Raw genomic sequence first — 54,807 nt, 5'->3', positions numbered from 1 at the left:
CGAGGGGAACGCCTGTCGCGGCCTGCTCGATCCGCCAGTAGAAGCCGATGCCCGCCTTGGCGTACTGGTCGACCTTCACGATCCGGTCGGTGGTCTCCGAGCCCGGCGACACCACCTCCGCGACCAGCAGGACGTGCTCAGGGCGGGTTGGGGTGATGTCGATCGTGTCAGCGCGGTACACGACGACGTCCGGGCGGCGATTGGTGAGCGGGACGTCCTGAAGCCGGACGTCGAAGTCCGTGTCGGCGTTCCACTCCGGGCCCGAGGCGGCGTCCAGGGTGTTCGCCAGAATCCGGGCCAGCCGATTGTGCCGCTTGGACGCACTCGGGCTCACGACGACCATCCCGTCCACGATCTCGATCCCGGCGCACTGCTCCTCGGACCAGGACTCGTACTCCTCCGCCGTGATCTGCTCATGCATCCACGCCGGGGCCGTCATCTCGGCCGTCATGAAGCACCTCCCGGACGTTGTGCGACGGGCCCGATCCCGCTGCGTTCAGCGTACTGTCCGCCGTCCGTCCGGCACGCGTGTCCCGCGCGCACCCACTGACAGCCGCCCGATCAGCGAGCCCACGGCAAGAGTTGAGTCCCCGAGTCCTTCGGACAGACCACGAGAAAGCCCCGTACCTCCCTGACATGGGAGGTACGGGGCCCGAGCCCTGATCGAACCGGTGCCCCCGGCAGGATTCGAACCTGCGACACCCGCTTTAGGAGAGCGGTGCTCTATCCCCTGAGCTACGAAGGCGGGGTGGCCGCGTAACCGACGTACGGCCGCGCCACCGGCGTCAGTGTAGCGCGTGGCGCGTTGGCAGCCGGCGGGGTAATCGGTGGGGGTTCAGGGCGCCCGGTCGCCCGTCCTTGCTAAAATCCCCCCGGTTCATTCCTTCGGGTCGACACCACCTCCGGTCATCAACCGGACCGGGTGTCGACCCTTTTTGATGTCACCCCACCAGCACACCGCACCGACGGGCCACCGCGCCCGCCGGTCCTTCGGCATGGAGTTCTGCAGATGACAGACAGCGTCACCGACGCGGACACCACCCCGCCCCTCCCGCACGTCCCGCCCCTCCGGCGGAGCCCAGGCTTCCGGAACTTCTGGTTCTCCCGTGCCGTGTCCGGACTCGGGTCCGCCGTCACGACCGTCGCGCTGCCCGTCCTGGTGTTTCAGCAGAGCAGGTCGCCGTTGCTGGTGTCCCTGGTCGCGGCGGCCGGGACGCTGCCCTACCTCGCGTTCGGGCTGATCGCGGGCGCGGTCGCCGACCGGGTGGACCGGCGTGCCCTGATGATCGTGACCGACTGTCTCAGCGCCCTGTGCCTCGGTTCCGTGCCGGTCGCGCAGGTCCTGGGCGTGCTGACCGTGGGGCATGTCGTCGTGGTCGCGTTCCTCTGCTCCGGCCTCTCCCTCTTCTTCGACGCGGGTGGGTACGGGTTCGTCCCGGCCGTCGTCGGCAAGGACAGACTCGCCGACGCCAACAGCGCGCTCTACGGCGCCGAGACCGTCGTCCGCATCATCGGCAACGGCCTCGCGGGCGTCCTCATGGCCCTGGTCCACCCCGTGGGCACGCTCACGCTCGACGCCCTGAGCTTCGCCGGCTCCGCGCTGTTCCTCCGGGCCGTCGCCAACTCCCCTGCCCGCGCTGCCAGTTCTTCGGGTCCGCGACCCGGTTTCCGGCAGTCCGTCGGTGAGGGCCTGCGCTTTCTGGCCGGGCATCCGACGCTGCGGGTCATGACCGTGGTCGGCACCCTCCAGTCGTTCTCCGGCGGAGCCGTCGTCGGCCAGCTCGTCGTCTTCGCCGACCGCGTCCTCGGCATCCACGGCACCGACGGCCGTATCGGCCTCCTCTACATGGCGTGGAGCGCCGGCGGCATCGGCGGCTCCCTGCTGCTGCCCCGGCTCCGGCGCCGCTACGACGCCTTTCCGCTGCTGCTCCTCGTGCTGCCGGTCGGCGCGCTGCTCGGACTCGTGGTCGTGCTCAGCACCGACTGGCGGATCGCGCTGATCGCGCTGGCGGCCTGGGGAACCGCCTATCTGGTCGTGCTGGTGAACACGATGACCTACTCCCAGGAGGTGACCCCGGCCGCACTCCAGGGCCGGGTCAACACCACCCGCCGCATGCTCTCCTCCGGCCTGGGCGTCCCGCTCGGCGCCCTGGTCGCGAGCGGCGTCACGGTGTCCGCAGGCATCCGGGCTGGCATGGCCACCGCGGTCGCCTCGATCACCCTGGCCGCGATCGTGGTGTGGGTGGTGCGGCTGCGCGGTCTGCTGGAATCCGCGGACGAGGTGTAGCCGTCACGCGAGTTCTGCCCCTCACGCTCCCCCGGTCACGACCTCGCCACCCGAGTGAACCGCCCCGCCACCCGCAGATCCGCCTCGATCCGTCCCGCCGTCTCCAGCAGCTCGGGCAGGACGGCCACGACGTACTCCTCGGCGGGCCGGCGTGCCACATGGGTCGCCGTGTTCAGCGCGGCGACCACCCGGCCGGTGCGGTCGCGGACCGGGACGGCGAGTGAGCGCAGGCCCACCTCCAACTCCTCGTCCACCAGGGCGTATCCCAGGGTCCGTACCCGTTCCAGGGCGGCCGAGAGCGCCCCCGGGTCGGTCAGCGTGTGGGGGGTGAGGGGACGTGGGGCCGTCAGGGCATCCCGTACGGTCGCCGGCGGGGCGTCGGACAGCAGGACGCGGCCCAGTGCCGTCGCGTACGCCGGGAAACGGGTGCCGACCGCGATGTTCACGCTCATCACGCTGCTGGTGGCGACCCGGGCCGTGTACTGGATGTCGCCGCCCACGAGGATCGCCAGGGACGCCGACTCGTGGATGCGGGCGGCGAGGGCGGTCAGGTGCGGGGTCGCGAGGGACGGCAGGGTGGTGCGGGAGAGCGGGGGGAAGCCCAGCGACAGCACCCGGGGTGTCAGGCTGAAGCGGCGGTCGCCGGACGCGGCGACCAGGCCGAGGTGTTCGTAGGTGATGAGCGCCCGGCGGGCGGTGGCCCGGGCCAGGCCCGTCGTCTGGGCGACCTCCGTGAGGGTCAGTTCGGCGCGACCCTCACCGAAGGCCGTCAGGACCGTCAGTCCGCGGGCCAGGGACTCGACGAACTCCCGGCCCAGTTCCTGCTTGGACGCGCCCGTCCAGGTCGCCAGGCCCGAGGGCGCCGCCACCGCGTCCGGTCGGGGTGCGGTGCGCAGGTCCTCCTCCATCGCCTCCACCGCCGCCCGCAACCGCGGCAGCAGCGTGTTCCGCAGCTCCGCCGCCGTATGCCGGCTGGTGTGGCTCACCACGCTCGCCACGCACGCGATCGTGCCGGTGCGGAGGTCCCGGACCGGTACGGACACCGCCACCAGGCCCGGTTCGATCAGCTGGTCGTCCAGTGCCCAGCCGTTCTCGCGGGCCATGGCCACCGAGCGTTCGAAGTCGGGTCCGGGGGACGACGGCGAACGCGGGGGTACGGCCGGGAAGCCCCGGTCCTCCGGGTCCGCCGCCCGGCGCTCGCGCCAGCGCGCCCAGTCGCGGTCGGTCCACTCGGTCGCGAACAGCGGTCCCGGCGCGGTGCGTTCGGCGGGCAGCAGGTCGCCGATGCGGAAGCTCAGGGACATCGCGCGGCGGCGGGTCGCCTGGTGGATGAAGCGGATGCCGTCCCGGTCGGCGACCGCCAACGACACGGACTCGTCCAGCTCGTCGGCGAGGGCGTCCGCGCGGGCGTCCAGGAGAGACGGCAGTCGCAGGGCGGCCAGGTAGGCGTTGCCCAGTTCCATGATCCGAGGGGTGAGAACCGTGTCCCGGCCGTCGAGACGGACGTATCCCATGCGAGCGAGCGTCGCCGTGATCCGGTCGACCGTGGAGCGGGCAAGGCCCGTGGCCCGTTCCAGCGCACTGAGGCTCAACGTGCCGCCCGCGTCGGTGAGTTGACGCACCACGGCGACCCCGCGGATCAACGGGGCGACCGCCTCGACGGGCACGGCTCCGGCACGGTCGTCCAACGTGGTCTCAGCGGGCATCGGCTCTCCGGTACGGCGATCTCGGCAGCCCTACGGTAAGCCCGCGCCCGATGCGGTCACGGCCGAGCCTGCGACACCCGCTTTAGGAGAGCGGTGCTCAATCCCCTGAGCCCCGTCACCTCTACCGCGTCCGCGTCACCGTCACCCGATAGTTCCCCGCCGCATCGGCCCCCGTCACCGCGACCCGAACCCCCCTGCGAGGATCGTTGAACGATTCTCCCGCAGTGAACGGCGCGTCCGACAGCTCGGCGTGGACATTGGGGCTTCGGGTGCAGCCGCCGCTGTCCCGGTGCGCGTCGTACACCTTCACCGGGCCCATCCCCGTGTCCACGTCCGCCTCCACCTTGTAGATGAGGACACCGGGGCGGCACACCGCCTCGTCGTTGCCCTCGTGGGTGCGCAGCTCCAGGGCGTAGCCCGTCCGGCGGGAGAGCGGGACGAAGACCAGGCGGGTGCCGTCGCCGCCCGGGCGTTCCAGCGGGGTCAGGGTGTACTCCGAAGTGCCGCTGGTCATCGCGCAGTTGACCTGGGACGGGTCGAGCCAGCCGAGTTTCCACTTGTGCCAGCCCAGGAGGTCGTTGTCGGCGCCCCAGTCCTCGCTCATGATGTCCCAGTGGCCGACCGCGCCCCCGCCCTCCTGGGTGTAGAGGTCGGGCAGGCCGAAGACATGGCCGTTCTCGTGGGGCAGCACGCGGTAGCCGGTGCGGGAGTAGGAGCCGGAACCGTCGTCCTGGCGGGAGTACACGAAGGAGGCGTTGGAGACCGGGACGCCGTCCGCGACAGGGGCCTCCGTGTTGCCGGCGAACGTCACCGACAGGACGGTGTCGAGGGCGGAGGGGCCCGCGTTCGGGGTGACCAGGACGTTCAGGAGGTCGTACGACCGGAAGTCCACGGTCGGGTCGGCCGCGGCCACGATGTCCTGGACGAGCTGGCGGTACCCGGGGTCGAAGGGCGCGCCGCGCTCTATGCCGTAGGACCTGAAGGGCTTGGGCATGCGGAGCCAGTGGGTGACCGGGGTCTCGGGGCGGTAGTCGAGGCGGCCGTAGGAGCTGGTGCGGAACCAGTCCTGGGTCTGCGGGAAGAACTCGTGGTAGCGGTCCATGGCGGTGCCCTGGCCGGGGGCGTCGGAGAAGTCGACCATCAGGGTCAGGGCGTGGACCGTGCCGGTGGAGCGGGAGTAGCCGCCCGGGGTGGGGATGCCCTCGGACATCTCGGTGTCGAGGGGGCCGTTGATCATGCAGGCGCCGAGTGCGGAGGTGCGGGCGAGCGCGATCGGGCCCGCCGCCGTCGTGGCGCCCGGGGTGAGGTGCCCGGTACCGGCCGAGGTGCTGACCGCGAGGGTCAGGACGGTCACGGACGCGAGGGTGGCCACGCGGCGCGGGCGTATCCGACGGCTGGGCTGCATGCAGGGAGACCCTTCGCGCCACGGCAGCCGCCGGTCTCCGGCTGCACCCTTTCGATCACCCTGTGTCGTGCGGTGCGAGGGCGCGCGCTGGAGGAGACCGACCGTGTGGTTGTGGTGGGACGAGGGCGAAGAAGAGACCAATTGAGGTGTGACTCAGGTCACATTGATTGTCCCGCTGAGTGGGAAATAACCGGGGACCGTTTCCCCGTTTAGCCATGTGTCCGAGCGAAACGGGGAGTCCTTCCCCGGATCGCCACCCGTAAGTCAAGGAGCCGACCGTGACGACCGCGATGACCCCCGTACAGCGAAAGGTGACCCGGCCGCGCGCCGACGCTTTGCGCAACCGGGAGCGGATCGTCACCGCCGCCCGCGAGATGTTCGTCGAGTTCGGCCCCGATGTGCCGCTCGACGAGATCGCCCGCCGGGCCGGCGTCGGCAACGCCACGCTCTACCGCAACTTCCCCGACCGTGACGCCCTTGTTCGCGAGGTCGTCGTCTCGGTCATGGACCGTACGTCGGAGGCCGCCGAGCAGGCGCTCACCGAGACCGGCGACGCCTTCGCCGCTCTGGAGCGCTTCGTGCACGTGTCCGCCGACGAACGGATCAGCGCGCTGTGCCCGATGATCTCCAGCACGTTCGACCAGTTCCACCCGGATCTGGAAGCCGCGCGGGAGCGGGTCGAGCAGCTCATCGGCGAGGTCATGGACCGCGCCAGGCGGTCCGGGCAGCTCCGTACGGACGTGGGTGTCGGCGATGTGATGGTCGCCGTGGCCCAGCTCAGCAGGCCCCCGGCCGGCACCGGTTGCCTCAGCGCCGACCGCTTCGTACACCGACACCTGCAGCTGTTCCTGGACGGACTGCGGGCCCCGGCCCGCTCGGTCCTGCCCGGTACCGCCGCGACCATGGAGGATCTCCGGCAGCCCTGACCGATTAGTTCAGAGCGTCACGCCCGTCTCAACAACAAGCACCGGCTCTCGTCGTCGTGGCGACCTCGGAGTGTCACCCGTCGACGAGCCGTCCCCGAACACGTCCTTCAACGTCCTTCTTCCGTATTTTTCCGTCACGAAGTCCCGAAGTGGGTACCACCATGTCTGAAACAGCTCGAAGCGCCTCCGGCGCTCTCGACAAGGCCTCCGAGGCCGCCGAGCACGAAGCCCATGCCAACCGCTGGAAAGCGCTCGCGTTCATCGCGCTCGCCCAGCTGATGGTCGTGCTCGACGCGACCATCGTGAACATCGCCCTCCCGTCCGCCCAGACCGACCTGGGCATCTCCGACGGCAACCGGCAGTGGGTCGTCACGGCCTACGCCCTCGCCTTCGGCGGTCTCCTCCTCTTCGGCGGCCGTATAGCCGACCTGTGGGGCCGCAAGCGCGCCTTCGTCGTCGGTCTGACCGGCTTCGCCGCCGCGTCCGCCCTCGGCGGTCTCGCCACCTCCGGCGCCATGATGTTCGGCGCCCGCGCGCTCCAGGGCGCGTTCGGCGCACTGCTCGCGCCCGCCGCGCTCTCCCTGCTCGCCGTGATGTTCACGGACGCCAAGGAACGCGCCAAGGCCTTCGGCATCTACGGCGCGATCGCCGGTGGCGGCGGCGCCGTCGGCTTCATCCTCGGCGGTGTGCTGACCGAGTACCTGGACTGGCGCTGGACGTTCTTCGTGAACATCCCGTTCGCGATCATCGCCGCGCTCGGCGCGTACTTCGTCATCCGCGAGCCGGAGGGCGGCCGCAACCGCAACCCGCTCGACATCCCGGGTGTCCTGCTCTCCACCCTCGGCCTGGTCTCGCTCGTCTACGGCTTCACCCGCGCCGAGACCGACGGCTGGGGCGACTCCTCGACCATCGCGCTCTTCATCGCGTCGGCCGTCCTGCTGGCCTCGTTCGTGATCGTCGAGGCGAAGGTCAAGGCCCCGCTGCTGCCCCTGCGCGTGATCACCGACCGCAACCGCGGCGGTATCTACCTCTCGCTCGGCATCGCCATCATCGCGATGTTCGGCACGTTCCTCTTCCTCACCTACTACCTGCAGGTCGTGAAGGGCTTCTCGCCGATCAAGACCGGCTTCGCCTTCATGCCGATGATCGTCGGCATGATGGTCGGCTCGACCCAGATCGGCACCCGCCTGATGACCCGCCTGCCGGCCCGCCTGCTCATGGGCCCCGGCTTCCTGGTCGCCGCGGTCGGCATGCTGCTGATGACGCAGCTGGAGATCGGCTCGTCCTACGCCTCGATCATCCTGCCCGCGATGCTGCTGCTCGGCCTCGGCATGGGTACGGCGTTCATGCCGGCCATGTCGCTGGCCACCCTGGGCGTCGAGCCCCGGGACGCGGGTGTCGCCTCCGCGATGGTCAACACCTCGCAGCAGGTGGGCGGCGCCATCGGTACGGCCCTGCTGAACACGATCGCCGCCTCCGCGACGACCGCGTACATCAAGGACCACATCGCCGGTGCCGGTACGTCCAAGACCCAGCAGCAGCTGGTCGCGCTCCAGGGCCAGGTGCACGGCTACACCAACGCCATCTGGTTCGCCGTCGGCATGCTGGTGACGGCCGCGATCATCGTCTCGGTCCTCGTCAACGCGGGCAAGCAGGGTTCCGACCCGGTCGCCTCCGGTGACGGAGTCGAGGACGAGTTCAAGGTCCCGGTCGTCGCCCACTGACGACGCCCGACCCGGTCGTACCCCCTTCGCACCATCCGTAGCTACGGGGAAGGGGACGCCTCGTAGCTACGGCTCCCAGGAACTGCCCTGGTTCTGCACTGAGTTGAGCGGCTCAGCGGAGCCAGGGCAGATCCGCGCCCGCTTCGTTCGGCTGAAGTCCCTCGGCGACGATCTCCATGATCTCGCCGAGGGACTTCTGCTGTTCCGGGCTCAGCCGCTCGAACAACGCCTGCCGTACGGCGGTCACATGACCCGGCGCGGTCCGGCTGAGCACCTCGTGGCCCGCGTCGGTCAGCACGGTGAACTGGCCGCGCTTGTCGGAGGGGCAGTCCTCGCGGCGCACCCACCCGTTCTTCTCCAGCCGCGCGATCGCGTGCGAGAGCCGGGAGCGGGTGATCTTCGCGTTCATGGCCAGCTCGGTCATCCGCAGCCGGCGGCCCGGCGCCTCGGCGAGCTGCACGAGAAGGCCGTAGTAGATGTGCGGCATGCCCGCGTCCCGCTGGAGCTGGCGGTCCAGATGGTCCTCCAGGAGGGTGCTGGCGTGCATGTAGAAGCGCCAGACACGCTGCTCCTCGGCGGTGAGCCAGCGGGGTTCTGCGGGTGCGGGTGCCGTGTTCATGCTCTCCACTGTACGAGAGCACTCCTTGAAGGTTAAACAAACGAGGCGTAAGCTCCGGTACAGGGAATTTGAGAGTTCAAGCATGGGGAGTGACCGTCATGTCCACCGCCGCACCGGAGCGCATGCCCGCCCTCTATCTCAGCCACGGCGCGCCGCCCCTCGCGGACGACCCCATCTGGCCCGGCGAACTCGCCGCCTGGTCCGCCGAACTCCCCCGCCCCAAGGCGATCCTCATGGTCTCCGCCCACTGGGAGGAGGCCCCCCTCGCCCTCGGCGCCACCGACCCGGTCCCCCTGGTCCACGACTTCTGGGGCTTCCCCGAGCACTACTACCAGGTCCGCTACGACGCCCCCGGCGCACCCGAACTCGCCGAGTCCGTACGGAAGTTGCTGCGCGCCCCCGGCATCCCCGTGCAGGACGTCCCCGACCGCGGCCTCGACCACGGGGCGTACGTCCCGCTCGTCGAGATGTTCCCGGCCGCCGACATCCCCGTCCTCCAGGTGTCCATGCCGACCCTCGACCCGGTGAAGCTGATGGAGATCGGCCGCAAGCTGGCGCCCCTGCGCGACGAGGGCGTCCTGATCGTCGGCTCCGGCTTCTTCACCCACAACCTGGCGGCGCTACGCCACACCGGCGGCGGAGTGCCCACCTGGTCCTCCGAGTTCGACGACTGGGGCAGGCGCGCACTGGAGAACCGGGACTGGGACGGCCTGCTCGACTTCCTGCACAAGGCGCCGGCCGGACGCTACGCCCACCCGCGCACCGAGCACTTCGCCCCGCTGTTCGTCACCATGGGCGCGGCGGAGGCGGCCGGCGAGCTGGACACCCCGGAGGCGCTGAACCCCTCCGTGATCGACGGGTTCTGGATGGGGATGGCGAAGCGGTCGGTGCAGTTCGGCTGAGCCCGCGCCGAAAACGCTCTCCCCTTCGGGGAGGGCTACAACTCCTTCTCGTACCAGGCGACATCCCAGTAGCGGCCGAACTTGCGGCCCACCTCCCGGTAGGTGCCCACCGGCCGGAAACCGAAGCGTTCATGCAGCCGCGTGGACGCTTCGTTGGGCTGTGCGATGCCCGCGTACGCCCGGTGGACGTCCTCGGTCGCCAGGTCCGCGAAGAGGGCCTTGTAGAGCAGTGTTCCGATGCCGCGCCCGCCGGCGTCGGGGGCGAGGTAGATCGTGACCTCGACCGAGGTGGAGTACGCGGGCTTCGCCCGGTAAGGGCTGGATGTGGCGTAGCCGAGCATTCGCTGTGAGTTTCCTTGGAAGATCCCCTCGACGGCAACCTTCAGCCGGTATGGGCCGTCTTCAGGGTGGGAGAGCAGCCAAGGACGGCGCTCCTCCGGCGTGAAGGCGGCGGTGTCGAAGGTGATCGGGGTCTCGCGTACGTAGTGGTTGTAGATGTCGGTGAGGGCATCGAGGTCGTCCTCGACTCCCGGCCTGACCTGCACCTCTGTACGTTCCGACGGCATCATGCCTCCCTTGTGGCCGGACAGGGTACTGCAAGATCAGAAAAATAGGGGAGTGGGTCGGGAATTCTGTCCGGATTCCAGTCGTTGTTTCCATCAGATGCAGGGCACACGAGAAGAGTCACGAAGAAGACAGTGCCCCAGCATCCGACGAACACCTGCTGACCCACCATCGCAAGGGAGCACGCATGGCAACCCGTGCCGTCGCCCGTCGTAAGTCCGCCTCCGGCGAGACCTCCGGCGTGGCACGCAGTGTTCGCGCCCATGGCGGCGAGATCGCCGACCGCGACCTGGTCGGCATGTATCTCGACGAAATCGCGCGCACACCGCTGCTCGACGCCGCCAAGGAAGTCGAGCTTTCACAGACCATCGAAGCGGGCGTGTTCGCGCGCCAGGTCCTCGACGGCGAGGAGGAGTCCCAGGCGGACGCCACCCGCGAAGAGCTGGAGGCCCTGGTCGCCGAAGGGGAGCGTGCCAAGGACGTCTTCATCCGGTCCAACCTCCGTCTGGTCGTGGCCGTGGCCCGCCGTTACCCCCGTAGCGGCCTGCCCCTGCTCGACCTGATCCAGGAGGGCAACGCGGGCCTGGTCCGCGCGGTGGAGAAGTTCGACTACCGCAAGGGCTTCAAGTTCTCGACGTACGCGACCTGGTGGATCCGTCAGGCCATCACCCGCTCGATCGCCGACCAGTCCCGGACCATCCGGCTCCCCGTCCACCTCGTGGAGGAGCTGGGCCGGATCCGGCGCGTGCAGCGCGAGTTCAACCGCAAGAACGGGCGGGAGCCCGAACACGCGGAGATCGCCGCCGAGTTGGACACGACTCCGGAGCGCGTGACGAACGTCCTGGACTGGGCGCGCGACCCGGTCTCGCTGAACATGTCGGTGGACGACGACGGCGACACCCAGTTCGGTGACCTCCTGGAGGACACCTCCGCGGTCTCGCCCGAGCAGTCCGTGATGACCCTGCTGCGCAGCGAGGAACTGGACGACCTGATCGGCCGCCTCGACCAGCGCACGGCCTCCATCATCAAGATGCGGTACGGCATGGAGGACGGCCGGGAGCGCACGCTCACCGAGGTCGGCAAGGAGCACGGCCTCACCCGCGAGCGCATCCGGCAGATCGAGAAGCACGCCCTGCTGGAACTGAAGAAGCTGGCCAGCCAGACCGGTTTCGACGCGGCGGCGTGAGCGTCGGACCCTCCGGCGGGGGCGCCGGAGGGTCCGACGGCTCGACAGTCCCGGCAGCCCTGGCGGGCCCGGGGGCGCGTACGACTCCGGGTGCGTGCCCGGCCGCGTACGCCGGGTGGCGGGAGACCGCGCAAACATGGCTGTGCGACGCCGCTTCAATCCGCGGGGCCCGGGGAACAAGACTTCAGGGCCCATGAGTTGGAGACACGGGCGTTGCCCCGCGGCCCACTGAGCCAAGTCCCGACGCAAATCCCCCCCGGCGCCGGGACTCTCCCGAGCCGGGCTTCGGCGCCTGTCCCCCCAGGCGTCGAGGTCCGGCTCTTTTTCGCCCATGCGGGGGCGGGCAAGGCGCGGACATGGTGGGATGGCGGGGCACCCCGAACCTGAACCCCGGGGTGGCCCGCCGGATGGCAGATTGTGCCACAGCGGCATAGCCTGCCGGTGTGAGCAGCCCCACCCCAGCCCCGGATTCCCGTCCCCCCTCTCCCTCCGCACCGCTCTCGCTGACCGAGCGGCGCAAGGCCGAGACCCGGATGGAGATCGCCCGGGCGGCGGCCGGACTCTTCGCCAGACACGGGCTCCGGGCCACCCGCGCCGAGGACATCGCCCAGCGTGCCGGTATCGCCCCGCGCACCTTCTACCGCTACTTCGCCACCAAGGAAGAGGCGGTCGCCCCGCTCTACGCGGCCGGCGCCCAGCGCTGGGCGGACGCGGTGCGCGCGGCCCCGCCCGCACTGTCGGTGCCGGAGGCCCTGGAACACGGTGTGCGCCACACGCTCACCCCCGGGGTGGGCGTCTCCACGCACTCGTGGACCTGGGCGCGCACCCTGATCGGCATGGCCGAGTCCAGCCCCGGTCTGCGCAAGGTGTGGGCGGAGGTCTGCCAGGCGTCGGAACGGACCCTGGGCGAGGTCCTGTTGGAACGTGTCACCCACGGCGACCCCACCCTCGCCGCCGACGCCCCCGACGTGACCTCCCCGGAGCTGCGCTTCGCCGCCGCCGTCGCGAGCGCCGCCGTACGGACCGCGGTCGAGGGCTGGGCCACCGGAAAGGAACACCCGGGCACGCTCGCCGGCCCGGCCGAGTCGGCGCTGCGGAACCTGGGGGCGCTGCGGGACTTTCCCTGGGGGGAGATCGGGGCGGCACGGGGGGTGGGGTGAGATTGCTCTACTCTCCCCCTGCCGCCCTGCTCAGCCGTTGCCCCAACTCCCGTACACAGCGCACCAGTTCCGCCGGTTCCTGGACCGTGAACTCGAACTCCAGCAGGGCCAGCCGGGCGGCCAGCCAGCGCACCTCGTCGCCGGTCGTGGCGCGCAGCCGGCAACTGTGCGCGTCGAGCGGCTCGGGCGTGCCCATCCAGCCCGGGACGCGCGCGGCGACTACGTCGGCGGGCGCGGCGAACGTCACGGTGTACTCGTAGGACTCCTGCTGCCGGTACATCGACCGCCGCAGATACTCCGCCGCGCTCCCCGTCGGCAGCTCGCGCGGCGCGAACCGCGCCCCCGTCGCGAACGGCTCGCTCACCCGGTCGACCCGGAACGTCCGCCAGTCCTCGCGGTCGAGGTCGTAGGCCACCAGGTACCAGCGCCGGCCGGTCGAGACGAGGCGGTACGGCTCCGTCACGCGGCGCGACTCGGTGCCGTCCTTCGCGCGGTAGGCGAACCGCAGCCGCTCGTGGCCGGCCACCGTCGAGGCCATCACGGTCAGTGTCTCGGGCGCGATGCTCGCCCCGTCGCCACTGGTCAGCGCGGTCGTGGCGGCCTGCAGGGTGGCGACCCGGTGCCGTAGCCGCGAGGGGAGGACCTGTTCCAGCTTGGCCAGCGCCCGTACGGACGCCTCGTCGACGCCCTCGACCGCGTGCCCGGCGCCCGCGCGCAGCCCGACCGCGATGGCCACCGCCTCCTCGTCGTCCAGGACGAGGGGCGGCATCGCCTTGCCCGCGACCAGCCGGTAGCCGCCGTCGGCGCCCAGGGTCGCCTGCACCGGGTAGCCCAGTTCGCGGAGCCGGTCGATGTCCCGCCGGACCGTGCGGCGGGAGACCCCGAGCCGGTCGGCCAGCTCGCCGCCGGGCCACTCGCGGGGTGTCTGGAGGAGGGAGAGGAGCTGGAGGAGCCGGGCCGGGGTGTCCGTCGTCATGGGTTCGAGGATGCCGTAGAACTAGGACACGATCTGGCCTAATGGGGTCATAGCTTTGAGCCATGACCTCCACCGAACTCCTTGTGGACAGCCCGGCCGTCTCGACGGAACCGGCACGTACGGCCGACCGGCGGCGCTGGTTCGCCCTCGCGATCGTGATGACCGCGGCCTTCATGGACCTCGTCGACGTCACGATCGTCAATGTCGCGATCCCCTCGATCCAGCGGGACGCGGGGGCCTCGTTCAGCCAGATCCAGTGGATAACGGCCGGTTACGCGCTCGCCTTCGCCGCCGGACTCATCACCGGCGGACGGCTCGGCGACATCTACGGCCGCAAGCGGCTGTTCCTGCTCGGGATCGGCGGCTTCACGCTCGCCTCCGCGCTGTGCGGCTTCGCCGCGAACCCGGAGATGCTGGTCGCCTCGCGCATCCTCCAGGGCGGGATGGCCGCGATGATGGTGCCGCAGGTGCTGTCGATCGTGCACGCCACCTTCCCGGCGCACGAACGCGGCAAGGTGTTCGGGCTGTTCGGCGCGATCGTCGGACTCGGTGCCGTCTCCGGACCGCTGCTCGGCGCACTGCTCACCGAGTGGAACCTCTTCGGTCTCGCATGGCGCCCGATCTTCCTGATCAACCTGCCCGTCGGCATCGCGGGCCTGATCCTCGGCAGCCGCTTCATCACCGAGTCGAAGGCCCCGCGCGCGCTGAAGCTGGACCTCGTCGGCGTCGCCCTGGTCACCCTCGGGCTGCTGATGCTGCTGTATCCCCTCACCCGGGGCGACGAACTGGGCTGGCCCGCCTGGGGGTTCGTGTCGATGTCCGGTTCGATCGGCGTCTTCTGCGGACTGGTGGCGTACGAGAAGCGGAAGGCCGCGCGGGACGGGTCCCCGCTCGTCGAACTCTCCCTGTTCAAGGTGAAGAGCTTCGCGGCCGGCATCGCCGTGCAGACCGTCTTCGGCGTCGGACTCGGCATCTTCTTCCTGGTCTGGACGCTGTACATGCAGACCGGTCTCGGCTGGAGCCCGCTGCGGGCGGGGCTGACGGGCGTCCCGTTCTCGATCGCCTGCTCGGTGGCGGCCGGGATGTCGGTGCAGAAGCTGGTGCCGCGCCTCGGCGGACGCAATGTGCTCCAGGCCGGTGCGCTGGTGATGGTCGTGGGTGTGCTGCTGTATCTCTGGGAGGCCGACCGGTACCAACTGGCCATCGCCTCCTGGCAGATGGCGCTCCCGCTGGTCGTGATGGGTGCCGGCATGGGCCTGATCTTCGCCCCGCTGACCGACACGATCCTCTCCGAGGTGCCGCGCGAGTACGCGGGTTCCGCGTCCGGACTCATCAACACCGTGCAGCAGATGGGCAACGCGCTGGGGCTCGGGCTGGTGTCGGTCGTCTTCTTCGGCTCGATCGGCGACCGGCTGACCGAGGCCGAGGTGGGCCCGGCGTTCGTCAACGCGTTCCAGAACGCGCTGGGTTGGGTCGCCGCGGTGATGGGCCTGATCTTCCTGCTGATGTTCGCGCTGCCGGGGCGGACGGCCGCGGCGGAGACGGCCGCCAAGGGGGCTGTCCCCGACGGGAGTTGACGTCATCCGCTGACACCGTCCGCTGACGCACCGCGGTCGAGCGCCCCGCCCCGTGGCCGTACCGGGGGCGGGGCGCTCGACGCGAGCCGTCGGAGTTGGCGTACGCCGGTGCGCGAGGGGAGGCGCACGCCGGTCCGATCCGACGGCGGACTCGGTACCGAACGACACGCTGTGTGCCGAAATCACCGCTTCTGGACCGGACACTCCGGCTTCGGCGCCGCCGGGCACTCAACTCGCCTGCCCCGCAAGAAAACTGACAGGGTGAAAGATGGGGCGGAAGGGAGAGCGGGAGGGGTGAGGCGGTGCGGTCGAACGGCCGTGCCCTTATCCATTAGTCGATATTTGGTGATGTGCTGTGGTGAACCGTTGATTCATGGACGGGAATCCGTTCCTGGCGCCGATTCGCCGTATTTCCTCTCGGGTCGGATTGCCTCTCGGAAAGTAATTGGCGAGGTGTCGGCCCGTTAATTCGGCGGGTGCGCTGTCGGCCGATAGGGGTGTCGGCGGGGCGGGGGCGCTTTGGCCGAATCTGTTTGGTCTTGATCGATTGCTGTCACGTGGGGAAGTCGTCCCGCCCCGGTGCGGATAAGGGCGGTCTTGCCCGCGCGTGCATAAAAGGGGTAAAGAGTGCGGCCGGGCGGGATGTCTCGACGGCGTGTGCGGAAAGGTGAGCGGTCGGTGACACCCCCACGGCCGGGGATTTGGACCGGGCGTCCGGCGGCGCGGGCCGTTTCCTGCCTGACGGGGAGTGACCCAAAGCAGGTCCGTGGTGTTTACTGGGCAGCGGTCTGATCCTGACGGGTCCGGACCTTTCCGGGAGGTCCTGGGGGTGGTGCCCCGGGGCCTCTCGTCTTTGCCTCCCGTTTGTGTGGACGTCATATGTCGCCCGGCGGAGAAGGTCCCCGCCGTGTCCCGGAGGGTATGCCGATAACGGGGATAAGCGCATTGGTAATTACGCAATGGGTGGCTACTTTTCCATTCGGAGCACGCATGATCTCCCGTCGTAAAACCCCATGGCGAGGGGGTTTCGACCATGATCGCTAACCGTCCCGGTGCCTTCGGAATGCCGACTGGCTTATCTCTCGCGACCAGCGGTACGGTCTGTCCCGCTGCTGTTTCCGCCCGCCCGGCCTCACCAACCGGACGGTTGCCGCACCTCCCGGAGAGGGAGGCCGGACCCGTCACTCCGGAACCCCGCCGACCAGCGGGGTTCCAGAACCTCGACAGAACAGAGAAACCGAGAAAGGAATTCAGACCTCATGCGTACCGTGATACCTCGCCACCAGCGCGTACCGCAGGACGCGTACGCCGGAGCGGGGGAGTGAGCGTGCCCTCGACCGTCGACACCGCCCGCCCGCCCGATCTCCTCCTGGCCCCCGAGAACCAGCCCGAGGGAAGCTTCCTGCGGTGGCTGGCGGCCGAGGACTGGTGTTCGCTGCTGCGGACCGGTCTGCACGGCCGTGCCTTCGCGCGCGACGAACAGCTGCCGATCGGGCCGGCCGACCAGGACGTGTACATCATCTGGGACGGCGTCGTACGCCAGGACCGCTTCCCGCTGGGCGCGGGCGAGAACGTCCCCACCGTCACCCGGTTCCGGGGCCGCGGCCAGCTCGTCGGCGAGGCCAAGCTCGTCACCGACGACTCCGCCGTCCGCACCAAATGCCTGACCGGAACCGTCGTCATCCCCTGCCGCGCCCACCGCTTCAACGCCCTGCTGCGCAAGTGGCCCGAGGTCCAACGCGCCCTGCTGCGCAGCCTGGAGGACCGCAACCGCAGCGACGAACTCGTCTACACCATGGCCACCCGGCCGCCCCTGGAGCGGGTCAGCAGGCTCCTGGCGCACCTCGCCGACACCGCCGGCTGCCCCGACCCCCGGGCGGACCGCGTCAGGATCACCGGCCCGAGCCAGAAGGACCTCGCCGCCGCGCTCCAGCTCGCCGTCTCCACCACGGAGAACGCGATCAGAGACCTGCGCTACCACGGGATCGTCGAAGCCGGGTACCGCCGGTTCGTCATCCACGACGTGGACGCGCTGCGCCATCGCGCCGCCGGGAACGCCCACCCCTGAACGGACCACAGCATGATGACCAGCACCCTCCTGGTGCCCCTCGCGTCCGCCCTCGGCGGGGGTGTCATCGGCGTTCTGATGTACCGGCACCAGCGACGGGTCTTCGCCTGGACCCGGATGATCCGTCGCAAGGACGAGACGAACGCCGAGTACGACAAGCCCGCCGAGTGGCTCGCCGACCTCTACAAGGCCCAGTGCCGCCTCACCCGGAAGCCCTGCGCGGCCGACGACTTCGCCGAGATCTCGCAGACCGGCAACATGATCGAGGGAATCGCCGACACCACCGAGGCCGTCCGCTCCGAGCTGAGGAAGGTCGTCGAGTGCGTGAAGGACTACGTCGCCACCGCCCTGCCCGAGTCCGGCCCGACGGCCGTACGCATCGGTGTCCAGGAGCACCGCGCCCAGCTCGTCCAGGCCATGCGGCAGGAGACCGCCCGGGGTGACCTGGTGCGCGCCGTCCTCGCCGCCGAGAAGAGGATCAAGGACCTGCGCCGCAGCTGATCCCCGCAGTTGATCCCCGTTGATGGTGCCTCTGTTACCTCTCTGCCCGTTCATGTCCGCCTGATGCCCGAACCTGTTTACTTTCCGGAAATGTGGGCGTAGCCTCCGAGCGAAACCACAAGTTCGGGCACAGGTCGGAGGCGAACGGACATGTACGCACCGGAGCGGCAGCAGGAGATCCTCCGGCTGGCCCGTGACGGCGGCCGGGTCGACGTCGTGTCGCTGGCCGAGGAGTTCCAGGTCACGGCGGAGACGATCCGCCGCGACCTGAAGGCCCTCGACCGCGCGGGCCTGCTCCGCCGGGTGCACGGCGGGGCCATACCGGCCGGACGGCTCGACTTCGAGCCCGACCTCGCCGAACGCGAGTCGACGGCGGCCGACGAGAAGGACCGCATCGCCAAGGCGGCCCTCGCCGAACTGCCCATGCAGGGCACGGTGATCCTCGACGCCGGTACGACGGTGGCCCGCCTCGCGGGCATCGTCCCGCTGGAGGCCGAACTCACCGTCGTCACCCACTCCCTGCCCATCGCGGCCCGCCTCGCGGACCACCCGGGCATGCAGCTCCACCTCGTCGGGGGGCGCGTGCGGCACCGTACGCGCGCCGCCGTCGACGCCTGGGCGCTGCGGGCCTACGGCGAGATCCGCGCGGACGTCGTGTTCGTGGCGGCCAACGGCTTCTCCGCCGAGCACGGGCTGACCACGCCCGACCTCGCCGAGGCCGCGGTCAAGCACGCGGCGATGGGCGCCGCCCGCCGCGTGGTGCTGCTCGCCGACTCCGCGAAGCACGGCCAGGAGCACTTCGCCCGCTTCGGCGCCCTGAGCGACGTGGACCTCCTGATCACCGACAGCGGGCTGAGCCCAGAAGACGCCACCGCCATGGAGCGCGGCGGCATGGAAGTAGTGCGCGCATGATCCTCACGGTCACCCCGAACCCGTCCCTCGACCGCACCTACGAGGTCCCCTCCCTCGACCGTGGCGAGGTCATACGGGCCACCGGCGAGCGCATGGACCCGGGCGGCAAGGGCGTCAACGTCTCCCGCGCGGTCGCCGCCGCCGGACAGCGCACGGTCGCGGTGCTGCCCCTGGGCGGTGCGCCGGGCGCGCTGGTCGCCAGCCTGCTCGACGCGCAGGGCATCGAGGTCGCGCCGGTCCCGGTCGCCGGGGCCACCCGCTCGAACATCGCGCTGGCCGAGGCGGACGGCGTCCTCACGAAGATCAACGCCCCCGGCCCCGAACTGACCGCCGCTGAACAGGAGTTGCTCCTGGAGACGGTGCGGCAGCAGTCCCGGGACGCCGACTGGATCGCCTGCTGCGGCAGCCTCCCGCGCGGCCTCGCGCCGTCCTGGTACGCCGAGTTGGTCGCCCGCGCGCACGCCGCCGGCGTCCGGATCGCCCTGGACACCTCCGGCCCCGCGCTCATCGAGGCCCTGCGCGAACGCCCCGACGTCGTCAAGCCCAACGCCGAGGAACTCGCCGAGGCCGTCTCCCGCCCCCTCGCCACCGTCGGCGACGCGGTCAAGGCCGCCGAAGAACTACGGGAGTTGGGCGCGGGCGCGGTCCTCGCCAGCCTCGGTGCCGACGGCCAACTGCTGGTCGACGCCTCGGGCGCCTGGTACGGCAGCGCGCGCGTCGACGCCGTACGCAGCAATGTCGGCGCGGGGGACTCCTCGCTGGCCGGCTTCCTGATCGCCGGCGGCCACGGCCCGGAGGCCCTCGCCTCGGCCGTCGCCCATGGCGCGGCGGCCGTCCAGCTCCCCGGCAGCGTGATGCCCACCCCGGCCGACCTCGACCCGTCCGCGGTGACGGTCACGCCCGACGTCCCGGTGGACCTCGTACTGACGGAGCCCGTCGCATGAACGTTTCCACGGCCGCCACGGCGCCCCTCGAACCGACCACAGGGCGGCGGCACTCCCCGCTCTTAACCGCCGCCGCCACCCCCACCGCGACACACCGCAGTACCCCCGTCCCCACCCCCGCCCACGACACTCCCCGGGCGATACGCGTGCGAAGGAGCCCGCGATGAGCGAGATGATCACCGCGGACCTGGTCGACCTCGACCTGTCCGCCGATACCAAAGAGGCGGCGGCACGTGCCCTCGCCGAGCGCATGGTCGCCCAGGGCCGGGTCACCGACCTGGACGGCTTCCTCGCCGACGTGGCCGCCCGAGAGGCGCAGATGCCGACAGGCCTCGACGGCGGCATCGGCATCCCGCACTGCCGCAGCGAGTACGTCACCGAGCCGTCCCTCGCCTTCGGGCGCAGCGCGGAGGGCGTCGACTTCGGCGCCCCGGACGGCCCCGCCGACCTGATCTTCCTGATCGCCGCGCCCGCCGGGGCCGACGACGCCCACCTCACCATCCTGTCGGCGCTCGCCCGGCAGCTCATGAACGCCGAGTTCACGTCCGCGCTGCGGTCGGTCGGCGACGCGGAGAGCGCGGCGGCGCTGATCCGCGGCGACGAGGCGCCCGCGGCGGGCACCTCCGAAGACTCCGCTGCGGCACCGACGGCGGCCTCCGCCGGTGCCGCGGCGGGCAGTTCCACGGCAGCCGCTTCTACGGCGGACAAGGGCGTCGGCGCCGAGGAGCAGCCGTTCCGGATCGTCGCCGTCACCTCCTGCCCCACCGGTATCGCGCACACCTACATGGCGGCCGAGGCGCTGGAGAACGCGGGCCGCGAGGCCGGTGTCGACCTCGTCGTGGAGCCGCAGGGCTCGGCCGGTTTCACCCGGCTCGACCCGGCGGTGATCGCGGCGGCGGACGCCGTGATCTTCGCCCACGACGTGCCCGTACGGGAGAAGGCACGCTTCGCCGGCAAGCCGACCGTCGACGTCGGCGTGAAGGCGGGCATCAACCGCCCCGCCGAACTGATCACCGAGGTCCGCGGCAAGGCGGAACGCGGCGAGATCAGCGGCGGATCCGCGCCCACGCCGGTCGAACGCGGCGGCGAGCCGGGCGAGGGCTACGGCACGATGCTCCGCAAGTGGCTGATGTCCGGCGTCAGTTACATGGTCCCGTTCGTCGCGGCCGGCGGTCTGCTGATCGCCCTCGGCTTCGCGATCGGCGGGTACACGATCAACAAGGCACCGTCGGTCATGGACCACTTCGTGTGGACCCAGGGCGACAGCTGGGCCGCGCTGCTCTTCCAGATCGGCGTGGTGTCCTTCGGCTTCCTCGTCCCGGTGCTGGCCGGCTACATCGCCTACGGCATGGCCGACCGCCCCGGTCTGGTGCCGGGCTTCGTCGGCGGCATGATCGCCTCCACCATCAACGCAGGGTTCCTCGGCGGTCTGGCGGCCGGTCTGATCGCCGGTGGCGTGGTGCTGGCGATCCAGAGGGTCAAGATCCCCAAGGCGGTCCGCGGGATCATGCCGGTGGTGGTGATCCCCCTGATCTCCACGGTGATCGTCGGGTTCCTGATGTTCGTGGTGATCGGCAAGCCGATCGCCTCGGCGCAGAAGGGCATGACCGACTGGCTCAACGGCCTCAGCGGCTCGAACGCCATCCTGCTGGGCGCCCTGCTCGGCCTGATGATGTGCTTCGACCTCGGCGGCCCGGTCAACAAGGTCGCGTACACCTTCGCCACCGCCGGTATCGCGGTCTCCAACCCCAGTGACTCGGCGATGAAGATCATGGCCGCGGTCATGGCGGCCGGCATGGTCCCGCCGCTGGCGATGGCCCTGGCGACGACGGTGCGCGGCAAGCTCTTCACCGAGACCGAGCGCGAGAACGGCAAGGCCGCCTGGGTGCTGGGCGCCTCCTTCATCTCCGAGGGCGCCATCCCGTTCGCGGCGGCCGACCCGCTGCGGGTCATCCCGTCCTCGATGGTGGGCGGCGCGATCACCGGCGCCCTGTCGATGGCCTTCGGCGCCACCCTGCGCGCCCCGCACGGCGGCATCTTCGTGGTCCCGCTGATCGGCAGCCCGTTCCTCTACCTGATCGCCATCGCGGTCGGCATGTCCGTCACGGCGGGCCTGGTCGTCGTACTGAAGGGCATGCGCAAGCCGGCCGCGGGGGCTGCCGCTCCCGGAGCGCCGGAGGACATATCCGCCCCCACGGCGGACGCCAAGCAGCCGATCGCCGCCTAGCCGCTTTTGGCCCGCTGTGAGTTGTTCACGGCAACTGCGAGATACGTCACGGTCCGGGACCACGGTCCCGGACCGTGGTGTCTACTGGAACGCATGCCTGCGCACGTCTCGATCCTCCAGCTGACCGGTGTGGCCGTTCTCGCCCTGGCGACCGTCGCCTGGGTGCTCGGCCTGACCCGCATCCTGCGCCGCGCCTTCGCCGAACCCACCGTCTGGCACGCGGCCCACCCCCTCCACGGTCTCCCGGGCCAGCGGGACACCGCCCCCCACCTGGAGTCCGTCGAACTGACCCCCGCCGAACGCGACGCCTTCGCGGGTCTCGTACGACAGCTCAGCGACGGACGCTGAGCCGGACCCGGGGTTCCGCCCGGGGTTCTACGAGACCTGCGCGGCCCGCCGCTCCATCGCGTCCCGGGCCGCGTCCTCGCTGACGTACACCTCGCACATGTGACGGCCGTCCGGCGTGGCCGTGTGCTCGACCTCCCACAGGGAGATCTCCGCGCCGTCGGGCAGCAGGAACGCGTGCTCGTAGAGCGAGAAGCACACCGCCGCGCGGCCCGCTCGGTAGGGGCGGCCGAAGGCCTGGATGATCTGGTGCGCGAACGCCGTCGTCAGCAGCGCCGCCGTCTCCTCGTCCGGCCGGTCCGCGTTCTCCGCGCGGCGCAATAAGCGGCGCGCGTGGTCCGCCGAGTTGTCCGCCAGATACGAGTGCCGGGGCTCCGGGATCGGTGACAGGTGCACCAGCACCGGGAGTTCGAAGTCCGTCGTGTCCGGCGGCATCGGCAGCCGCGCGGTCGCCGTCCGCAGCTCCTCCTCGTCGACGTACACCTCGTGCTGCGCCTCACGGCCCAGCACGGTGTTGTGGACCAGCTCCCACAGGGTCAGCGCCGAACCGTCGCTGAGCAGCCACGTGTGCCGGTACGTCTCCCGGTGCAGACCCGCGCTGTGGTGCGCGGAGTGCAGCGAACTGTCGTACGCCAGCGCACAGTCCATGACCTGCCGTATCGTCTGGTCCGGCAGCTCGAAGGAGTTCAGGGCACGGCCGAGCAGTCGCGCGAGGTGCTCCTCCGGAGACTCGTGCGACTCAGGTGGTTCGTACGCTGCCGTGTCGTACGGAACGCTCAAGGCTTCTCCCGGCGTTGCTGCATGTCACCTTGTGGGTGCATACCGTAGCCCCTCGGTCGGACATCGTGCCCAGGAACCGAGAAAACGTATGCCGGGAAAACGCGCGGGCCGCGCGAGATGTTCCCGCGCGGCCCGAAGATCCGTCAAAACCTGCCGGTCAGGCGGCACTTCCGGCGGTCCACTCGCTCCACGCCAGGTTCCAGCCGTTGAGCCCGTTGTCCGGGGCGACCGTCTTGTCGGGGGAGTTCTTCACGATCACGACGTCGCCGATGAGGGAGTTGTCGTAGAACCACTTGGCGTTCGTGGCGCCCTGCGCGCCCTGCACGTCCGCGAGACCCACACAGCCGTGACTGGTGCCGGTCTGACCGAAGGGCGGATTGGCCTTGTTGTACCAGTAGTTGCCGTGGATGAACGTCCCCGACGAGGTCAGCCGCATCGCGTGCGGCACGTCCGGGATGTCGTACTCCCCGCCCAGACCGACCGTCCGGCTGTTCATCCGGGTCTGCGTGAACTTCTCGGAGATCACCATCTGCCCGTTGTACGTGGTGTGTTCCGGGCTGCCCGAGGAGATCGGCAACGACTTGAGGGTCTGGCCGTCCCGCACCACCGTCATGGTCTGCGTGTTCACGTCGACGGTGGAGACCTGCGAACGGCCGACGGTGAAGGTCACCGTCTTCTTCTGCACGCCGTAGACGCCGTTCGCGCCCTCGACACCGTCCAGGTCGATCTTCATCGTGACCTTGGAACCGGCCTTCCAGTACTCCTGCGGCCGGAAGTCGAGCCGCTGCGCCCCGAACCAGTGCCCCACGACCTGCTGCCCACCGCTGGACGTCACCGTGATGTGCGACTGCACGGCCTTCTTGTCGCCGATCACCTTGTCGAAGGTGAACGACACCGGCATCCCCACACCGACCGTCGTCCCGTTGTCCGGCGTGTAGGTCCCTATGAAGCTGTTGGCCGAACTGACCGTCGTGAAGATCGAGTTGGCCGCGGAGACCTTGCCGCTCGCGTCCTTCGCGGTCGCTGAGATCTGGTACTTCGTACCGCGCTCCAACTGCTCCTTCGGCTTCCAGCTCCCGCCGTTCGCGGAGACCACGCCCTCCACGGCCTGCCCCGAGCCGGCCACCGTCATCTTCACGTCGGTCAGCTTGCCGTTGCTGACCTGCACGCCCGTCGCGTTGATGGACGCGTTGGTCGAACCGTCCTTCGCCGAGATGACGATCTTCGCGGTGGACGTCTTGGCGGACGTCCCGCCGCCCTTGCCGCTGGTGTCGGTGTCCGCGCTGGCGTTGCCGCCGCACGCGCTGAGGGTGAGGGTGCCGACCACCAGGGCGGCGATGGCCCCCAGTACGCGCCGCGCTGCTATGTCCGGCGTTGTCACGGGCTGCTCCAGGTTCGTGTGGTGTGCGAAATGCGCAGTGGTGATGTGTGTTGCGTGATCCGCTGCGATGCGTGGACAAAGAGCGCCCCAACCCCCACACGGGTTCCCGCCGTTCCCCACGAACGCCATCCGGTGACAGAACCGCGACAAACACCGGGACGGATCCCCGGAAACACCGGACGCCCACCGCCACAAGGGCTCGCTACCGCCTCTACCGCCCCTACCGCCTCCCGTACAGCTCCTCGTACGACGGCCACGCCCCGCCGGGCCCGTCCACCGACTCGGCGGCCCGCACCGCGCGCACGATCGCCCGGGTCACCACATCCGCGCCGGCCGCGAGGATGTCGTTCAGGGCGAGGGGGTGTGCGGCGTCGAGCGGGCGGGCCCCGGTGGCCAGCGCGAACACCGTGTCCCCGTCGTGCAGCAGATGCACCGGCCGCACGGCACGCGCGATGCCGTCGTGCGCGGTGCCGGCCAGCTTCTGCGCCTGCGCCTTGGACAGGTCAGCGTCGGTGGCGACCACCGCGAGCGTCGTGTTCAGCGGGGGAGGCGTGTGCTTCGCGGCGCTCTCGGCGAGACGCCGCCGCGCGGCCTCGTGCACATGCGCTTCCGGATACGTCACGCGCCCCTGGAACAACTCCCCGTACAGGACGCCCGTTTCGGGATCCGTCACCGACCCCGCCGCGTTGGCGACCACCAGCGCCGCCACCGTGATCCCCGACTCCAGCACGATGCTCGCGGTCCCGACACCGCCCTTCATCGGCCCGACCGCGGCGCCCGTACCGGCGCCCACGGACCCCTCCCGCACCCGCACCCCCGGCCCGCTGGCCGCAGCGGCCTCCACCGCGGCCCGCCCGGTGGCCGCGTCCGGCCTGGCCCTGAAATCGCCGCCCCGCCCCAGGTCGAAGACACAGGCCGCGGGCACCACCGGCACGACATGCGTCGGTTCCGCGCCCACCCGCACCCCGCGCCCCTGCTCCTCCAGCCAGGCCATCACCCCGGACGCGGCGTCCAGCCCGTACGCGCTGCCGCCGGTCAGCACGATCGCCTCGACGCGCTGCACCACATTGCGCGGATCGAGCGCGTCGGTCTCCTTGGTGCCGGGTCCGCCGCCGCGCACGTCCACTGCGGCCACTGCCCCGCCCTCCGGCGCGAGCACCACGGTCGTACCGGTGAGCCAACCGTCCCCCGACCGCGTCGCATGGCCCACCCGCACCCCGGCCACGTCCGTCAATGCGTCAACTGTCATGGAGTTCAGTCTCACGCAGCGCGACACGGATCCGGGGACCGGCGGCGCGGTGGGGGTGGTTGTTGTGCTGCTGGTCGGCTGGGTGTGGGGGGTTGTTCCACTGATGGTCGGCCAGTTGCGGGCGCCGGTCAGCCCACCGTCACCGTCGCCTCGGCCCTGCTCTTCTCGGCGGCCGCGAGTGCGGTCAGGGTCGTGCCGACCGCCACCGTCAGCGCCGACACCAGGCCCGCCGACAGCACCGCCCAGGAGCCCAGGAAGGTGCAGCAGATCACCAGCAACGCCGAGACGGGAAGCACCAGTTGCCGGGCGACGCCCACCTTGTAGTGACGGGCGTGCAGCGCCCACACGCTGAGCAGATACAGCGCCGTCGGCACGGTCACCGCGGCGGACGCGGCCAGTGTGGAGATGTGCGCCTTGCCGATGGCCTCCGTGACCGCCACCTCCAGGCCGGCGCCGATCGTGGCCGCCGACGCGAAGATCAGATAGTGGCCGTAACCCCAAAGGAACGCCTGCTGGTTGGACCGGAGATGGCCGTGGATCGGCACCACGAAGTAGATCCACCAGGCGGCGAACACGATCAGCAGTCCACCCGCCGCGATGGGCAGCAGCTCGCCCAGCGCCTCGTGCTCGTCCACGCCCGACTTCACGGCCACCGTGGCCGCCGCGATCGTTTCGCCCAGCACGATGATCGTGAACAGCCCGTACCGCTCCGAGATGTGGTGCGGATGCCACGGCGTAGGGAAGTCTTTCTCCGCGTAGCGCGGCACGCACAGCTCGGCGATCACCATCACGAGAAACACCCAGCCCCGGGCCGGTTCCGGCAGGACCACCAGGCCCGTCCAGCCGACCATGCAGAGCAGCACGCCGCCCGCGTACCGCAATGCCATCGTCCGCTCCGGCCCGGTGGCGGCCCGTGCCGCCCGCAGCCACTGCGTGGCCATCGCCAGCCGCATGATCACGTAGCCGAGCCAGACCACCAGGTAGTCGTGCTGCTCGAAGGCCCGTGAGACCCCGGCCGCCAGGACCAGGACGCCGGAGATCTGCACCAGGGTGACGACCCGGTAGAGCACGTCGTCGTTGTCGTACGCCGAGGCGAACCAGGAGAAATTCATCCAGGCCCACCAGATCGCGAAGAACTGCATCGCGTAACTGAGAACGCCCTCGCCCGCGTGCCCCTCGGCCACGGCGTGCGCCAGCTGCACGCCCGCCTGCGCGATGGCCACGACGAAACACAGGTCGAAGAAGAGCTCCAGCGGCGAGGCGACCCGGTGCGGTTCGTCCCGGCCGCGGGCGGTGAGCGGACGCAGGGGTCTTGGAATCTCGGACGTCATGCGGACAAGCACAGCAGATAACGGCGGGGATTTCAGAAGCGGCCGGGTCGGCCGGGACCGACCGCTCGGCCCGCGGCGCCGTCAGGCGCCCCCTCGGCCGTACCCTTGAGGTATGAGTACCGCCCCCGCCCCCGAGCCGCGCGATCCGATCGAGCCGAAGCCCGCGCTGGTCTTCGACGACCCGCTGAGCCGGCCCTCCTCGGACGACACGGATCGCGGGTGGGGCGAGCGGGCCGAGGGCGACAGCGCCGCCGATCTCAGGCGTTTCCTCGACGAGAAGCCGCCCCACCACATCTGAGCCGTCGGCTACGGCTCCCGGTGTCCGTTGCCGCGCTGGGCGACGAGCGCGTCGCGGATCTCCTTGAGGACCTCCAGCTCGGTGATCTCGATGACCTCGTGGGTGCCTTCCTTGGCCTTGCGCTGGGCCTCGACCCGGGCCAGGTACTTCGACATCGGCAGGACCATCAGGAAGTAGACCACCGCCGCGGTGATCACGAAGCTGAGGGTGGCGCCCAGCACCGAGCCCCACATCAGTTGGATGCCCTTGTCCCCTGAGCAACTGTCGCTCAGGCACGAGCTGTAGCTGTCGAGGTTCTGCGTGCCGATCGCGCCGACGAGCGGGTTGATGAGCCCCTTCACCACCGAGTTGACGATGTTCGTGAAGGCGGCGCCGATGACCACCGCTACTGCCAGATCGACGACGTTCCCGCGCATCAGGAAGGTCTTGAACCCCTGCCAGACGCTCGGTTCCTTCTTCTTCTCGCTCAACTCGGAGCCTCTTCTCGCACGTGCACGGTGTGGAACGAACAGCTCCGCAACCTACGTCAAGGCGTGGCCGCCGTGTCCAATTCGGTAGCTCGAACGAGGGACTTGACACGAATTCGCACATGCGCCGGAAGGCGCGACTCACGATACGGAGAGCGCGGCTCAACACATCGTCACCGCCAGCCGTGCCGTGGCACTCGCACCGGCCAGCCGCGCCGCCGTGGCACGCGGCACCGAGAGCACCACCAACGCCCCGCTGCCGGCCGCCTCGTCGAGCGGCTCGGGCACCTTCGTCACCCGCGCCCCGCGCGCGACCACTTCGGCGTCACCGCCCGCCGTCGTGTCCTGTGCCGCGATCACATCGACCCGGTCGCCGGACCGCAACAGCCGGACCGTACCGGCGTCGGCGATCCGCACCGGCGCCGACACCCACTCGACCGCCCGGCGCTGCTGCCGTAGCGGATCCGCCACCGGATGCCCGCGGGGCCGTTCGCCGTGCCGCGCGTCCGCCGTATCGCGCGGGCCCGCCGCGATGAGCGCGACCGCCGTCACCGCGAGCCCGGCGGCCACGGCCCGCCTCCGGTGCCGTAGCAGCCGGCGCAGTTGGTACCACCCGCCGCGCACCCGCACCGGCGCGAAGTGCGGCACCTCGCACGTGGCCGGAGCATCGGTGCCCAACGGGCGTGGAAAGGGAGGGGAGAGGGACATGCGGACCACCACCTGCGACGAGGGATCGATTTGCGGTCCCACGATGCGGGAATTCGTCAAGGCCTGCCGGAGCCCGTGTGCTACCCGCCGGTTGTGGACAACTCCCTCACCCGAACGGGAAGTTCCGCAGCGCGGAAGCCCTCACCGTCCCCTCCCCACGACGCCCGTCTACGGCAGCTCGAACCCGGGATCCATCCCGCCCAGCGCGTTCGCGCACAGGCAGTCCCGTGCCCCGTTCTCCGGCAGTGCGGCCACGGTGTCGAACAGCACGCCCCGCAGCCGGTCCACGTTGGCCGCGAACACCTGCAGCACCTCGTCGTGGGAGACGCCCTCGCCGGTCTCGGCGCCCGCGTCGAGGTCGGTGACCAGGGTCAACGAGGAGTAGCAGAGCTCCAGTTCACGGGCTAGTGGTGCCTCGGGGTGGCCGGTCATGCCGACCACGGACCAGCCCTGGGCCTGGTGCCAGAGGGATTCGGCACGGGTCGAGAAGCGCGGCCCCTCGACCACCACGAGCGTGCCGCCGTCGACCGGCTCCCAGTCCTGCCCGCGCGCCGCCTTCAGCGCCGCCGCCCGGCCGGTCGGGCAGTAGGGGTCGGCCGGGGACACGTGCACCACGTTCGGCACCGTGCCGTCGGGCAGCGGCAGTCCGTCGAAGTAGGTCGCAGCCCGGGACTTCGTACGGTCCACCAGCTGGTCCGGCACCAGCAGCGTGCCCGGCCCGTACTCGGGGCGCAGCCCGCCCACCGCGCACGGACCGAGGACCTGGCGCACACCCACCGAGCGCAACGCCCAGAGGTTGGCCCGGTAGTTGATGCGGTGCGGCGGCAGATGGTGGCCGCGCCCGTGCCGGGGCAGGAATGCCACCCGCCGGCCGGCGATCTCGCCGAGGAAGAGGGAGTCGCTGGGTGGTCCGTAGGGCGTGTCCACCTGGATCTCGGTCACGTCGTCCAGGAACGAGTAGAAGCCGGAGCCGCCGATTACGCCGATCTCTGCGTTCGCCATGACCAGCACACTAGCCGCCGCCGAAAAGGCGCAGGAACGGGCTCAGGAATCGGTACGTGAACCGGCGTGGAAACCGGCTCGGAACCGGCTCGGAAAACACCGAAGACCCTGTCGTCGTACGACGACAGGGTCCCGCGGTCGAGAAGTCCTGCGCGGTTGCGCGGCCTACGCGGCCGAGCTGTTGCTGCCGGTCGAGGAGCCCGAACTCGACGACTTCGACTTGGAGTCCGAGGTCGAGGACGTGGTCGACGGCTTCGCGTCCGAGGACGTCGACGGCTTCGAGGTGGCCGGCGAGCTGCTCGACGAGGAGCCGCGGCTGTCGTTCCGGTAGAAGCCGGAGCCCTTGAAGACAATGCCGACCGCGGAGAACACCTTCTTCAGACGGCCACCGCAATTGGGGCACTCGGTCAGCGCGTCGTCGGTGAACTTCTGGACCGCTTCAAGGCCCTCGCCGCACTCGGTGCACTGGTACTGGTAGGTCGGCACTGTGTCTTCCTCCTGGCACTCTCAGTCAATGAGTGCTAACGAGCGTCCATAGTGACGTATTCCCGGGGATCAGTCCACTGCCACCGGCACGCGGTGACCGACGCCACGTGCAACGGTGCGGCTGCGGGGCCGGGTCGCGAGGTGCGACCGGAGCGCGATCAGGGTTCCCAGGGCGAGCACCGTACCGGCCATCGGCACCAGGAAACCGGCGCCGCCCCACAGGCGGTCCTCCAGTTGTCCGGCGACGGTGACGGCGGCGGCCTGGCCCAGGGCGACCGCGCTGGTCAGCCAGGTGAAGGCCTCGGTGCGGGCGCAGGCCGGGACGAGCCCCTCGACCAGGGTGTAGCCGGTGATCAGGGCGGGCGCGATGCACATGCCTACCAGGAGACCGAGGGCGGCCAGGAGCAGTACCGAGTGGGCGGTCCACAGGGCGGACGCGGTCAGCGCGAGGGCCGCGTAGCCGACGAGGAGACGGCGCTGCGGGGCGACCTTCCAGGCGACGGCACCGCAGACGACCCCGGAGAGCATGTTGCCGGCGGCGAAGGTGCCGTAGAGGACGCCGTTCAGGCCGGGTTCGCCGATCGACTCGGTGAAGGCGGCCAGGGAGACCTGCATGCCCCCGAAGACGGAACCGATGCCCAGGAAGGTCACGATCAGCACGCGCACTCCGGGGACGCGCAGTGCGGAAACGTGCTCCACGCGTGCGTGCCCGTCGGTGGTCACCGTGGGCTGGGTGCTCTTCTGTGCGGCGAACAGCAGACCGCCGACCAGGGTGAGCCCGGCCTCCGTGATCAGGCCGGCCGCCGGGTTCACGGTGGTGCACAGGGCGGTCGCGAGCAACGGGCCGAAGACGAAGGTCAGTTCGTCGGTGACGGACTCGAAGGCGGCGGCGGTCGTCATGAGGGGCGAGTCCTGGAGCCTCACGCCCCAGCGGGCACGCACCATGGGCCCGATCTGCGGCACCGAGGCGCCGGTCGGCACGGCCGCCACGAACAGTGCCCACAGGGGAGCGTGGCCGAGCGCGAGCGCGGTGAACGTCAGGCCCGACAGCGAGTGCACCAGGACGCCGGGGATCAGTACGGCCCGCTGCCCGTGGCGGTCGGCCAGGCGCCCGCTGTAGGGCGCGAAGAGGGCCATGGAGACGCCGGTGACGGCCGCGGCGGCGCCCGCAGCGCCGTAGGAGCCGGTGGTGTGCTGTACGAGCAGCACGATGGAGATGGTGAGCATCGCGAACGGCTGGCGTGCCGCGAAGCCGGGAAGCAGGAACGTCCAGGCGCCGCGCGTACGCAGCAATTGCCCGTATCCAGGACGAGAGGTGACCGTGGATGCCACGGCCCGTGCCTTTCTGCCACCTGGTAGCGCGGTACCTCTTTGTCGAGGCGGCGCCGAGCACTGTCCTCTTGCGCGGAACTGCGGTAGATACCGGTGCCCACTGCGGATGAGGGATTCGGCCGCCATACGGTCGCGCCAGCACTGCGTCAGGCAGAGTTGGTTCGATCAAAATGTGCCTTCATCGTACAGGGAGCGAAGGCTGGTGGACCTGTGAAAACGGGCACCATGCGCGCGTTCACCTGCGATTGGTGAACGTGTGAACCGTACGAAACATGCCCTTAACGTCCGGTCGCCGTGTTGTCCGTGCCCAGCCATCCCGCCAGCTTCCCGCCGCGACCCACCGCCCGCAGCCGCCGTTCGGCCGCGTCCCGGACCGGATCCGTTGCCACGACCAGGAGTTCGTCGCCGTGCCGCAGGACCGTCGAGGGCAGCGGAACAAACGATTTTCCGTCGCGTACGACCAGGGTCACCGCGGCCCCGGCCGGCAGGCGCAGCTCATTGACCTCGACGCCGTGCATCTTGGACTCCGCGGGGATCGCGACGGACAGCAGATGGCCGCGCAGCCGCTCCAGGGGTGCCGATTCGATGCCGAGGTCGGCGGCCTCCGGCCCCTCGCCCAGCTTCAGCTTGCGCGCCAGCCAGGGCAGCGTCGGTCCCTGGACGAGGGTGTAGACGACGACCAGGACGAAGACGATGTTGAAGACGCGACGGCTGCCGGTGACGCCGTTCACCATGGGGATGGTCGCCAGGATGATGGGCACGGCGCCGCGCAGCCCCGCCCAGGACATCAGCGTCTGCTCCTGCCAGGGCACCCGGAACGGTGTGAGGCTGACCACCACGCTCAGCGGCCGGGCCACCATCGTCAGCACCAGGCCGATGATCAGCGCCGGCCAGACGTCGTCCCCCAGTTCGTGCGGGGTGACCAGCAGGCCGAGCAGGACGAACATGCCGATCTGGGCGATCCAGCCCAGCCCGTCGGCGAAGCCGCGCGTCGCGGGCCAGTGGGGCAGCTTTGCGTTGCCGAGCGTCATCGCGGCGAGATAGACCGCGAGGAAGCCGCTGCCGTGCGCCAGGGCGCCCGCCGCGTAGGCGGTGACCGCGATCGCCAGCACGGCGATCGGGTAGAGGCCGGAGGCGGGCAGTGCCACGTGCCGCAGCCCCCAGGAGCCGAGCCAGCCCACCGCGAGACCGATGGCCGCGCCGATGGCCAGCTCCAGGGCTATCTCGCCCACCAGTGCGTACCAGTGCTCGACCGGGCCCGCGGTGGAGAAGGCGACGACCAGGATGACCACCGGGGCGTCGTTGAAGCCGGACTCGGCCTCCAAAGTGCCCGTCACGCGCGCGGGGAGGGGGATTCTGCGCAGCACGGAGAAGACCGCCGCCGCGTCCGTCGAGGACACCACCGCCCCGACGATGAACGCCTGCCGCCACTCCAGTCCGACCAGATAGTGCGCGCCCGCGGCCGTGACGCCGACGCTCACCGCCACCCCTGCCAGCGCCAGTGTGGCGGCCGACGACAGGACCGGCCCGACCTCTGTCCACTTCGTGCCGAGGCCGCCCTCGGCCAGGATCACGACCAGGGCCGCGTATCCGATGACCTGGGTCAGTTCGGTGTTGTCGAAGTGGATGTCGCCGACGCCGTCCTGGCCCATGGCGATGCCGATCCCCAGGTAGACGAGCAGGCTGGGGAGCCCGCTGCGCGAGGAGATCCGGACCGCCGCGACGGCGACGAGCAGGACGAGCGAGCAGACGAGCAGGAGCTGGTCGAGGTGGTGGACAGTCAGAAGGCTTCCCTTCCTCGGCTGACGCGCGTCCGGGGCGGCAGCACATGTACAGGGGACGCGAGACTGCGGCGCCACGCATCCAAGTACTTCGTTACCTTACCTAACTCTTGACGCTTTCTTGACGCTTCCCGAGGCAAGATCGAACGCCCGTCCGCGCCGGTACCCGACTCCGCGTCAAGTCGCTCGGAAGCCTGCGCCTATGGTTGCTCCAGCGCTCAGTCAAAAGCACAGCCCGCCCTGCCGCTCGCGTTAGGACAGCAAGGACAGCGATGCCCCCCAACACCACCGCCTCATCGGGTCATAAGCCCGGCAAGTCCGGCAGGAAAAAGGGGCGCAAAGCCCGTCTATTGGTTCTCGTCCTGGTAATGGCCATCATCGGGGGCATCGCCTACGGCGCCTACTGGTCCGTCAGTACCGTCCGGGCCTCCCTGCCGCAGACCACGGGTTCGATCACCCTCGAAGGCCTCTCGGGACCCGTCGATGTCAAACGCGACAGCTACGGCATCCCGCAGATCTACGCGTCCTCCGACGCTGACCTGTTCATGGCACAGGGCTACGTCCAGGCGCAGGACCGGTTCTACGAGATGGACGTGCGCCGGCACATGACGTCCGGGCGGCTGTCCGAGATGTTCGGCAAGAGCCAGGTCAAGGACGACGAGTTCCTGCGCACCCTGGGCTGGGACCGGGTCGCCAAGAAGGAGTACGACACCACGCTGTCGGCCTCCACGAAGAAGTACCTCCAGGCCTACGCCAAGGGGGTCAATGCCTACCTCCAGGGCAAGGACGGGAAAGACATCTCCCTGGAGTACGCGGCTCTCGGTTTCACCAACGACTACAAGCCCGAGAAGTGGACCCCGGTCGACTCGGTCTCGTGGCTCAAGGCGATGGCCTGGGACCTGCGCGGCAACATGCAGGACGAGATCGACCGCGCGCTGATGACCACCCGCCTCGGCCCCCAGCAGATCGCGGACCTGTACCCGGAGTATCCGTACGGCCGCAACGAACCGATCGTCACCGTGGGCGAGTACGACGAGTACACCAAGACGTTCAACGGCGGTGACGGCGCCTCCAGCACGTCCACGAGCGGCACGACGGGTTCCACGTCGTCCTCGTCGGGTTCGGCCCTCACGAGCCAGCTCGCGGGCCTCTCGAACGTCCTGGACGACCTCCCGACGGCCGTCGGCGTGAACGGCCAGGGCATCGGCTCCAACTCGTGGGTCGTCGGCGGGGCACACACCATCACCGGCAAGCCCCTCCTGGCCAACGACCCGCACCTGGAGGCGTCGCTGCCGTCCGTCTGGTACCAGATGGGCCTGCACTGCCGCGTGATCTCCAGCAAGTGCCAGTACGACGTCACCGGCTACACCTTCGCGGGCATGCCCGGTGTCGTCATCGGCCACAACCAGGACATCGCCTGGGGCATGACCAACTCCGGGGTCGACACCACCGACCTCTACCTGGAGAAGCTCTCCGGCGACGGCTACCTGTACGACGGCACGACGAAGCCCTTCACGAGCCGCACCGAGACCATCAAGGTCGCCGGCGGCGCGTCCAAGAAGATCGTCGTCCGGGAGACCAACAACGGCCCGCTGCTGTCCGACCGCAACGACGAGCTAGTGAAGGTCGGCAAGAAGGCCACCGTCGACACCGCGGCCCCGGACAGAGGCGACGGCTACGCCATCTCCCTGCGCTGGACCGCCGAGGACCCGGGCACCACCATGGACGCCGTCTTCGCCATCGACAAGGCGTCCGACTGGAGCGAGTTCCGCGCGGCGTCCACGAAGTTCGACGTGCCCTCGCAGAACCTCGTCTACGCCGACACCAAGAACAACATCGGCTACACGCTGCCCGGAAAGATTCCCGTGCGCGGGAAGGGCGACGGCTCGCTGCCGGTGCCCGGCTGGGACTCCAAGTACGACTGGACCGGCTACATCCCGCAGGCCGCGCTGCCGTACGAGTACAACCCGAAGCGCGGCTACATCGTCACCGCGAACCAGGCGGTGATCGACAAGGACAAGTACCCGTACACGCTCACCACGGACTGGGGATACGGCACCCGTAGTCAGCGCATCACCGATCTGATCCAGTCGAAGATCGACGGCGGCGGCAAGATCTCCACCGACGACATGCGGCAGATGCAGCTCGACGACAGCAGCGAGATCGCCAAGCTGCTCGTACCCAAGCTGCTGAAGATCGACGAGCCCGACCCGGACGTGCGCCAGGCGCAGAAGCTCCTGGAGGGCTGGGACTACACCCAGGACGCCGATTCGGCGGCCGCCGCCTACTTCAACTCGGTCTGGCGCAACATCCTCAAGCTCGCCTTCGGCAACAAGCTGCCCAAGGAGCTGCGGGTTAAGGGCCAGTGCCTGTACGTCTCGCCGGTCGACACCACAGGGCCTGCCGACGAGGACAACCAGAAGGTGCGCGAGTGCGGCGAGCGCGACGCGGACCAGGCGCAGCCGGACGGTGGCGACCGCTGGTTCGAGGTCGTCCGCAAGCTCATGGACGACCCCACCAGCGCCTGGTGGACGACCCCCAAGTCGGGCACCCGGCCGGGCGCGAGCAACATGAACCAGCTCTTCAAGCGCGCCATGATCGACGCCCGCTGGGAGCTGACCGCCAAGCTCGGCAAGGACATCGACACCTGGAGCTGGGGCCGGCTGCACCGCCTGTTCCTGAAGAACCAGACCCTGGGCACCGAGGGCCCCGCCATCGTCCAGTACATCCTCAACCGCGGCCCCTGGAAGCTCAGCGGCGGCGAGGCCACGGTCAACGCCACCGGCTGGAACGCGGCCGGCGGCTACGGAGTGGTCTGGGTGCCGTCGATGCGCATGGTGGTCAACCTGGACAACTTCGACAAGTCCAAGTGGATCAACCTCACAGGGGCCTCCGGGCACGCCTTCAGTGCGCACTACACCGACCAGACCGGCAAGTGGGTCAACGGCGAACTGCTGTCGTGGTCCTTCTCGTCCAAGGCGGTCGACAACAGCACGAGCGACACCCTGGTGCTGAAACCGTGAGCGGCTGACATCCGAAATGGCCCTCCACGCGCGCGTGGAGGGCCATTTCAGTTCCCCGGGAACCGGTGCACGCCGCTCGGTGTCACCGCCGCCCGCACCGGCCGGTCGTGCGCCTCGGCGGGGACATGTCCGACGACCTCGGAGTCGTACAGCAGCACCACCAGCGCGGGATGCGCGCCCGCCCGTTCCAGGCGCGCCAGCACGCGGTCGTACGACCCCCCGCCGCGTCCCAGCCGCATCCCGCGCCCGTCGACCGCCAGACCGGGCAGCAGGACGACGTCGGCGGCCGTCACGGCGTCCGGGCCGAGCCGCTTGCCGGACGGCTCGAACAGGGCCATCTTTCCGCCGTGTTGGACCTGGGAGAGCGAGTCCTCGCCGTCGTAGGCGCCCCAGTCGAGGTCGTTGTCCGGGAGGAGCGCGGGGAGCAGGACGTCGATGTCCCGCGCGCGGAGTGCGTCCAGCAGGGCGAGCGTTCCCGGCTCGCCCCCTACGGAGACGTACGCCGCCACCGTGCGCGCGTGCGCCAGTTCTGGCAGCTCCAGCGCGCGACCGGCGAGCGCGGCGGCGGCTTCCCGCACGTCACCGGCCGTCAACCTGTTCCTCACCGCGAGGAACTCTCGTCGCAACATTCGCTTGTCAGGCTCGTGTTCACGTCCCAGGTGACGCACAGGTCCCACCCGTATCCTTTCCAATGTGCTCATATGAGAGCGTATTAACCGGAGCCACAGATTCTGCACAAAGGCACCGGATAGGGTTCGGACATGACTCAGTCGCACCCCAGGATCAGCAAGGCTGTCATTCCCGCAGCCGGTCTCGGCACCAGGTTCCTGCCGGCCACGAAAGCAACTCCCAAGGAGATGCTGCCGGTCGTGGACAAGCCCGCGATCCAGTACGTGGTCGAAGAGGCCGTGTCGGCGGGGCTCGACGACGTTCTCATGATCACCGGACGCAACAAGCGCCCCCTTGAGGACCACTTCGACCGCAACTACGAGCTCGAATCCGCCCTCCAGAAGAAGGGCGACGCGAGCCGGCTGGCCAAGGTCCAGGAGTCCAGCGACCTCGCGACCATGCACTACGTCCGCCAGGGAGACCCCAAGGGCCTCGGCCACGCGGTGTTGTGCGCGGCCCCGCACGTCGGCCACGAACCCTTCGCCGTCCTCCTCGGGGATGACCTGATCGACCCCCGGGACCCCCTCCTCGCGCGCATGGTCGAGGTTCAGGAGCAGCACGGCGGCAGTGTCGTCGCCCTCATGGAGGTCGCACCCGAACAGATCCACCTCTACGGCTGCGCGGCCGTGGAGGCCACCGCGGACGACGACGTCGTCAAGGTCACCGGCCTGGTCGAGAAGCCGGAGGCGGCCGACGCCCCGTCGAACTACGCGATCATCGGCCGCTACGTCCTCGACCCCCACATCTTCGGCATACTGCGCAAGACCGAGCCCGGCCGCGGCGGCGAGATCCAGCTCACCGACGCCCTCCAGCAGTTGGCCACCGACGAGAAGGTCGGCGGACCGGTGCACGGCGTCGTCTTCAAGGGCCGCCGCTATGACACCGGAGACCGGGGCGACTATCTGCGTGCCATTGTCAGACTCGCGTGCGAACGTGAAGACCTGGGCCCGGACTTCCGCGCCTGGCTTCGCAGTTACGTAGCCGAGGAGATGTAGCAACGTTGAGCACCGCCGCGAACCGCACCACAGGACCCGACCACCTCTGGACGGTGGACGAGCACCTGGAGGACATCCTCGCGACCGTCCGCCCCCTGGAACCCATCGAGTTGCAACTGCTCGACGCCCAGGGCTGCGTCCTGGTCGAGGACATCACGGTGCCGGTCTCGCTCCCGCCCTTCGACAACAGCTCGATGGACGGCTACGCGGTGCGGGTCACGGACGTCGCGGGCGCCAGCGAGGAGTACCCGGCCGTCCTCACGGTCGTCGGCGACGTCGCGGCGGGCCAGGCCGAACCGCTCCACGTGGGCCCCGGTGAGGCCGCCCGCATCATGACCGGCGCCCCGCTCCCGCCCGGCGCCGAGGCCGTCGTCCCCGTGGAGTGGACCGACGGAGGCCTCGGCGGAGGACCGGTCACCGGCATGCGCGCCCGCAGCCAGTCCCCCGAGGCGGCCGGCGGCCATGTGCACGTGTACCGCTCGGCCGAGGCACGCGCGCACGTGCGCGCGAAGGGCAGCGACGTGAAGGCCGGCGACCGCGCCCTGGACGCCGGCACGATCCTCGGCCCGCCCCAGATCGCCCTGCTCGCCGCCATCGGCCGCGGCACCGTCCGCGTCCGCCCCCGCCCGCGCGTGGTCGTCATGTCCACCGGCAGCGAACTCGTCCAGCCCGACGAGCAGTTGGGCGACGGCCAGATCTACGACTCCAACAGCTTCGCCCTCACCGCCGCCGCCCGCGACGCCGGCGCCATCGCCTACCGCGTCGGCGCCGTCGCGGACGACGCCGAGACCCTCCGCGACACCATCGAGGACCAGCTCGTCCGCGCCGACCTCCTGGTCACCACCGGCGGCGTGAGCGTCGGGGCGTACGACGTCGTCAAGGAGGCGCTGTCCTCCGCGGGGGACGAGGACGAGGAGGGCGCCGGGATCGACTTCCGCAAGCTCGCCATGCAGCCCGGCAAACCCCAGGGCTTCGGCACCATCGGCCCCGACCACATCCCGCTGCTCGCCCTCCCCGGCAACCCGGTGTCGTCGTACGTCTCCTTCGAGCTGTTCGCCCGCCCCGCGATCCGCACCCTCATGGGCCTCGACGACGTCCACCGCCCCAGAACCCGCGCCACCCTCACCACCGACAAGGCGCTGACCTCCCCGAAGGGGCGCAGACAATTCCTCCGCGGGACGTACGCCGACGGCGAGGTCACCCCCGTAGGGGGCGCCGGATCGCACCTGGTCGCGGCCCTCGCGCTGGCCGACGCGCTGATCGTCGTCCCCGAGGACGTCGAGTCCGTCGAACCCGGCACCGAGGTCGAGGTGGTCCTGCTCGGCTGAGTACTCCTGGTTGGCGGTACCGTGTCGCGCACAACACGCCCGGACCGGGAGCGCCACACAGCATGACTGAGCCTTTCCGGGGGGACACCCCCGGACCCCTTGAGCAGGACCGCCTCACGCACATCGACGACGCGGGCGCCGCCCGGATGGTCGACGTGTCCGGCAAGGACGTGACCGCGCGCACCGCCACCGCCACCGGACGCGTCCTCGTCTCGCCCCGCGTGGTCGAACTCCTGCGCGGCGAGGGAGTCCCCAAGGGCGACGCCCTGGCCACCGCGCGCATCGCGGGGATCATGGGCGCCAAACGCACTCCCGATCTGATCCCGCTCTGTCACCCGTTGTCGGTGTCGGGTGTGAAACTGGACCTGTCGGTCACGGACGACGCCGTACGGATCCGGGCCACCGTGAAGACGACGGACCGCACGGGCGTCGAGATGGAGGCCCTCACCGCGGTCTCCGTCGCCGCGCTCACCGTGATCGACATGGTCAAGGCGGTCGACAAGGGAGCGGTCATCACGGACGTACGCGTGGAGGAGAAGACGGGCGGCAAGTCGGGGGACTGGAGCCGGACATGAGTCCCGACGATTCGGCCGGCGGCGCGCTGCCCGCGCCGTACCGGGCACTGGTGGTCACCGCCTCCAACCGCGCCGCCTCCGGGGTCTACGAGGACAGGGGCGGTCCCTTGATCGCCGCAGGCCTCAAGGACTTCGGCTTCGCGGTCGAGGGCCCCCAGGTGGTCCCCGACGGCGACCCGGTGGAGGCCGCCCTGCGCGCCGCCGTAGCGGCCGGGTACGACGCCGTCGTCACCACCGGCGGCACCGGCGTCTCGCCTACCGACCGCACCCCGGAGGCCACCCGCGCGGTGATCGACTACGAGGTGCCGGGCATCGCCGAGGCCATCCGCGCGTTCGGCCGGGAGAAGGTGCCGACCTCGGCGCTCTCCCGTGGCCTGGCCGGAGTCGCCGGGCGCACACTCATCGTCAACCTGCCGGGTTCCACCGGCGGGGTGAAGGACGGCCTCGCCGTCCTGGAACCCCTGCTGGCGCACGCCGTCGACCAGATCCGAGGCGGCGATCACCCCAGACCCGCCGACACCAGTGGGGGTGCGAGCTGAACAGCCCATCCTGGCCCGCCGTACTGGCGGACGGCGACATCGTCCTGAGGCCGATAAAACTCCGCGACCAGCGGGACTGGCGCGAGGTCAACCGGCGCAACCGGGACTGGCTGCGCCCCTGGGAGGCGACCATTCCGCCGCCCACGCCCAGCGGACCGATCGCGCACCGGCCGACCTACCGCCAGATGGTCAGACACCTGCGCTCCGAGGCGAACGCGGGCCGGATGCTGCCGTTCGTCATCGAGTACCAGGGGCGCCTGGTCGGGCAGTTGACGGTCGCCGGGATCACCTGGGGCTCCATGTGCTCGGGCCACATCGGCTACTGGGTGGACGAGTCGGTGGCCGGGCGCGGAGTGATGCCGACGTCCGTGGCACTCGTCGTCGACCACTGTTTCCGGGCCGTGGGACTGCACCGCATCGAGGTCTGCATTCGCCCGGAGAACGGCCCCAGCCGACGGGTCGTCGAGAAACTCGGATTCCGGGAGGAGGGGCTCAGGCCCCGTTATCTCCACATCGACGGCGCCTGGCGCGACCATCTCGTCTTCGCGCTCACCGCGGAAGAGGTCCCCGAAGGGTTGCTGGCCCGCTGGCAGCGGGCACGCTCCCGGAGCACACCGCACGACAATCCGGCGTAACGGGGAGCCTGTTGGGCCCGGAAGCCCGGATCTCCGGAAATGGAATAAGTGTTCGAAAGTGATCGGCTGATGACCGCCTTGGGGCAATGAATTCGCCAACTCCGCGGCCTGTTGATCGCATCGGTCACAAAAAAAGCTCGAAATATCAGCCAGATCGTGCGACACACCGGCTCAATTGGCAGATGGCCTCACGCAAACCCCTCTACCGTGTGAGGCGTGAGCAGCAGCGGCCTCATCTACGCAGTCATTGTCGGGGCCTGGGCCGCCTACTTGGTGCCGATGTGGCTCCGTAGGCAGGACGAGCTGAACGAGGCCCGTCCGACGGAACGCTTCAGCACCGCCATCCGGCTGCTGTCCGGACGGGCGGGAATGGAGCGCCGGTACGCCAAGGACCTGCGGGCGCGCTCCACCGAGGAGGGGGAGCCCAGCGCCGTCGTGCCGGACGCCGTCACCGACTCGGTGGACGTCCGGGCCTTCGCCATGCCCCCGACCCGTCCCCAGGTGCACGCACAGGTCCGCCGACCGGGCCCGGACCGGTCGGAAGCGACGCGGGAACCGGAGCGCGAAGCGGCCCGCGAGTCGGCGCGCGAACCCGCGCGTGAGCCGGGTCGCGAACCGGCGCGCGACCAGACCCGCGAGCAAGCCCGGGGTCAGGTCCGTGACCAGGCCCGGGACCAGACTCGCGACCAGGCGGCCAACCCGGCACCCCAACAAGCCTCCGTCCCCGCCCCTTCCTCCGCCAAGGCGTCCAAGTCCGCGCCCAAGTCGGCCCCCGCGTCCGCCCGTAGGCGCGTCCCGGTCGGGCGGCGTACGCCCGCCGAGGAGGCCGCCGCGGCGCGCGCCCGGCGGGTGAAGGTGCTCGCGCGCCGTCGACGTACCACCGTGATGCTCTTCCTCGCCTTCACGCTCGGCGCGATCGTCGCGGCGGTCGGCGGGCTCTCCCTCCTCTGGGCGCCCGGTGTGCCGGCGGTACTGCTCAGCGGGTACATCGCCTACCTGCGCTCCCAGGAACGCAGCCGCTTCGCCTACCAGATGGACCGCCGCCAGGCCGAGGCCGCGGCGCAGCGACTGCGGGAGCGTCAGCCGCGCCGGCGCGCGACCGTGGACGCCGGGATCGACGACGCCGAGGAGGGAACCGAACCGGAGACGGACCCCGGGATGTCCGCCCTCGCCGCCGACCGCCGTGCCCTCGTCGAACAGACCGACCACGCCGAGTGGGTCGACCAACAGCGCGAACGGCAGCGCCGGCCGGGCCAGGGCGACAGCTGGGACCCCGTACCGGTACCGCTGCCGACGTACGTCACCGCACCGGTCGCCCCCCGCGCCACCTCCGACGTGGACCTCGGGGCGCCCGACGCGTGGAGTTCCGCGCGCTCCAGCGCGGTGGCCCCGGAGCAGGAGGCGCAGCCGACGGCCCGGGACGAGGCCCGGGACGAGGAGGCGGAGGACCTGTCGGACGACGACAGGGCGACGCCGGACGGCCGCACCGACGCCCGCCGCGCCGCCTCCGCCCGCCGGGCCCGTGAGCGGGGGCGTACCCCCCTGTTCGACCAGTACGAGGACGGCGAGCGGCCCCGCGCGGCCAACGAGTGACCAGGCAAGGAACGGATTTCCAAGCACCCTGAGGGGGATGCTAGAGTTTCACTCGTTGCAAGGGCCTGTGGCGCAGTCTGGTAGCGCACCTCGTTCGCATCGAGGGGGTCTGGGGTTCAAATCCCCACAGGTCCACCATTGCCGCCCTACTCCAACCCTGACCCGCAAAGGTCGGGGCGAGTAGGGCGGCTTTGTTGGTTCCGGCGCTCGTGCGACCCTCGGCGACCTTGGCAGCGTGGTAGCTGCGGTGGTTGTCCATGAGAGCAGCGAACGGCTCGTGAGCCTGAGCCCGAGCGATCTTGTCGCCGTCCACGTAGAGCCGCGAGAACAGCGAGCGGTTCAAGAGCGTACGCACAGCTTCCCCAGACCCCTTGTAGAGGCGTCCGGGGTCGTCCAGGAGCGCCAGTGCTGCCGTGACGACGTCCGGCCCTGTGGATGCCCGCTCGTCGGCTCGCTCCAACGTGGCTGTGATCCGGCGTACTTCATCCCGGATGGCATCGAGCTTGGCCCGCAGCTTGTCTTTGGGCCACTCCTCTTCGGCAGCAAGATCAAGGTAGTAGTCCTCTTTGCGGTCGAGGACCGTCAGATGCTTGCCGTACTCGGCTCGAACGTCCTCAGACAGCGTCGAGTCGCTTGTGAGCGCTTCCTGTACCGCTGACATGACCTCTGTACGGAAGTCTGCGGAGAGCGCGACCGAAGACCCGTAGTAGCGCTCTACAGCGTCTTCCATGACTTCCACCGGTACGTACGGCATGTCACAGACGTTCTCCTGCCGCCCTCGGCAGAAGAAGTAGAAGTAGACGCCCCCATGCCGTCCCTCGGCCCGCGTGAGCACGAAGCGATGGTCACAACGGCCGCACCACAGAAGCCCCTTGAGGTAGTGGTGATGTGTCCGGTGCCGGACATGGTTCTCGCCGTTGGCGTCCAAGACCCGCTGCACCTGATCGAACAGCTGGGGCTCAACGAGCGCCGCATGCCGGCCGAGGTACTCGATGCCTTCGTGCTCAACGAAGCCCAGGTAATACCTATCGCGCAGGAGCTTGCGAAGCTGTTGCGTCGAAATTTGCTTGCCGCTTGGCATCCGAAGACCCGCATCGGTCAGCTTGGTCTGTAGCGTTTCCAACGTTTCGCGTCCGGTCGCCATGAGCCTGAACGCCATGGGTATGTACTTCTTACGCTCGCGATCTACTTCCACGGTGCGAATCTCGCGACCGTCCACCCGCTTGCGTACATTGAGATACCCGACCGGCGCTTTGCCGATGGTGCCACCATTGCGAGCCTTGTTGGCCATCTTGGCTTTGATGTCTTCGCCGCTTTGGCGAACCATCCACCAGTTGAAAACGTCCGTCAACGCTTCCATAACCTCGCCGGTTAGACCCTCGCCGAAGTTTTCGCGAGCCGACAGAAGATCAACACCGATAGCGGCAAGTTGCTGCTTCGTATTGCCAGCGTCGATGTAGTTACGGAAGACGCGCGCTCGGTTGTAATAGATCACCGCGTCAATGTCGCCGTCCTCATGGAGGAAGGTGAGCATCTTGCGAAATTCCGGCCGCTTCTCGATCGTCTGAGCCGAGTTACCAGGCTCAATAAAAACCTTGACAACGATAGCGCCGAGCTTGCGTGCGAACGCACGACACCATTTGTCTTGCGTGTTGATCGAGTTGCCATCAGGGTCTACATCGCTGTCAGTGTCCATCTGGCGCTTGGAGGAAACGCGCAGGTAGAGGACGACACGCTTGGTGCGTCCGGCTGCTGCGTCACCTATCCGGGGGTTGCGGGTTGCAGCGCCCACGGGCTCACCACCACCTTTGGTTGATTAGTTAAAGTGCGAAAGTGGGCTATGCAGTACAGGGAGATATGGAAAACTCTGTCTCGTCTGTCAGCTCATAGCGCCGGTACCACGGCTTGCGCTCCTTGAAGCCAAGGCGAACAAGCCGGTAGTTCATGGCCTCACGGGAGACGTTGAAGATACGAGCCAATTGGGCTGTTTCCTGTGTCCCCTTAGACCACAGGTCTTTGAGGATTGGAAGTGGCATCAGGACTGAGGCGGCAAACTCGTTACAGATGGATTCGATCTGGCCTGCTTTGGTCGTCTTGTTGCCACCGCCCAGATAGGCGTGCAGGGTATCTTCGTCCCGCGCGTCGAGCAGATGCTTGAACTCGTGCAGCAGCGTGAAACGTTGTCGCACGACTGGTTCTGTCTTATTTATATGCAACTCCCCGTTCTCCCCGTGCGCCTTCGTGTAGCCGCTGACGTCCGGGTCTACTTCGTAGCTTGCGAAATGGTGTACCGGTGCAACCTTTTGCTCGATGAGCCATGCGGTATCAAACTCCGGTTCTGTCGCTCCAAGGAGTTGCCGGATTAGCCCCGCTTGCCGTCGGGCAAGGCTGAGCGACTCTCCGTATGAAAGTGGCCTCTTCGGGCTTGCCGACCTGATTACATCAATCAGCGTCCGCATCGTCTTTGTGTTCATCTTCTTCATGCTCGCCCCCTTTCTTCGCCCTTGTTGATATTTCGCCCTCAATAAGAGCGGCAAGTTTGTCCGCCTCATCGAACGAAACGCCAAGAGTGCGACGGAAGTAGGTCCGCATGTCTGGCAGTTCGCCCGACAATTTTACGCTGGACTTCCCTAGAATCTCCTGAACGTTTCCCGAAAAAACTTTCGCTATGCGTTCCAAGGTTTGCGTCGATGGGCTTTCAATCTCGCCCCGTTCTAGCTTGGCAAGGTAGCTGTGGCTAAGACCGGTTACTTTGGCGAGTGCTCGCACTGACGGATACTCGTACCGCTGGCGCAGTTCCTTGACGCGCTCTCCGAGGGCTTGCGCCTCTTCCTGATTCAATGTCTCCTCCTTCCTTCTCTCGATTATACGCGGGTGTGTCATTAGATGACACACCCTTTGACCTGCGCTAACTCACTCCCGTAGAACGAGCGCCAACAGTCGAGCAGCGTCCGCGAACAGCGCCGACCGGAACAGGTGACCAGCAGGCTCGGGCAAGTCGCCAATGAGCCGCTGTACGGCAGCCAGCCGGCCGGAATGTGGAACGGTGACAAGCACCCTTGGCGTAATTCCGTCCGGCCCCTCACCACCTGCGTGTGCGAAGTCAACGTATGCCAGCAGTTTTCGCCGAAGGGTTGGAATGCTTTCGGTCGCCCTGTCTACCTCAATCGCCCAGGCATCTTCAACGCCGTTAAACTGCAAGAGTGTGTAGGCATCGGGTTTCAAGATGCCGCCGAGCCCGTTCGGGAACCATGATGCTGGTTCGGTTAGAAACTGCGGTAATGTGAAAGCGCCAGCCCGCTCCAATTCGACAAGTCGCACATAGAGTTCCGACACGTCAAGGCTATGCAGCAAAAACGCTTGCCCTGGAGTCCACGGCTTTCGAGCGCGTTCCGGCTGCTCTTGCTTTCCGCTCGCCAGGATAAAAGGCAAGGCTCGTTGGCCACCCGAGTCAAGGGTGTATATATGGCCCGAACTGCCCGACCGAACGCCCCCAATTTGCCGTTCCAATGTCGCCACAAAACCAATGGAAATCAGGCGAGAAAGGACATTGCGGCGCATTCTTTCTCGGGATTTTTGGGCAAGATCATGGAAGTGCAACCGTGTCATCTGCGACCCCGCCAAAATTCGCGTCCGCGCCAAATCCAAGATGATCGAACGATCACGAGCAGAGAGGCTTGCAGCTAGGCGCTCGACACGAGCGAGGGAGAGACGGGCCGTCATGACAGAACTCCGGGGGAGAGGTAGTGAGTCGTTGGCGCTACAGAGCCGCACAGCCGCTCTGACCTCGGGAGACATGAGCTGGCCATCGACGCGACCGGCTGGCCGACCGGTAGGGCGAACGGTGCACTGGTCATGCCTCACCCCTTCGAGTTCGCCGGCCAAGCTGGCGTCCCTCGTCACGGCTCCCAGTCCGTGTTTTGAACGCTGCTTCCACTACAGCTCGGGGTGTTCCGTAGCGTTCTCGACTGAGCGTCGAGATATCCGCCCCCGTACGCATGTCGGGTAGTGGCAGCGTGGCGCCAGTAACCGGTGCGAGCGTCTGTCCGCCGACCGATAGTCGAGCAGCGATCTCGTACGGTGCTGCATTCATCAGGTCTTCGGCGGTGAGCGGCGTAAAGCGGTTCGCGAGCGTCCGTGCGTCGTCGTAGTCGAGTTGGAAGACCACCTGACTGCGAGCGGTTCCCAGTACTGCTGTTTTCACTGCCTCGGGCAGTTGCCCCAAGTGCTGATTGGCGAGCACCACCCCGACGCCCAAGCCGCGCGCTTGGGCCAGCATGTCGGCTACGTCGAGCGGCAGTTTGAGCACGTCCTGAAACTCATCGAGGTACAGGAAGGCCGGACGCCGATGGTCGGCCGGGATTCCGGCCCGCGTTAGCGTGGCTTGCCACAGCGAGGCCACCAGCAGCGCCCCGAGGAGTTGTGCCGTCTCGGTGCCGAGCGTGCCCTTGGTTAGCTGTACGAGGAGGATTCGTCGTTTCCTGAACACGTCCGCTACGTTGATACCCACGGATTGCCCGAGCATCAGGCGGAGTGGAGTTCGAGTCAGGAAGCTTCTGAGCTTGTTGAGGCTCGGGCCAATGACGTTCAGCCGCTCGTTGTCACTCATCTGCTCATAGGCGTACCAGAACGACCGCACACTTTCCGGTACGGTGCGCTGTCCGGTAACCATGCGTCGGAACGTTGGGTTGGTCAGCAGCTCGGGAACCTCGGCCAGCGTGAATGCTGACCCGTCCGGCGCACTCGTGTGTGTCAACGTCAGCAGCGAATTACGGAGAACGTCACTGGTACGCGGGCCCCAACTGTCGTGCCACAGCGCCGACATGATGTGCACCACGTGGTCTACGACGAGTTCTTTTTGCGCCTCAGAGTGCAGCGACCCCAACAGGTTGAAGCCGACCGGTTTATCGTTGGACGCAGGGTCCAAGACGATGAGGTCATCGGCTCGTTCCTCGGGAAACCGCGCGAGGATATCCCCAACGAGGTCGCTTTTTGGGTCGATGAGCGCCAGGCCGTGGCCAGCAGCGATGTCTTGCAAAGCCATGTTGGCGATGAGCGTGGACTTGCCGACGCCCGTGGGACCGAGCAGGTACACGTGCCGCAGTCGGTCTTTGAGCGTCAGCGCGAGCGAACGCGACATGCCGGCGTAGTTCGTCTGAGCCAGCACAGTGCCCCGTGTCGGAACGCTTGGACTCGGAGCCAGTTGCCGCGAGGCACCGAGCGCCAGACCAGGCAGCGATATGCCGCCCAGCCGGAATCCCAGCAGTCCCGGCAGCTCACGGCTGTTGAGGACGAGTGGCCAACGAGTGAGGGGAAGCGCCCACGACTGCAAGCGGGTGCGCACGACTCCCGAAGGGAGCCAGCGCCGCACCAGCCGCACGCCCGGAGCGTTCAGGCTGTGCAGGGTGCCCCAGGTACGACCAAAGAGTTTGTGAGCCCGTTTGCGGCTGTTGGCAGTCACACCCAAACGCACGGTCACGTTGAGGAGAGGGACGTCTTGCTTGCGTCGTGCGGCTCGTATCGCCTCAGCGTCCTCGGGTAGTTCACCCTCTACGAGGTACGTCGACCACGAACCTTCTGTACCCCGTGGCGCTGCACTGTGGACGGGTGCCGGGGTTCCCACGGCCGTCATCACCACTTGGTACCGCACCAGCTCGTCACGCTTGAGCGGCTGGAGGCTGGCCAGTAGTGCGCTGCTCGCCATCTCGGCCCGACCGTCGAGCAGCGAACGGCTGACGCTCGTCACCTTTGCTTCGGCCGCCACAGTGGCCGGGGTGCGACTCGACAGGTACTCGGGCGCTGCATCGAGGCGGGCCCCCGGCAGTCCGGCCCGCATGAGTCCCATGAGCTTGCTGTGCAAGCTCTCCGGTACGACGACGTAGTGCCGGATGCCCTTGCGGTCGGCGACTACTTCCAGCGCGATGGGTGGATACGACAGCAGTGACCACTTGGGCGGTTGCGTGATACCGGCGATGATCTCCAGCCACCGCGTCACGTCGTCCGCCGATAGGTCAGCGGGCAAACGCAGTTGGTAGGCCGTCAGATGCTTGGCCCAGTGCCGAGCGTCGAGCCACCGGATGCCAAGCACAGCGGCGATCAGGGCCAGGCCGCCAACGAGGATGACTACGGCCAATGTCATCGGCCTACCTCGCTGTCAGGCTCGTCAGCCTGCTGCTCGTGCTTGGCATGCTCCAACTGCCGGACGAGCAGCACGATGGCTTGCAGGAACAGCCCTCGGTCTGCCTCCTTGCCCTGTTTCTCTCTGACGTTCAGACGCCATTGTTGTTCCATAACCCTCCTTCCTGAGCGTGTCATTTGTGACACGCCCCCTATTTGTCCTTATGCCGAGCCGCGCGCCGGCCGTCAACGATTTTGTGCGTGAGTCTCCAGCGAATCCCCAGCAGCGGAGCTGCTGAACAGAGGCGTCAGCGGCCAACACGAATGGTGCGCAGCAGCGCGCCGGCGACCTCGTTGGACACCTTCAGACCGGCCCGTAGGGCGTCCCGAGTAATCGGACGACCGTGCACACTGCGGTGCTCTGTGTCGAGTTGCACGGCCGCCTTGACCAACTCGGCTGATGGTTCCGAGTGTTTGCCCGGGACGACACCAGGACCGTCCGGGACGGTCTTATGGAGCGATGCCAACAATCGAGGTCCAACCTCGCTCCACCCGATGAGCAACAGCGGTGCGACCGCGTCAAAGCAAGCTCGTCCGTACTGCGCTGACAGAATCGGGTACGCCGTATTGAGCGCCAGCGTCACCAGCCCGCAGAACGCGAGCAAGAGACGCGGACCCACAAGCCGCCCCGTGGCGGCGTTGGCGCGCAGATATTGCATGGTGGCCAGTAGCGCCATGACCGACAGATCAACGGCCGGAGCAACAAGCGGTGCTATCCAGCCGGGTACGCCGAGCCGCACACCGAGTAGCCACCCGTTGCCGAAGCCGAAGACGAATGCCAACCCGGCAATGATGAACACCACTGCTGTGACTGCTCGTTGTATGCGTTCGGTCAATGGCTACCGTCGCCGCTGAAAGAAGAACAGGGCGACGAGACCCACCCCGATGAGCGAGAACGCCACGGGGACGAGGGGCGCGAGCAAGCTGTAGGCCAGTCGCGCCCCGTACGAGATGATCACGATGAGCGCGAGCGCGGTAAGCGCACGCCGGCCCCACCCTTCGGGGCTGCTGTTCATGCCGCTCGGTACTCCTCGAAGTCGGTGGAGTGCACGAACGGGTCACAGGCCGTGAGTTCGGCGAGCAGCCGGTGCCGGGCCCGTTCCTTCCGTGCGCGCTCCTCGTCGTATGTGGCCGTGAACGCCGCTTGGAACGAGTCCACGAGCACCGTGATGGTCTTGGACTTCAGCAGCTCCAGCGGGACGGCAACGGCCGTCTGGGTAGCGGTCATTGTTACTCCTTGTCCTTGATCTTGCGGGTGATGTACTCGATGGCCCCAGCCGCCTTGCGCTGGTGCCGGCTCCGCCACCACTGGCGTGCTCGGCCGCCGTAGTAGGCGATGGCCAGCAGTGCGAGAGCCTTGACGTCATGAATCACGTGCGCGCCTTGCGCAGCGCCTTGACCTTGTTCTCGACGGTCAACAGTCGGACGCCGTGCCGGCGGTGCTGGCTCTGAAGGGCCAGGAGCCGGAACCACATGCGGCACGCCATCAGCAGCTCGACGAGAGCCAGGAAAATGAGCAGTGCGATCAACGCAGCGCTCCTTTCGGGTTGTTGTCGCCGTGCCCTGGTGGGAGCGGCTGACGAGCACCACGTTGGAGCAACTGCGGCCAAAAAACCGTGCAGGAAACCGTGCATAGAGCCCCGGAGACCTGGGGAAACCGGCCAATATCGTTGTGGCTGAGAGAGTCGAGCGCGTCCGGGGGGACGAATGGGGGCAAGCGGTACACCAGAGGGCCCATGGTGGGAGGCGTGGTGGCCCGAGGAGCTGTGGCCCGAGGTCTCACTTACGCCCGAGGAACTGAAGAAGTTGGGCGAGGAAATAGGTAAGGTCCGGCAACGTGGCATCAGACGCGTTGACCTTGTGGCACCCCGGCAGCCTCGAAAAGAAACGCCAATTCTGGACTCTCTTGCTGATCTCTATGCCAGCTTGAAGAGCCTCGATAACGAGGACCGGCCTGTACGTCTCCGAGAACTGCTATGGCATGGCGTCAAGACATACGCGAATAGAAACGGAAAGGCTGACAGTGCCGCACTGGTGAGCGACCTGTTCTTTCCGCCAGACGACCCAAATAAGTTCGTTAGCCCTGGCGTCCTACTCGATAACGTCATCAAACGCATCGGCCACACTGGCAGTCGAAGCAGCTTCGATCGACTGAGGCGGCAGGAATTCGAGGAATTTGGAGCCTACCTTGTCGCGTTCGTCAATGCTGAGGCCGAGCAAGTTAACGAGCGCATCAAAGTGGACCGTGTACAGGAGAAGGCCGACAAGGAGCGTATAGAAGCCGAGCGCTTCAAGAAAGAAGCGAAGGAACAGAAGAAGCGAGCCAAGAAGGAACCTGCGAAAGGGCACGTGCAGACTGAGGAAGATGGCAAACGTGCATCAGGTAAGGCTCAGGAGTCGTCACGTCGAACGCCCGACGAGCGCAAACGGCGAATGCAACTGGCGCGAGAAAAGTTCATACGCCAGCAACAGCGACGGAAGGAGGAGCAGGCCAAGACCCGAAAGCGGAATCTCGTCATCTTTTGTGCGGTGTACGCACTTATTGCGACACTCGTCATAAGCTACGAAGTAGCCCCGGAGCACTTTCCCGCCTGGATGTCGTCGACCTCTTGGCCTAAGTGGTTAGGCGGCTAAATTCCTGGGTCAGTGAGGTAGGGGCCAAAAAAGAAGCCCCGCTAATGCGGGGCTTCAGCGGATGTGCTTGCTATCGACTACAGATCGAACTCCGATGCCTTGACGCCGACGACGAATGCGGCCCACTCGGCTGGCGTGAACATAAGTATGGGTCCGGGCTTGTCCTTGCTGTCACGGACGGCTCGGCCACCATCAGAGAGTGGGGCAACCTCCACGCAGTTGTCTTGCTGCCCGCTGGCGGAGGACTTGACGAAGGGGCCAACGATGGCGGGGGTGGTCATGGTTGCTTCCTCTGATCTGGTCTGCTGCGCATCTCCTCAATGACCTGATGGATGCGCGTAAGGGAGTCCGCAGGGCTCAAGGCACTGGCACGAAGGTTGTCGAAGGCGTCCGAGAACGCTTCGAGCTGTCCAGGCTGATCCATGAACAGCGTCCCGGTCAGATTGGCAACGCACGCGATGCTGGGGTTTGTCGGGAAGCCGAAGAGCACGAACGAGCTTTGTACGCCCGCGTGTGCGCCTGCCTCGAACGGTAGGACTTGGAGCGTGATGTTGCTGCGCTCAGTCAGCTTCGCCATGTGGTGCAACTGATCGAGCATGACGCTGTAGCCACCGACCACCTGTCTGATGGCACCCTCAGCCACGATGGCCCACAGCTTCGGCGGTGGTTCGTTGTCGAAGATGGTCTGTCGCTCCTGGCGCACCTTGATGAGCGAATCCACGTGGCCAGCGGGTAGTACCGCCGGCCCTGCCGTGATGATCTGTTCCATGTACGCCGGCGTCTGCATGAGCCCTGGAACGATCATGCCCTCAAAGGTACGGATGCTCGCTGCGGTGCCCTCCAGTGCGATGTAGTCGCGGTACTCCCGAGGCAAGGCGTCCTCGTAGGCGACCCACCACCCCTGAGACTTGGCGTCCTTGGCAGCCTCGATGAACGCGGCCACCTGTTCGTCATCGGTGATGCCGTACAGCCCCAGCATGGCCTTGAGGTCCGTGCGCGCTACGCGTACTTCCCCCTTCTCGATGCGGCTGACCTTGGCCTGTGAGAAGCCCAGCTCGTTGCCGACCTGTAGAGCAGTCAGCTGCGCCTTCTTGCGTAGTTGCCGCAGGTCGGAGCCTAGGCGGCGGCTCCTGATCGTCTGCCCCATCACACCCCTCGATTCAGGCTTGCTGCCAGTTTGCCCGCTCGCCATGCATGAGCGCCAGCAAGTGGATCTGCAAGTATGCAGATCGAGTACTTGCAGATCGGGAGTATGCAACGCTACCTTGAGTTCGCCGGTTACGAGTCGTCACGGCGAAAGGGCGACGCGTAACAACGCCTGTGGCGTGGGGCGTAGTTCTGCCTGCCCGCGTCATGCACCGAAAGGTGATCTGTGGTGCCGAACGACGTACAAACGTTCAGTTATCCATCCGTGGACGCATCGGTCTCGGATGCTCGAAAGGCAGTGCGGAAAGTCGTTAGTGGTTGGGGTCTCACGAGTGACCTTGCGGAGACTGCCGAACTGCTGACCAGCGAGCTCGTCACCAACGTCATCCTGCATGCGCAGGATAGCGCGACGTGTCGAGTGATCTGCGAGCTTTCCGCGAAGTCAGTCACCGTCACGGTGATCGACCACGGCCGAGGCATTCCGAAAATGCGTAGTAGCTCAGATACAGCTACGAGCGGACGTGGACTGTTTCTCGTGGACGCGTTAGCCCAGGACTGGGGCACTCGTTCGGTACTGCGTGGCAAGGCAACGTATTTCGTGCTGGACCTTCCTGAGCCGGCACCGCAAACCGACGACATAGCCACCAGGGAGACCGATGAGCGAAGCACCGGGCACAACACCGGGCTTGCGCATTCCACTAACTACCGTGGACTCCGGCCTGTACCTTCTGGCCTTCGGCCGTGGCGGCGAACGCCACGAGCTCGTTACCACTGCACAACTTATGACGCTCGTCGTTGAGGCTGCGAGAGAACTCGGCCTTGCGCTTTCAGCACCCCCGCGAAAGCTGTAGCGGCGAGCAGTAGCACCAAGCCCATGGCGACCGATTCGGGCTAAGGGTCGTGCACAACCACCATTCCCCTAAAACCTCTTTGGGAGCAGTCATGCCCAAACACAGACGGACAAGCCGTCCCCAGCGGCAAGTTCCCCCACGTCACATCCGGTCGTGGAACGCTCCGCAAGCCTTCTGGTGTGAGCTCGTTGCCTACCGGCCGGACGCGCCCGACAAGTTGTACCTCCTCGGTTCACGCGCGACAGCCTCACCGCGGCTTGCCATGCGCTGGCTCCGCTGGCGCGTGCTCTCGATGGCCTTGCAGTTATCTGCAGCCAATCGCGAGCAACTCGTGCTGTGGGCCGAGGACTTGCGGCAGTACGAGCACGGCATGGGCCGACTGGCCAGGGGTGAGGTCTGCGCACTGACGTGGCACGACACTGACGAGTTTGGAGAAACGTTGTGCTACCAACTCACCAGTCGGCCGATGAGAGCGAGTCCCTTACTGGGGCCGTACCGACTGAGTGAGGAGCGGCAGAGACGGCCCCCGCACGCGAACTCGCGCCTGATGCCGTGTGCGGCATGAGCGGCCTCTACCCGCGCGGACCAGCAGGCGGCATAGACGTGCGGTTTCAACAGGTGCCGTCCGGTGACGAGAGCTTGTCGGTCGTGGATGAGCGCGAACACGTGGAGACCCCTGGGCAGGCCATGCGATGGCTTCGCCGACGTGTCCGGGCGACAGCGGAAGTGCTTGAGGTGCCGGCACGCGAACCGCTGCACACGTGGCTTGCCGACGAGATCGAGCTACGCCGTGCCGTGAACGGCCTTGCCCGCAGCAGTAGTTACCTCATCGTCTGGCGCACGGAGCCCGTGGAACTCTTGGCGTGCGCCGAACCCGCATTATCTGCAAGGAGCTTTGATCCGGCATGAGCGATGGCCGCATGCGCTTCACCAACATGTCCCTCGGCAACGAGGAAGACAAAAGGCCGCTATACGCGGCTGAGTGTGTGCAGTGCCCGGAGAAGTCCGAACCTCACGAGGAGCAGGACAGCCCTGAGCTGTGGTGCCTATTGCATGCAGGTCGGACGCGTCACTTCGCGTTCCGAGGCATCGTGACCAACTTCTTCAAGGTGACGCCCGAGGAGGAGGTTGGGCAGTAGCGCAGACATACAAACGACCCTAGATTCACCGCGCGGCCGGTGGTGTTCCTAGGGTCGTTCTGCGTTCCCGGGCAGGGGAGGTGCACCGGGCGGCACCTCTCTGGGCAGTGTTTTAGTGAAAACGTGCTGTCAAAGCGCTCCAAAGAGGTGCCGCCCGGTGCTAATTAAACAGTGGACGGTACTACTCGCTGACTGGTATCGCCGTAATAGTCACGTCGGTGCCTTCAAAATTCTCAATAAAGACGATCTTGCGAACGCCGCCCGGGACCTTGTCGAAAGTCTCATGGACTACCACGCCGTCATCACTCGGTGGCGAGATGCGAAACGTGAAGCGACGGACCAGTTCCTCGCTTGGGTATTCGCCAAGCATGAGCCGGCCACTGCTGTTGGCTGGAACCGTAGTGGTCAGTTCGAGGTTAGTGGTTGGTGTTTGCTGCGACCCAGAGCTCATACATGATGCCCTCGTTTATGGTTGGTAGAAATTCACCCGTACGGTAAACACGGAGCGTGTTCACCGTACGATTGCTGCCACCCGAAATCCCTCAAAAGCGGGGGGGGGGGGGGGGGGGGGGTAAAAAATTTTTGTTTGAGAAAACCACACCCAAACTATAATGTGGGCCGGCCGCCGTAACAAAAAACAAAAGATGATATAATTGAAA

Annotated in this window: 56 protein-coding genes, 2 tRNA genes and 1 pseudogene (1 of these 59 only partly in view); 27 read left to right on the top strand and 32 right to left on the bottom strand. The window is 68.1% G+C overall.

Annotated features, from left to right (window positions below; genetic code table 11):
* Both ACIBJH_RS04725 and ACIBJH_RS04720 read right to left on the bottom strand, forming a co-directional pair.
* A protein-coding gene (locus tag ACIBJH_RS04725) for a Uma2 family endonuclease (protein ID WP_399115364.1) crosses the window boundary here: on the bottom strand, window positions 1–451 show its 5' portion. The gene continues 116 nt to the left of window position 1, outside the view; only the first 451 of its 567 coding nucleotides appear in the window; its start codon is at window positions 449–451; its stop codon lies off the left edge, out of view.
* Window positions 452–672: 221 nt separating this feature from the next.
* Window positions 673–745: transfer RNA gene (locus ACIBJH_RS04720), tRNA-Arg, on the bottom strand.
* A gap of 264 nt (window positions 746–1,009) precedes the next feature.
* Here ACIBJH_RS04720 and ACIBJH_RS04715 point away from each other — a divergent pair.
* The gene (locus ACIBJH_RS04715; RefSeq protein ID WP_399115363.1) at window positions 1,010–2,287 is read left to right on the top strand and encodes an MFS transporter; all 1,278 of its coding nucleotides are present in this window, start codon (window positions 1,010–1,012) and stop codon (window positions 2,285–2,287) included.
* 35 nt (window positions 2,288–2,322) lie between these two features.
* Here the strand turns inward: ACIBJH_RS04715 and ACIBJH_RS04710 are convergent, their stop codons facing one another.
* Together ACIBJH_RS04710 and ACIBJH_RS04705 are read right to left on the bottom strand one after the other, a co-directional pair.
* Complete coding sequence (locus ACIBJH_RS04710) at window positions 2,323–3,993, bottom strand: IclR family transcriptional regulator C-terminal domain-containing protein (RefSeq protein WP_399115362.1); 1,671 nt, start codon at window positions 3,991–3,993, stop codon at window positions 2,323–2,325.
* 121 nt (window positions 3,994–4,114) lie between these two features.
* On the bottom strand, window positions 4,115–5,398 hold the full coding sequence (locus ACIBJH_RS04705; RefSeq protein WP_399115361.1) for a M6 family metalloprotease domain-containing protein: 1,284 nt from the start codon (window positions 5,396–5,398) through the stop codon (window positions 4,115–4,117).
* Window positions 5,399–5,688: 290 nt separating this feature from the next.
* On the opposite strand from ACIBJH_RS04705, the gene ACIBJH_RS04700 reads away from it, so the two are divergent.
* Window positions 5,689–6,324, top strand: a complete 636-nt coding sequence (locus ACIBJH_RS04700; RefSeq protein WP_399115607.1) for a TetR/AcrR family transcriptional regulator — start codon at window positions 5,689–5,691, stop codon at window positions 6,322–6,324.
* Window positions 6,325–6,485: 161 nt separating this feature from the next.
* Window positions 6,486–8,048 (top strand): MFS transporter, encoded by a 1,563-nt coding sequence (locus ACIBJH_RS04695; protein WP_399115360.1) that lies wholly within the window; start codon window positions 6,486–6,488, stop codon window positions 8,046–8,048.
* Between the two features lie 112 nt (window positions 8,049–8,160).
* On the opposite strand, the gene ACIBJH_RS04690 is transcribed toward ACIBJH_RS04695, so the two are convergent.
* Window positions 8,161–8,667: a MarR family winged helix-turn-helix transcriptional regulator gene (locus ACIBJH_RS04690; protein WP_399115359.1), complete on the bottom strand. Its 507-nt coding sequence runs from the start codon at window positions 8,665–8,667 to the stop codon at window positions 8,161–8,163.
* 98 nt (window positions 8,668–8,765) lie between these two features.
* On the opposite strand from ACIBJH_RS04690, the gene ACIBJH_RS04685 reads away from it, so the two are divergent.
* Complete coding sequence (locus ACIBJH_RS04685) at window positions 8,766–9,569, top strand: dioxygenase (protein ID WP_399115358.1); 804 nt, start codon at window positions 8,766–8,768, stop codon at window positions 9,567–9,569.
* A gap of 35 nt (window positions 9,570–9,604) precedes the next feature.
* On the opposite strand, the gene ACIBJH_RS04680 is transcribed toward ACIBJH_RS04685, so the two are convergent.
* Window positions 9,605–10,135: a GNAT family N-acetyltransferase gene (locus ACIBJH_RS04680; protein ID WP_399115606.1), complete on the bottom strand. Its 531-nt coding sequence runs from the start codon at window positions 10,133–10,135 to the stop codon at window positions 9,605–9,607.
* A 185-nt stretch (window positions 10,136–10,320) separates the two neighbouring features.
* On the opposite strand from ACIBJH_RS04680, the gene ACIBJH_RS04675 reads away from it, so the two are divergent.
* Together ACIBJH_RS04675 and ACIBJH_RS04670 are read left to right on the top strand one after the other, a co-directional pair.
* Window positions 10,321–11,319 (top strand): sigma-70 family RNA polymerase sigma factor, encoded by a 999-nt coding sequence (locus tag ACIBJH_RS04675; protein ID WP_362971875.1) that lies wholly within the window; start codon window positions 10,321–10,323, stop codon window positions 11,317–11,319.
* Window positions 11,320–11,762: 443 nt separating this feature from the next.
* Complete coding sequence (locus ACIBJH_RS04670; protein WP_399115357.1) at window positions 11,763–12,479, top strand: TetR/AcrR family transcriptional regulator; 717 nt, start codon at window positions 11,763–11,765, stop codon at window positions 12,477–12,479.
* A gap of 7 nt (window positions 12,480–12,486) precedes the next feature.
* On the opposite strand, the gene ACIBJH_RS04665 is transcribed toward ACIBJH_RS04670, so the two are convergent.
* The gene (locus tag ACIBJH_RS04665; RefSeq protein ID WP_399115356.1) at window positions 12,487–13,455 is read right to left on the bottom strand and encodes a helix-turn-helix transcriptional regulator; all 969 of its coding nucleotides are present in this window, start codon (window positions 13,453–13,455) and stop codon (window positions 12,487–12,489) included.
* A 62-nt stretch (window positions 13,456–13,517) separates the two neighbouring features.
* Between ACIBJH_RS04665 and ACIBJH_RS04660 the strand changes: the two genes are divergently transcribed.
* The 7 genes from ACIBJH_RS04660 to ACIBJH_RS04630 all read left to right on the top strand — a co-directional run bounded on the left by ACIBJH_RS04660 (window position 13,518) and on the right by ACIBJH_RS04630 (window position 22,032).
* Complete coding sequence (locus ACIBJH_RS04660; protein WP_399115355.1) at window positions 13,518–15,032, top strand: MFS transporter; 1,515 nt, start codon at window positions 13,518–13,520, stop codon at window positions 15,030–15,032.
* Between the two features lie 1,327 nt (window positions 15,033–16,359).
* The gene (locus tag ACIBJH_RS04655; protein WP_399115354.1) at window positions 16,360–17,100 is read left to right on the top strand and encodes a Crp/Fnr family transcriptional regulator; all 741 of its coding nucleotides are present in this window, start codon (window positions 16,360–16,362) and stop codon (window positions 17,098–17,100) included.
* A 12-nt stretch (window positions 17,101–17,112) separates the two neighbouring features.
* The gene (locus tag ACIBJH_RS04650) at window positions 17,113–17,601 is read left to right on the top strand and encodes a hypothetical protein (protein ID WP_399115353.1); all 489 of its coding nucleotides are present in this window, start codon (window positions 17,113–17,115) and stop codon (window positions 17,599–17,601) included.
* Window positions 17,602–17,751: 150 nt separating this feature from the next.
* Window positions 17,752–18,513 (top strand): DeoR/GlpR family DNA-binding transcription regulator, encoded by a 762-nt coding sequence (locus ACIBJH_RS04645; RefSeq protein ID WP_093628483.1) that lies wholly within the window; start codon window positions 17,752–17,754, stop codon window positions 18,511–18,513.
* Entirely contained in the window at window positions 18,510–19,457 is a 948-nt protein-coding gene (gene pfkB, locus ACIBJH_RS04640) for a 1-phosphofructokinase (RefSeq protein ID WP_399115352.1), read from the top strand. The genes ACIBJH_RS04645 and pfkB overlap by 4 nt, the downstream gene beginning before the upstream one ends.
* Window positions 19,458–19,620: 163 nt before the next feature.
* Complete coding sequence (locus ACIBJH_RS04635; RefSeq protein WP_399115351.1) at window positions 19,621–21,684, top strand: fructose-specific PTS transporter subunit EIIC; 2,064 nt, start codon at window positions 19,621–19,623, stop codon at window positions 21,682–21,684.
* Between the two features lie 93 nt (window positions 21,685–21,777).
* A complete protein-coding gene (locus ACIBJH_RS04630; protein WP_399115350.1) occupies window positions 21,778–22,032 on the top strand; it encodes a hypothetical protein in 255 nt (84 codons plus the stop codon).
* Window positions 22,033–22,059: 27 nt separating this feature from the next.
* Here the strand turns inward: ACIBJH_RS04630 and ACIBJH_RS04625 are convergent, their stop codons facing one another.
* The 4 genes from ACIBJH_RS04625 to ACIBJH_RS04610 all read right to left on the bottom strand — a co-directional run bounded on the left by ACIBJH_RS04625 (window position 22,060) and on the right by ACIBJH_RS04610 (window position 26,770).
* Window positions 22,060–22,809 (bottom strand): DUF6227 family protein, encoded by a 750-nt coding sequence (locus ACIBJH_RS04625; protein ID WP_399115349.1) that lies wholly within the window; start codon window positions 22,807–22,809, stop codon window positions 22,060–22,062.
* 157 nt (window positions 22,810–22,966) lie between these two features.
* A complete protein-coding gene (locus tag ACIBJH_RS04620; protein ID WP_399115348.1) occupies window positions 22,967–24,190 on the bottom strand; it encodes an Ig-like domain-containing protein in 1,224 nt (407 codons plus the stop codon).
* 220 nt (window positions 24,191–24,410) lie between these two features.
* Window positions 24,411–25,439 carry a P1 family peptidase gene (locus ACIBJH_RS04615; protein WP_399115347.1) on the bottom strand — a complete coding sequence of 343 codons (1,029 nt, stop codon included), beginning with the start codon at window positions 25,437–25,439 and terminating at the stop codon, window positions 24,411–24,413.
* 128 nt (window positions 25,440–25,567) lie between these two features.
* Entirely contained in the window at window positions 25,568–26,770 is a 1,203-nt protein-coding gene (locus tag ACIBJH_RS04610) for a low temperature requirement protein A (RefSeq protein ID WP_399115346.1), read from the bottom strand.
* Window positions 26,771–26,882: 112 nt separating this feature from the next.
* On the opposite strand from ACIBJH_RS04610, the gene ACIBJH_RS04605 reads away from it, so the two are divergent.
* On the top strand, window positions 26,883–27,068 hold the full coding sequence (locus ACIBJH_RS04605; protein WP_200715036.1) for a hypothetical protein: 186 nt from the start codon (window positions 26,883–26,885) through the stop codon (window positions 27,066–27,068).
* Window positions 27,069–27,076: 8 nt separating this feature from the next.
* On the opposite strand, the gene mscL is transcribed toward ACIBJH_RS04605, so the two are convergent.
* From mscL to ACIBJH_RS04575, 6 genes are all read right to left on the bottom strand, one after another.
* Window positions 27,077–27,538, bottom strand: a complete 462-nt coding sequence (gene mscL, locus ACIBJH_RS04600; RefSeq protein ID WP_359607160.1) for a large conductance mechanosensitive channel protein MscL — start codon at window positions 27,536–27,538, stop codon at window positions 27,077–27,079.
* Between the two features lie 159 nt (window positions 27,539–27,697).
* Entirely contained in the window at window positions 27,698–28,243 is a 546-nt protein-coding gene (locus ACIBJH_RS04595) for a hypothetical protein (protein ID WP_399115345.1), read from the bottom strand.
* 168 nt (window positions 28,244–28,411) lie between these two features.
* Complete coding sequence (locus ACIBJH_RS04590; RefSeq protein ID WP_399115344.1) at window positions 28,412–29,245, bottom strand: S-methyl-5'-thioadenosine phosphorylase; 834 nt, start codon at window positions 29,243–29,245, stop codon at window positions 28,412–28,414.
* Between the two features lie 165 nt (window positions 29,246–29,410).
* Complete coding sequence (locus ACIBJH_RS04585) at window positions 29,411–29,731, bottom strand: FmdB family zinc ribbon protein (protein WP_399115343.1); 321 nt, start codon at window positions 29,729–29,731, stop codon at window positions 29,411–29,413.
* 69 nt (window positions 29,732–29,800) lie between these two features.
* Window positions 29,801–31,063: an MFS transporter gene (locus ACIBJH_RS04580; RefSeq protein ID WP_399115342.1), complete on the bottom strand. Its 1,263-nt coding sequence runs from the start codon at window positions 31,061–31,063 to the stop codon at window positions 29,801–29,803.
* A gap of 278 nt (window positions 31,064–31,341) precedes the next feature.
* Window positions 31,342–32,922, bottom strand: coding sequence for a potassium/proton antiporter (locus ACIBJH_RS04575; RefSeq protein WP_399115341.1), 1,581 nt, complete (start codon window positions 32,920–32,922; stop codon window positions 31,342–31,344).
* A 194-nt stretch (window positions 32,923–33,116) separates the two neighbouring features.
* Between ACIBJH_RS04575 and ACIBJH_RS04570 the strand changes: the two genes are divergently transcribed.
* Window positions 33,117–35,867: a penicillin acylase family protein gene (locus ACIBJH_RS04570; protein WP_399115339.1), complete on the top strand. Its 2,751-nt coding sequence runs from the start codon at window positions 33,117–33,119 to the stop codon at window positions 35,865–35,867.
* Window positions 35,868–35,914: 47 nt separating this feature from the next.
* On the opposite strand, the gene ACIBJH_RS04565 is transcribed toward ACIBJH_RS04570, so the two are convergent.
* A complete protein-coding gene (locus ACIBJH_RS04565) occupies window positions 35,915–36,496 on the bottom strand; it encodes a 5-formyltetrahydrofolate cyclo-ligase (RefSeq protein WP_399115338.1) in 582 nt (193 codons plus the stop codon).
* A 132-nt stretch (window positions 36,497–36,628) separates the two neighbouring features.
* Between ACIBJH_RS04565 and galU the strand changes: the two genes are divergently transcribed.
* The 8 genes from galU to ACIBJH_RS04525 all read left to right on the top strand — a co-directional run bounded on the left by galU (window position 36,629) and on the right by ACIBJH_RS04525 (window position 42,859).
* Window positions 36,629–37,531 (top strand): UTP--glucose-1-phosphate uridylyltransferase GalU, encoded by a 903-nt coding sequence (gene galU / locus ACIBJH_RS04560; RefSeq protein ID WP_093628497.1) that lies wholly within the window; start codon window positions 36,629–36,631, stop codon window positions 37,529–37,531.
* A 5-nt stretch (window positions 37,532–37,536) separates the two neighbouring features.
* Window positions 37,537–38,859, top strand: coding sequence for a gephyrin-like molybdotransferase Glp (glp, locus tag ACIBJH_RS04555; RefSeq protein ID WP_399115337.1), 1,323 nt, complete (start codon window positions 37,537–37,539; stop codon window positions 38,857–38,859).
* A 62-nt stretch (window positions 38,860–38,921) separates the two neighbouring features.
* Entirely contained in the window at window positions 38,922–39,434 is a 513-nt protein-coding gene (gene moaC, locus ACIBJH_RS04550; protein ID WP_399115336.1) for a cyclic pyranopterin monophosphate synthase MoaC, read from the top strand.
* A complete protein-coding gene (locus tag ACIBJH_RS04545) occupies window positions 39,431–39,973 on the top strand; it encodes a molybdenum cofactor biosynthesis protein B (RefSeq protein ID WP_399115335.1) in 543 nt (180 codons plus the stop codon). The genes moaC and ACIBJH_RS04545 overlap by 4 nt, the downstream gene beginning before the upstream one ends.
* Window positions 39,970–40,608 carry a GNAT family N-acetyltransferase gene (locus ACIBJH_RS04540; RefSeq protein WP_026178195.1) on the top strand — a complete coding sequence of 213 codons (639 nt, stop codon included), beginning with the start codon at window positions 39,970–39,972 and terminating at the stop codon, window positions 40,606–40,608. The genes ACIBJH_RS04545 and ACIBJH_RS04540 overlap by 4 nt, the downstream gene beginning before the upstream one ends.
* 216 nt (window positions 40,609–40,824) lie before the next feature.
* Window positions 40,825–42,201 carry a gephyrin-like molybdotransferase receptor GlpR gene (glpR, locus tag ACIBJH_RS04535; protein ID WP_399115334.1) on the top strand — a complete coding sequence of 459 codons (1,377 nt, stop codon included), beginning with the start codon at window positions 40,825–40,827 and terminating at the stop codon, window positions 42,199–42,201.
* A 61-nt stretch (window positions 42,202–42,262) separates the two neighbouring features.
* A tRNA-Ala gene (locus tag ACIBJH_RS04530) sits at window positions 42,263–42,339 on the top strand.
* A gap of 97 nt (window positions 42,340–42,436) precedes the next feature.
* The gene (locus ACIBJH_RS04525) at window positions 42,437–42,859 is read left to right on the top strand and encodes a hypothetical protein (protein ID WP_399115333.1); all 423 of its coding nucleotides are present in this window, start codon (window positions 42,437–42,439) and stop codon (window positions 42,857–42,859) included.
* Window positions 42,860–42,967: 108 nt separating this feature from the next.
* Here ACIBJH_RS04525 and ACIBJH_RS04520 read toward each other — a convergent pair.
* The 11 genes and pseudogenes from ACIBJH_RS04520 to ACIBJH_RS04470 form a co-directional block, all read right to left on the bottom strand.
* Window positions 42,968–43,897 (bottom strand): annotated as a pseudogene (locus ACIBJH_RS04520) (recombinase family protein); the annotation flags it as partial.
* Window positions 43,898–44,039: 142 nt separating this feature from the next.
* A complete protein-coding gene (locus ACIBJH_RS04515; RefSeq protein ID WP_399115332.1) occupies window positions 44,040–44,684 on the bottom strand; it encodes an ImmA/IrrE family metallo-endopeptidase in 645 nt (214 codons plus the stop codon).
* The gene (locus tag ACIBJH_RS04510) at window positions 44,644–45,042 is read right to left on the bottom strand and encodes a helix-turn-helix domain-containing protein (protein ID WP_399115330.1); all 399 of its coding nucleotides are present in this window, start codon (window positions 45,040–45,042) and stop codon (window positions 44,644–44,646) included. The genes ACIBJH_RS04515 and ACIBJH_RS04510 overlap by 41 nt, the downstream gene beginning before the upstream one ends.
* Before the next feature lie 72 nt (window positions 45,043–45,114).
* Window positions 45,115–45,924: a replication-relaxation family protein gene (locus ACIBJH_RS04505; RefSeq protein WP_399115329.1), complete on the bottom strand. Its 810-nt coding sequence runs from the start codon at window positions 45,922–45,924 to the stop codon at window positions 45,115–45,117.
* Window positions 45,925–46,054: 130 nt separating this feature from the next.
* The gene (locus ACIBJH_RS04500) at window positions 46,055–48,340 is read right to left on the bottom strand and encodes a type IV secretory system conjugative DNA transfer family protein (RefSeq protein ID WP_399115328.1); all 2,286 of its coding nucleotides are present in this window, start codon (window positions 48,338–48,340) and stop codon (window positions 46,055–46,057) included.
* The gene (locus ACIBJH_RS04495; protein ID WP_399115327.1) at window positions 48,337–48,492 is read right to left on the bottom strand and encodes a hypothetical protein; all 156 of its coding nucleotides are present in this window, start codon (window positions 48,490–48,492) and stop codon (window positions 48,337–48,339) included. Before ACIBJH_RS04495 ends, ACIBJH_RS04500 begins: the two co-directional genes overlap by 4 nt.
* A gap of 134 nt (window positions 48,493–48,626) precedes the next feature.
* Window positions 48,627–49,181 (bottom strand): SpdA protein, encoded by a 555-nt coding sequence (locus ACIBJH_RS04490; RefSeq protein ID WP_399115326.1) that lies wholly within the window; start codon window positions 49,179–49,181, stop codon window positions 48,627–48,629.
* Between the two features lie 36 nt (window positions 49,182–49,217).
* Window positions 49,218–49,394, bottom strand: coding sequence for a hypothetical protein (locus ACIBJH_RS04485; RefSeq protein WP_399115325.1), 177 nt, complete (start codon window positions 49,392–49,394; stop codon window positions 49,218–49,220).
* Window positions 49,391–49,606 (bottom strand): hypothetical protein, encoded by a 216-nt coding sequence (locus ACIBJH_RS04480; RefSeq protein WP_399115324.1) that lies wholly within the window; start codon window positions 49,604–49,606, stop codon window positions 49,391–49,393. Before ACIBJH_RS04480 ends, ACIBJH_RS04485 begins: the two co-directional genes overlap by 4 nt.
* A gap of 2 nt (window positions 49,607–49,608) precedes the next feature.
* Window positions 49,609–49,752 (bottom strand): hypothetical protein, encoded by a 144-nt coding sequence (locus ACIBJH_RS04475; RefSeq protein ID WP_399115323.1) that lies wholly within the window; start codon window positions 49,750–49,752, stop codon window positions 49,609–49,611.
* Entirely contained in the window at window positions 49,749–49,907 is a 159-nt protein-coding gene (locus tag ACIBJH_RS04470; RefSeq protein WP_399115322.1) for a hypothetical protein, read from the bottom strand. Before ACIBJH_RS04470 ends, ACIBJH_RS04475 begins: the two co-directional genes overlap by 4 nt.
* A gap of 505 nt (window positions 49,908–50,412) precedes the next feature.
* Here ACIBJH_RS04470 and ACIBJH_RS04465 point away from each other — a divergent pair.
* On the top strand, window positions 50,413–51,012 hold the full coding sequence (locus ACIBJH_RS04465) for a hypothetical protein (protein ID WP_399115321.1): 600 nt from the start codon (window positions 50,413–50,415) through the stop codon (window positions 51,010–51,012).
* A 77-nt stretch (window positions 51,013–51,089) separates the two neighbouring features.
* Here ACIBJH_RS04465 and ACIBJH_RS04460 read toward each other — a convergent pair whose 3' ends face one another.
* Both ACIBJH_RS04460 and ACIBJH_RS04455 read right to left on the bottom strand, forming a co-directional pair.
* On the bottom strand, window positions 51,090–51,293 hold the full coding sequence (locus tag ACIBJH_RS04460; protein WP_399115319.1) for a DUF397 domain-containing protein: 204 nt from the start codon (window positions 51,291–51,293) through the stop codon (window positions 51,090–51,092).
* Window positions 51,290–52,159: a helix-turn-helix domain-containing protein gene (locus ACIBJH_RS04455; RefSeq protein ID WP_399115318.1), complete on the bottom strand. Its 870-nt coding sequence runs from the start codon at window positions 52,157–52,159 to the stop codon at window positions 51,290–51,292. The genes ACIBJH_RS04460 and ACIBJH_RS04455 overlap by 4 nt, the downstream gene beginning before the upstream one ends.
* A 225-nt stretch (window positions 52,160–52,384) precedes the next feature.
* On the opposite strand from ACIBJH_RS04455, the gene ACIBJH_RS04450 reads away from it, so the two are divergent.
* From ACIBJH_RS04450 to ACIBJH_RS04440, 3 genes are all read left to right on the top strand, one after another.
* Window positions 52,385–52,957, top strand: a complete 573-nt coding sequence (locus ACIBJH_RS04450; RefSeq protein ID WP_399115317.1) for an ATP-binding protein — start codon at window positions 52,385–52,387, stop codon at window positions 52,955–52,957.
* A gap of 613 nt (window positions 52,958–53,570) precedes the next feature.
* Complete coding sequence (locus tag ACIBJH_RS04445; RefSeq protein WP_399115316.1) at window positions 53,571–53,918, top strand: hypothetical protein; 348 nt, start codon at window positions 53,571–53,573, stop codon at window positions 53,916–53,918.
* Window positions 53,915–54,148 carry a hypothetical protein gene (locus ACIBJH_RS04440; protein ID WP_399115315.1) on the top strand — a complete coding sequence of 78 codons (234 nt, stop codon included), beginning with the start codon at window positions 53,915–53,917 and terminating at the stop codon, window positions 54,146–54,148. The genes ACIBJH_RS04445 and ACIBJH_RS04440 overlap by 4 nt, the downstream gene beginning before the upstream one ends.
* Before the next feature lie 181 nt (window positions 54,149–54,329).
* On the opposite strand, the gene ACIBJH_RS04435 is transcribed toward ACIBJH_RS04440, so the two are convergent.
* Window positions 54,330–54,599 carry a hypothetical protein gene (locus ACIBJH_RS04435; protein ID WP_399115314.1) on the bottom strand — a complete coding sequence of 90 codons (270 nt, stop codon included), beginning with the start codon at window positions 54,597–54,599 and terminating at the stop codon, window positions 54,330–54,332.
* Between the last annotated feature and the right edge of the window lie 208 nt (window positions 54,600–54,807).

The organism is Streptomyces sp. NPDC050548 (assembly GCF_044457385.1).
In the GTDB taxonomy this organism is placed as follows: domain Bacteria; phylum Actinomycetota; class Actinomycetes; order Streptomycetales; family Streptomycetaceae; genus Streptomyces.
The sequence above is the reverse complement of the archived record's forward strand: the minus strand, read 5'-3'. Positions and strand labels throughout refer to the sequence as shown.

What these genes read in the sequence shown, in the direction of transcription:
- ACIBJH_RS04715 (WP_399115363.1), top strand. Translation starts at nt 1,010, where the DNA reads ATGACAGACAGCGTCACCGACGCGGACACCACCCCGCCCCTCCCGCAC.
- moaC (WP_399115336.1), top strand. Translation starts at nt 38,922, where the DNA reads ATGACTGAGCCTTTCCGGGGGGACACCCCCGGACCCCTTGAGCAGGAC.
- ACIBJH_RS04700 (WP_399115607.1), top strand. Translation starts at nt 5,689, where the DNA reads ATGACCCCCGTACAGCGAAAGGTGACCCGGCCGCGCGCCGACGCTTTG.
- ACIBJH_RS04505 (WP_399115329.1), bottom strand. Translation starts at nt 45,924, where the DNA reads ATGACGGCCCGTCTCTCCCTCGCTCGTGTCGAGCGCCTAGCTGCAAGC.
- ACIBJH_RS04590 (WP_399115344.1), bottom strand. Translation starts at nt 29,245, where the DNA reads ATGGCGAACGCAGAGATCGGCGTAATCGGCGGCTCCGGCTTCTACTCG.
- ACIBJH_RS04645 (WP_093628483.1), top strand. Translation starts at nt 17,752, where the DNA reads ATGTACGCACCGGAGCGGCAGCAGGAGATCCTCCGGCTGGCCCGTGAC.
- ACIBJH_RS04515 (WP_399115332.1), bottom strand. Translation starts at nt 44,684, where the DNA reads ATGAAGAAGATGAACACAAAGACGATGCGGACGCTGATTGATGTAATC.
- ACIBJH_RS04440 (WP_399115315.1), top strand. Translation starts at nt 53,915, where the DNA reads ATGAGCGATGGCCGCATGCGCTTCACCAACATGTCCCTCGGCAACGAG.
- ACIBJH_RS04685 (WP_399115358.1), top strand. Translation starts at nt 8,766, where the DNA reads ATGTCCACCGCCGCACCGGAGCGCATGCCCGCCCTCTATCTCAGCCAC.
- ACIBJH_RS04710 (WP_399115362.1), bottom strand. Translation starts at nt 3,993, where the DNA reads ATGCCCGCTGAGACCACGTTGGACGACCGTGCCGGAGCCGTGCCCGTC.
- ACIBJH_RS04455 (WP_399115318.1), bottom strand. Translation starts at nt 52,159, where the DNA reads ATGGGGCAGACGATCAGGAGCCGCCGCCTAGGCTCCGACCTGCGGCAA.
- galU (WP_093628497.1), top strand. Translation starts at nt 36,629, where the DNA reads ATGACTCAGTCGCACCCCAGGATCAGCAAGGCTGTCATTCCCGCAGCC.
- ACIBJH_RS04690 (WP_399115359.1), bottom strand. Translation starts at nt 8,667, where the DNA reads ATGAACACGGCACCCGCACCCGCAGAACCCCGCTGGCTCACCGCCGAG.
- ACIBJH_RS04705 (WP_399115361.1), bottom strand. Translation starts at nt 5,398, where the DNA reads ATGCAGCCCAGCCGTCGGATACGCCCGCGCCGCGTGGCCACCCTCGCG.
- ACIBJH_RS04460 (WP_399115319.1), bottom strand. Translation starts at nt 51,293, where the DNA reads ATGACCACCCCCGCCATCGTTGGCCCCTTCGTCAAGTCCTCCGCCAGC.
- ACIBJH_RS04435 (WP_399115314.1), bottom strand. Translation starts at nt 54,599, where the DNA reads ATGAGCTCTGGGTCGCAGCAAACACCAACCACTAACCTCGAACTGACC.
- ACIBJH_RS04615 (WP_399115347.1), bottom strand. Translation starts at nt 25,439, where the DNA reads ATGACAGTTGACGCATTGACGGACGTGGCCGGGGTGCGGGTGGGCCAT.
- ACIBJH_RS04675 (WP_362971875.1), top strand. Translation starts at nt 10,321, where the DNA reads ATGGCAACCCGTGCCGTCGCCCGTCGTAAGTCCGCCTCCGGCGAGACC.
- ACIBJH_RS04635 (WP_399115351.1), top strand. Translation starts at nt 19,621, where the DNA reads ATGAGCGAGATGATCACCGCGGACCTGGTCGACCTCGACCTGTCCGCC.
- ACIBJH_RS04605 (WP_200715036.1), top strand. Translation starts at nt 26,883, where the DNA reads ATGAGTACCGCCCCCGCCCCCGAGCCGCGCGATCCGATCGAGCCGAAG.
- ACIBJH_RS04680 (WP_399115606.1), bottom strand. Translation starts at nt 10,135, where the DNA reads ATGCCGTCGGAACGTACAGAGGTGCAGGTCAGGCCGGGAGTCGAGGAC.
- pfkB (WP_399115352.1), top strand. Translation starts at nt 18,510, where the DNA reads ATGATCCTCACGGTCACCCCGAACCCGTCCCTCGACCGCACCTACGAG.
- ACIBJH_RS04495 (WP_399115327.1), bottom strand. Translation starts at nt 48,492, where the DNA reads ATGGAACAACAATGGCGTCTGAACGTCAGAGAGAAACAGGGCAAGGAG.
- ACIBJH_RS04630 (WP_399115350.1), top strand. Translation starts at nt 21,778, where the DNA reads ATGCCTGCGCACGTCTCGATCCTCCAGCTGACCGGTGTGGCCGTTCTC.
- ACIBJH_RS04445 (WP_399115316.1), top strand. Translation starts at nt 53,571, where the DNA reads ATGAGCGGCCTCTACCCGCGCGGACCAGCAGGCGGCATAGACGTGCGG.
- ACIBJH_RS04500 (WP_399115328.1), bottom strand. Translation starts at nt 48,340, where the DNA reads ATGACATTGGCCGTAGTCATCCTCGTTGGCGGCCTGGCCCTGATCGCC.
- ACIBJH_RS04650 (WP_399115353.1), top strand. Translation starts at nt 17,113, where the DNA reads ATGATGACCAGCACCCTCCTGGTGCCCCTCGCGTCCGCCCTCGGCGGG.
- ACIBJH_RS04565 (WP_399115338.1), bottom strand. Translation starts at nt 36,496, where the DNA reads ATGTTGCGACGAGAGTTCCTCGCGGTGAGGAACAGGTTGACGGCCGGT.
- ACIBJH_RS04595 (WP_399115345.1), bottom strand. Translation starts at nt 28,243, where the DNA reads ATGTCCCTCTCCCCTCCCTTTCCACGCCCGTTGGGCACCGATGCTCCG.
- ACIBJH_RS04485 (WP_399115325.1), bottom strand. Translation starts at nt 49,394, where the DNA reads ATGAACAGCAGCCCCGAAGGGTGGGGCCGGCGTGCGCTTACCGCGCTC.
- ACIBJH_RS04570 (WP_399115339.1), top strand. Translation starts at nt 33,117, where the DNA reads ATGCCCCCCAACACCACCGCCTCATCGGGTCATAAGCCCGGCAAGTCC.
- ACIBJH_RS04610 (WP_399115346.1), bottom strand. Translation starts at nt 26,770, where the DNA reads ATGACGTCCGAGATTCCAAGACCCCTGCGTCCGCTCACCGCCCGCGGC.
- ACIBJH_RS04695 (WP_399115360.1), top strand. Translation starts at nt 6,486, where the DNA reads ATGTCTGAAACAGCTCGAAGCGCCTCCGGCGCTCTCGACAAGGCCTCC.
- ACIBJH_RS04545 (WP_399115335.1), top strand. Translation starts at nt 39,431, where the DNA reads ATGAGTCCCGACGATTCGGCCGGCGGCGCGCTGCCCGCGCCGTACCGG.
- ACIBJH_RS04480 (WP_399115324.1), bottom strand. Translation starts at nt 49,606, where the DNA reads ATGACCGCTACCCAGACGGCCGTTGCCGTCCCGCTGGAGCTGCTGAAG.
- ACIBJH_RS04665 (WP_399115356.1), bottom strand. Translation starts at nt 13,455, where the DNA reads ATGACGACGGACACCCCGGCCCGGCTCCTCCAGCTCCTCTCCCTCCTC.
- ACIBJH_RS04660 (WP_399115355.1), top strand. Translation starts at nt 13,518, where the DNA reads ATGACCTCCACCGAACTCCTTGTGGACAGCCCGGCCGTCTCGACGGAA.